Genomic DNA, 55,653 nt, shown 5'->3' with positions numbered 1-55,653 from the left:
CGCCGGTCTCCTTCCGATTCCGGCGGTCCCGCCTCGTCGTTCCTGCGCCGCCCCGCCGTCCGGCCCTGGCCGTCGCCACGGGCGTGACCCGGGTGATGGCCGTACCGGGGCATACAGACCCTGCTCCCGGCCTGGCCGCGCACGGCTGGACGCTCTGGAGCGCTCTCGTCGCCGCCGGCCGGCGTCGGTGCCCTCGCCGCCGTGGCGACGGTGATCGTCACGGCCCGGTGGCCGACCGCGCGTTCAAAGGCCGGAGGGCGGCCACCCCCATCGGGGTGACCGCCCTCCGGTCATGCTGCTCGCTTACTGGTTGTACGGACCGTAGTCGTAGTCCTCCAGCGGAACGGCCTGGCCGGAGCCGGTGCCGAACGGCGAGTAGTCGATGTCGTCGTAGCCGACGGCCGAGTACATCGCGGCCTTGGCCTCCTCGGTCGGCTCGACCCGGATGTTGCGGTAGCGGGACAGGCCCGTACCGGCCGGGATGAGCTTACCGATGATGACGTTCTCCTTGAGGCCGATGAGGCTGTCGGACTTGGCGTTGATCGCCGCGTCCGTCAGGACTCGGGTCGTCTCCTGGAAGGAGGCGGCCGACAGCCAGGACTCCGTCGCCAGCGAGGCCTTGGTGATACCCATCAGCTGCGGACGACCGGAGGCCGGGTGACCGCCCTCCTGGACCACACGACGGTTCTCGGTCTCGAACTTCGAGCGCTCGACCAGCTCGCCGGGCAGCAGCTCGGCGTCACCGGACTCGATGATCGTCACGCGGCGGAGCATCTGCCGGATGATGATCTCGATGTGCTTGTCGTGGATCGACACACCCTGCGAGTTGTAGACCTTCTGGACCTCGCCGACCAGGTGGACCTGGACGGCGCGCTGACCCAGAATGCGCAGCACGTCGTGCGGGTTGGTGGCACCCACGGTGAGCTTCTGGCCCACCTCGACGTGGTCGCCCTCGCCGACCAGCAGACGGGCACGCTTCGAGATCGGGTAGGCCGTCTCGTCGCTGCCGTCGTCCGGCGTGATGACGATCTTCTTGGTCTTCTCGGTCTCCTCGATGCGGGCGCGACCGGCCGCCTCGGAGATCGGGGCGACACCCTTCGGGGTACGGGCCTCGAAGAGCTCGACGACACGCGGCAGACCCTGGGTGATGTCGTCACCGGCCACACCACCGGTGTGGAAGGTACGCATCGTCAGCTGGGTGCCGGGCTCACCGATGGACTGGGCGGCGATGATGCCGACCGCCTCACCGATGTCGACCAGCTTGCCGGTGGCGAGCGAACGGCCGTAGCACATCGCGCAGGTACCGACGGCGGACTCGCAGGTCAGGACCGAGCGGGTCTTGACCTCCTCCACGCCCCGGGCCACAAGCTCCTCGATGAGGACGTCGCCCAGGTCGGTGCCGGCCGGGGCCAGCACCTGGCCGTCGACCACGATGTCCTCGGCGAGGCAGCGCGCGTACACGGACGTCTCGACGTTGTCCGCCTTGCGCAGCACGCCGTCCGCCCCGCGCTCCGCGATGTTGAGCTTGAGGCCGCGGTCGGTGCCGCAGTCCTCCTCGCGGATGATGACGTCCTGCGAGACGTCCACCAGACGACGGGTGAGGTAACCCGAGTCGGCGGTACGCAGCGCGGTGTCCGCCAGACCCTTACGGGCACCGTGCGTGGAGATGAAGTACTCCAGCACGGACAGACCCTCGCGGAAGGACGCCTTGATCGGACGCGGGATGGTCTCGTTCTTCGCGTTCGACACCAGACCACGCATACCGGCAATCTGACGCATCTGCATCATGTTGCCTCGTGCACCCGAGTTCACCATCATGAAGATCGGGTTGGTCTTCGGGAAGTTGTCGTTCATCGCCTCGGCGACCTCGTTGGTCGCCTTGGTCCAGATCGCGATGAGTTCCTGCGTGCGCTCGTCCTTGGTGATCAGACCGCGCTCGTACTGCTTCTGGACCTTCTCGTCCTGCGCCTCGTAGCCGCGGACGATCTCCTTCTTCGCCTCGGGGACGACGACGTCGGAGATGGCGACGGTGACACCGGAGCGGGTGGCCCAGTAGAAGCCGGCCGCCTTCAGGTTGTCGAGCGTCGCCGCCACGATGACCTTCGGGTAGCGCTCGGCGAGGTCGTTGACGATCTCGGAGAGCTGCTTCTTGCCGACCTCGTAGTCGACGAACGGGTAGTCCTCGGGCAGCAGCTCGTTGAAGAGGGCACGGCCCAGCGTGGTCCTCAGCCGGAAGCTGTCGCCGGCCTGGTACTCCGGCTCGCCCTCCTCGGCCACCGGCGGAATCCAGCCGCGCGGCGGGATGGTGCCCACCGGGAAGCGGATGTCCACCTTGGACTGCAGGGACAGCTCGCCGGCGTCGAACGCCATGATCGCCTCGGCGACCGACGCGAACGAGCGGCCCTCGCCCTTGACGTCCCGCATCTCGCCGTCGGTGGTGAGGAAGAACAGACCGAGAACCATGTCCTGGGTCGGCATCGTCACCGGACGGCCGTCGGCGGGCTTGAGGATGTTGTTCGAGGACAGCATCAGGATGCGGGCCTCGGCCTGCGCCTCCGCGGACAGCGGCAGGTGCACGGCCATCTGGTCACCGTCGAAGTCCGCGTTGAACGCGGTGCACACGAGCGGGTGGATCTGGATGGCCTTGCCCTCGACCAGCTGCGGCTCGAAGGCCTGGATGCCGAGGCGGTGCAGCGTGGGCGCACGGTTCAGCAGAACCGGGTGCTCCGCGATGACCTCTTCCAGCACGTCGTACACGACCGTGCGGCCGCGCTCGACCATGCGCTTGGCGCTCTTGATGTTCTGCGCGTGGTTCAGGTCGACCAGACGCTTCATCACGAACGGCTTGAACAGCTCCAGCGCCATCGCCTTCGGCAGACCGCACTGGTGCAGCTTCAGCTGCGGGCCGACGACGATCACGGAACGCGCCGAGTAGTCGACTCGCTTGCCGAGCAGGTTCTGACGGAAGCGGCCCTGCTTGCCCTTGAGCATGTCGGACAGCGACTTCAGCGGACGGTTGCCGGGGCCCGTGACCGGGCGGCCGCGGCGGCCGTTGTCGAAGAGCGCGTCGACGGCCTCCTGGAGCATGCGCTTCTCGTTGTTCACGATGATCTCGGGCGCGCCGAGGTCGAGAAGCCGCTTCAGGCGGTTGTTGCGGTTGATGACACGGCGGTACAGGTCGTTGAGGTCGGAGGTCGCGAAGCGGCCACCGTCCAGCTGCACCATCGGACGCAGGTCCGGCGGGATGACCGGGACGCAGTCCAGGACCATGCCCTTGGGGCTGTTGGAGGTCTGCAGGAACGCGGAGACGACCTTCAGCCGCTTCAGGGCGCGGGTCTTCTTCTGGCCCTTGCCGGTGCGGATGATCTCGCGGAGCTTCTCCGCCTCCTCCTCCAGGTCGAAGGACTCCAGGCGCTTCTGCAGCGCCGCGGCACCCATCGAACCGTCGAAGTACGTGCCGAAGCGGTCACGCAGCTCGCGGTAGAGCAGCTCGTCGCCCTCGAGGTCCTGGACCTTGAGGTTCTTGAACCGGGTCCACACCTCGTCGAGGCGGTCGATCTCGCGCTGCGCGCGGTCGCGCAGCTGCTTCATCTCGCGCTCGGCACCCTCGCGCACCTTGCGGCGCACGTCGGCCTTGGCACCCTCGGCCTCCAGCTCGGCCAGGTCGGTCTCGAGCTTCTTGGCCCGGGCCTCCAGGTCGGCGTCGCGGCGCTGCTCGATCTGCTGGCGCTCGACGGAGACGTGGGCCTCCAGCGAGGGCAGGTCGCGGGTGCGGCGCTCCTCGTCGACGTACGTGATCATGTACGCCGCGAAGTAGATGACCTTCTCCAGGTCCTTCGGGGCCAGGTCGAGCAGGTAGCCCAGGCGCGACGGGACGCCCTTGAAGTACCAGATGTGCGTGACGGGCGCGGCCAGCTCGATGTGGCCCATCCGCTCACGGCGCACCTTGGCGCGGGTGACCTCGACACCGCAGCGCTCACAGATGATGCCCTTGAAGCGGACGCGCTTGTACTTGCCGCAGTAGCACTCCCAGTCCCGGGTGGGGCCGAAGATCTTCTCGCAGAAGAGGCCGTCCTTCTCGGGCTTGAGGGTGCGGTAGTTGATGGTCTCGGGCTTCTTGACCTCGCCGTGGCTCCACTGACGGATGTCGTCAGCGGTGGCCAGGCCGATCCGGAGCTCGTCGAAGAAGTTGACGTCGAGCACTATGCGTCAATCCCTCTCAGGGTCGTTAAGTCTGTGGTCTGAAACGGGGGCCTGGGGGTCGGCGGGGCCCTGGTGGGTCAGGGCCCCGGCCGGACTCCCGTCAGACCTCTTCGACGCTGCTCGGCTCGCGCCGGGACAGGTCGATGCCGAGCTCCTCCGCGGCGCGGAAGACATCCTCGTCGGTGTCGCGCATCTCGATGGACATACCGTCGCTGGACAGCACCTCCACGTTCAGGCAGAGAGACTGCATCTCCTTGATGAGCACCTTGAAGGACTCGGGGATGCCGGGCTCGGGGATGTTCTCGCCCTTGACGATCGCCTCGTAGACCTTCACACGGCCGGTGACGTCGTCGGACTTGATGGTCAGCAGCTCCTGGAGGGCGTAGGCGGCACCGTATGCCTCGAGTGCCCACACCTCCATCTCACCGAACCGCTGGCCACCGAACTGGGCCTTACCACCCAGCGGCTGCTGGGTGATCATCGAGTACGGACCGGTCGAGCGGGCGTGCAGCTTGTCGTCGACCAGGTGGTGCAGCTTCAGGATGTACATGTAGCCGACCGAGATCGGGTCCGGGAACGGCTCACCGCTACGGCCGTCGAACAGCCGCGCCTTGCCGGTCGGGAGCACCATGCGCTCGCCGTCCCGGTTCGGGATGGTGTGCTGCAGCAGACCCGCGAGCTCGTCCTCGCGCGCACCGTCGAAGACGGGGGTCGCGACGTTCGTGCCCGGGTCGACCTGGTCGGCGCCGATCGCCTGGAGGCGCTGCGCCCACTCCTCCGCGAGGCCGGAGACGTCCCAGCCGCGGCTGGCGAGCCAGCCGAGGTGGATCTCCAGGACCTGTCCCGGGTTCATTCGGGACGGGACACCCAGCGGGTTGAGGATGATGTCGACCGGGGTGCCGTCCTCCAGGAACGGCATGTCCTCGATCGGCAGGATCTTGGAGATGACACCCTTGTTGCCGTGGCGGCCGGCGAGCTTGTCACCGTCGGTGATCTTGCGCTTCTGCGCGACGTAGACGCGGACCAGCTGGTTCACGCCCGGCGGCAGCTCGTCGCCCTCCTCGCGGTCGAAGACGCGCACGCCGATGACCTTGCCGGTCTCGCCGTGCGGCACCTTCAGCGAGGTGTCACGGACCTCACGGGCCTTCTCACCGAAGATCGCGCGCAGCAGGCGCTCCTCCGGCGTCAGCTCGGTCTCACCCTTCGGGGTGACCTTGCCGACCAGGATGTCGCCGGCGATGACCTCGGCGCCGATGCGGATGATGCCGCGCTCGTCGAGGTCGGCGAGGACCTCCTCGGAGACGTTCGGGATGTCCCGGGTGATCTCCTCGGGGCCGAGCTTGGTGTCACGGGCGTCGACCTCGTGCTCCTCGATGTGGATCGAGGAGAGGACGTCGTCCTGCACGAGGCGCTGCGACAGGATGATCGCGTCCTCGTAGTTGTGACCCTCCCACGGCATGAACGCGACCAGCAGGTTCTTGCCGAGCGCCATCTCGCCGTTCTGGGTGGCCGGGCCGTCGGCGAGCACCTGGCCCGTGATGACGCGGTCGCCCTCGGAGACGATGACCTTCTGGTTGACCGAGGTGCCCTGGTTGGAGCGGGAGAACTTGGCCAGGCGGTACGTGATGTACGTGCCGTCGTCGTTGGCCGTGGTGATGTAGTCCGCGGAGACCTCCTGGACCACACCGGGCTTCTCGGCCTTGACGACGTCGCCGGCGTCGACGGCGGAGCGGTACTCCATGCCGGTGCCGACGAGCGGGGCCTCGCTCTTGATGAGCGGGACGGCCTGGCGCATCATGTTCGCGCCCATCAGGGCACGGTTGGCGTCGTCGTGCTCCAGGAACGGGATCATGGCGGTCGCGACCGACACCATCTGGCGCGGCGAGACGTCCATGTAGTCGACGTCCTCGGGGCTGACGTAGTCGACCTCACCGCCACGGCGGCGGACCAGGACACGCGCCTCGGCGAACCGGAGTTCGTCGTTGAGCGTGGCGTTGGCCTGCGCGATGACGAAGCGGTCCTCCTCGTCGGCGGTCAGGTAGTCGACCTCGTCGGTGACCTGGCCGCCCGCGACCTTGCGGTACGGGGTCTCGACGAAACCGAACGCGTTGACCCGGCCGTAGGAGGCGAGCGAGCCGATCAGACCGATGTTCGGGCCTTCGGGCGTCTCGATCGGGCACATGCGGCCGTAGTGCGACGGGTGCACGTCACGGACCTCGAAGCCGGCCCGCTCACGGGAGAGACCACCCGGGCCCAGCGCGGACAGACGCCGCTTGTGCGTCAGCCCGGAGAGCGGGTTGTTCTGGTCCATGAACTGGGACAGCTGGCTGGTGCCGAAGAACTCCTTGATGGAGGCGACGACCGGCCGGATGTTGATCAGGGTCTGCGGCGTGATCGCCTCGACGTCCTGGGTCGTCATGCGCTCGCGGACGACGCGCTCCATGCGGGCCAGGCCGGTGCGGACCTGGTTCTGGATGAGCTCGCCCACGCTGCGCAGACGGCGGTTGCCGAAGTGGTCGATGTCGTCGGTCTCGACGACGATCGTCCCGCCGGCGTCACCGACGGTCTCGGTCTCGCCGGCGTGCAGCTTCACCAGGTACTTGATCGTCGAGATGACGTCCTCGACGGTCAGGATGCCCGCGTCCAGCGGGGCGTCCGCACCCAGCTTCTTGTTGACCTTGTAGCGGCCGACCTTGGCGAGGTCGTAGCGCTTGGGGTTGAAGTAGAGGTTCTCCAGCAGCGTCTGCGCGGCCTCACGCGTGGGGGGCTCGCCCGGGCGCAGCTTGCGGTAGATGTCGAGCAGCGCGTCGTCCTGGCCCTGGGTGTGGTCCTTCTCCAGGGTGGCGCGCATCGACTCGTACTCGCCGAACTCCTCGAGGATCTGCTCGTTGGTCCAGCCGAGCGCCTTGAGCAGGACGGTGACCGACTGCTTGCGCTTGCGGTCGATGCGGACACCGACCATGTCGCGCTTGTCGATCTCCATCTCCAGCCAGGCGCCCCGGGACGGGATGATCTTGGCGGAGAAGATGTCCTTGTCGGAGGTCTTGTCGATGGAGGAGTCGAAGTAGACACCGGGGGAACGGACCAGCTGCGACACCACGACACGCTCGGTGCCGTTGATGACGAAGGTGCCCTTGTTCGTCATGAGCGGAAAGTCGCCCATGAAGACGGTCTGGGACTTGATCTCGCCGGTCTCGTTGTTGGTGAACTCGGCCGTGACGAAGAGCGGGGCAGCGTACGTGAAGTCGCGCTCCTTGCACTCGTCGATCGAGTTCTTGGGGGGCTCGAAGCGGTGGTCGCGGAACGTCAGCGACATCGACCCGGAGAAGTCCTCGATCGGGGAGATCTCCTCGAAGATCTCCTCCAGACCGGACTTGGTGGGGACGTCCTGACCGGACTCCAGAGCCGCCTCGACGCGAGCCTTCCACGCGTCGTTGCCGAGCAGCCAGTCGAAGCTCTCGGTTTGCAGCGCGAGAAGGTTCGGAACCTCGAGGGGCTCCTTGATCTTTGCAAAGGAGATGCGCAGCGGGGCGGTGCTGGCGCCGTTGTTCATATTCGCGGTCGAGGCGTTGCGCGAGGCGGCCAAGAGGGGGTCCTTCCGAGGGCTCGGACTCACTACGCGCGTACCGGCCCCTCTCCCAGACATCGGGACAGACGGTGCCCCATGTGGCCAACAGGCCAGGTCGGGCGTGGTCCGGTCGTCGATGCTCGGGTGAGGGCATGCCCCTGGTGACGGGCAGGGGACAGCTAACAGGCAGCGCAAAGGGTCAGTGTAGCCACTTGGCCCACTGATGTCCAGTGCCGGTTCTTCGAGACCCTCGTTGTCGTCACCGCCTGCGGCCTGCTGCCCTCAACGCACGTTGATACTGCCCTCTTCGCCGTCGATCCATGCCTCGGATTCGGATCCTTGTGACGACGCGTCCTGAGAATTGCGCGCTGCGTGCGGTTCGTCAAGGCCCCCCATGCCCCGACCGGATGCTGCCATCGTCACTTGCAGCCTGCCTCCGGGGGCCTCTCGAGGCACGACGAAGATCACCATACCCCTCCCGATCGCGCGTGCAAGGCCGCCACAGCCGCCCCCGGGAACGCCGAAGAGCGACCACCCGGTTGGATGATCGCTCTTCGGGGCGTTCGCGTTACAGCCCCGTCGGGCCGTGTTCAGCGCGCGGGGAGTCGCTGCGACTCCGAGAGGTCTTACTTGACCTCGACGGAGGCGCCGGCGCCCTCGAGGGCCTCCTTGGCCTTGTCCGCGGCCTCCTTGTTGACCTTCTCCAGGACCGGCTTCGGCGCACCGTCGACCAGGTCCTTGGCCTCCTTCAGACCGAGGGAGGTCAGCTCGCGCACGACCTTGATGACCTGGATCTTCTTGTCGCCGGCACCCGCGAGGATGACGTCGAACTCGTCCTTCTCCTCGGGGGCCTCGGCGGCGGCGCCACCGGCGGCACCACCGGCGACGACGACCGGGGCGGCCGCGGCGGCGGTGACGTCGAACTTCTCCTCGAACGCCTTCACGAACTCGGAGAGCTCGATGAGGGTCATCTCCTCGAACTGCGCGAGCAGGTCTTCCTGGCTGAGCTTCGCCATGATGGGCGATCCTTCCACTAATTCGGCTGGTGCCGGATGTACATGAATGGCGGGCGTACGTCGGCCCGCTGTGACCCCTGCCGCCTCAGGCGGCCTGGGTCAGAAAGCGAGCCGAGTTACTCGGCACCGCCCTGCTCGGCCTGCTTGGCGCGCAGCGCGTCCACGGTGCGGACGAGCTTCGACGGCAGCGCCTGGAAGAGGGAGGCAGCCTGCGACTGCTTGCCCTTCATGGCACCGGCCAGCTTGCTGAGCAGAACCTCGCGGGACTCGAGGTCCGCAAGCTTCTTGATCTCGTCGGCGGACAGCGCCTTGCCGTCAAGGACACCGCCCTTGATGACGAGATTCGGGTTGTCCTTGGCGAAGTCACGGAGACCCTTCGCCGACTCCACCGGGTCACCGGTGACGAAGGCGACGGCCGTCGGACCAGCGAAGAGCTGGTCGTCCAGCGTGATCCCGGCCTCGTTGGCCGCAATCTTGGTCAGCGTGTTCTTCACCACGGCGTACTGGGCGTTCTCACCGAGCGACCGGCGCAGCGTCTTGAGCTGCGCCACGGTGAGACCGCGGTACTCGGTCAGCACGGCGGCGTTGGAGCTGCGGAACTTGTCCGTCAGCTCCGCAACCGTGGCAGCCTTGTCGGGCCTCGCCATAGAGCCTCGGCCTCCTTCCGGGTGATTCGGACCGCGCGGACCCGAAGGAGGACTGGGGAAAACGAAACGCCCCGGCGCAGGCGCACGGGGCGGACTCGACCGGCGAACACGCGATGGGCGGGCACTCCGGGAGTTCTTCCACTGTCACCTGCGCGGGTCGCCCGCATTTTCAGCGGATCCTTCGGCCACCGCGGCTCTGGCGAGCACGCGGCAACGACCAGCGGTCTTTGGCTTCGGGAAGGAGATTACGGGAACGGGGCGGGCGAGAGCAAATCCGCCCGTACGGCCCGCGCCGGGCCGTACGGGCGTGACCGGGCAGGGGCGGGGTCAGGAACCCGTGCCCGCGGCGCCCTGCGCCTTCATCACGTCCTTGAAGTCCACCGTGTCCCCGGCCGGGGGCGCCTCGGCGGCGACCCTCACCCCGTAGTCCGAGTAGTACGCGGTGCTGGCCACGGCGCCGTTGGCCGACTCGCCCCGCTCGGTCTTCTTCACCAGCAGGTTCCGGTCGTCGATCCAGAGGTCGACGGTCTCGGTGGTGACGCCCGCCTGGTCGAGCTGCTTCTTCAGATCGGCGAGCTGGCTCTCGGAGAGGCTCTTGCTGCTCTTGCCGGCGAAGTCGGCGACGTTCACGGTGCCGTGGTAGTGCGTGGTGTGCGTGCCGCGGACCTGCTCCTCACCGACCTTGTTCACGTCTCCGGAGGCCAGCAGCAGCTTGACGGACTGGTTCGGCGTGCTGTTCTGCAGCTGGTCCTTGATGTACGCCCCGGAGCCGCCGCCGAGCTGGGCCATGTCCTCGTAGCCGTACCTCACCCAGTGCTTGCCGCCGCCCGCCTGCTCGGCGAACTTCTCACTCATCCTGGCGTAGTAGGCGTCGGACAGGTACCGGGCCTGCATCGACGTACTCCCGGCCTCCCGCATCACGTCCGCCATCCGGCCGCCGGTGTAGGTGAGCGTCAGCGTGCCGGTCAGGCCGTCGCTCCAGGCGAGGCTGCCGGCACCCTTGATGGACATCAGGTCGCCGACGCTGGTCGTGCTCTCGACCTTGGCGGAGTCGGCCTCGGCGGTGGAGTCCGCGGCCGTGCGCAGGGCCGCGATGGGGCTGACGTGCGTCACGCCCCCGCCGTCCGCCTTGCCGTCCCCGCCGGAGGAACCGGAGCCGCAGGCGGCCACCCCCGTGAGCGCGGCCACCACCGCGACGGAGAGCGTCGTCCGGCGCACGGTCCTGTTGCCCATTCGTCCCACCCCTAAGTGATCTCTGCCCCGCGCGCCTGCGCAGGGTGCCGACAGCCGTGCGGGGAACCGCACAGGAGTCTCACAGGACAGAAGTCCCACAGACAGAGGACGAGCCCCGCACCGGAACGGTTGCGGGGCTCGTCGCCGACTTCGGGCGAGCTGGGGGGCTCAGACCGCGGCCGGGTCCTCCTCGACGAGAAGGTTGCGGGTGCGGTTCGGGTCGATCTGGATGCCGGGGCCCATCGTGGTGCTGATGGCAGCCTTCTTGATGTAGCGGCCCTTGGCGGCGGACGGCTTCAGACGGAGGATCTCCTCCAGCGCGGCGCCGTAGTTCTCCACCAGCTTGGAGTCGTCGAACGACGTCTTGCCGATGATGAAGTGCAGGTTCGAGTGCTTGTCGACGCGGAACTCGATCTTGCCGCCCTTGATGTCGTTGACAGCCTTGACGACGTCCGGGGTCACGGTGCCGGTCTTGGGGTTCGGCATCAGACCACGGGGACCGAGCACACGGCCGAGGCGGCCGACCTTGCCCATGAGGTCGGGGGTGGCGACGACGGCGTCGAAGTCCAGACGGCCCTTCGACACCTCGTCGATCAGCTCGTCGGCACCGACGATGTCGGCGCCCGCGGCACGCGCGGCCTCGGCACGGTCACCGGTCGCGAAGACCAGGACCCGGGCGGTCTTACCGGTGCCGTGCGGAAGGTTCACGGTGCCACGGACCATCTGGTCGGCCTTGCGCGGGTCGACACCCAGACGGAAGGCGACCTCGACGGTGCCGTCGAACTTGGTCGTGGAGGTCTCCTTGGCGAGACGGACGGCCTCGAGCGGGGCGTACAGCTTCTCCCGGTCGACCTTGGCGTCCGCAGCGCGGAGAGCCTTGCTGCGCTTGCTCACAACTGCTCCTGGGGTTCTTGATGAGGAGTCGTGGTACGGGCCGAGCAGGCCCTGCCACGTGCGGCACCTCGATCGGCGATCAGGGCCGCATACGTACTACGGGGAGGATCAGCCCTCGACGGTGACGCCCATGGAACGGGCGGTGCCGGCGATGATCTTCGCGGCGGCGTCCAGGTCGTTGGCGTTGAGGTCGGGCAGCTTGGTCTGGGCGATCTCGCGGACCTGCGCCTCGGTGATCTTGGCGACCTTGGTCTTGTGCGGCTCGCCGGAGCCCTTCTCCACGCCCGCGGCCTTGAGGATCATCTTGGCGGCCGGCGGAGTCTTGGTGATGAAGGTGAAGGAGCGGTCCTCGTAGACCGTGATCTCCACCGGGATGACCCAACCGCGCTGCGACTCGGTCGCGGCGTTGTAGGCCTTGCAGAACTCCATGATGTTGACGCCGTGCTGACCCAGCGCCGGACCGACCGGCGGGGCCGGGTTGGCGGCGCCGGCCTGGATCTGGAGCTTGATGAGCCCCGTGACCTTCTTCTTCTTGGGAGGCATTGCTCTCCGGGTCCTTTCATTCGGGTCCATGCCCGCGCGAGTCGCGACCCTGACGCAGGCATACCGCACAACGATAACGGGTATAGCTGTGCGGCTTGAAACCGAGCAGGTCAGACGGGCTGAGGCAGCCCGCCTGACCTGTTCGGAAGCGGTTCGTCCAGAACGAACCAGTACGAGACTAGTTCTTCTGGATCTGGTCGAAGGAGAGCTCGACCGGGGTCTCGCGGCCGAAGATCTCGACCAGGCCCTTGACCTTCTTCGAGTCGGCGTTGATCTCGTTGATGGTCGCCTGGAGGGTGGCGAACGGGCCGTCGGTGACGGTGACCGAGTCGCCGACCTCGAAGTCCAGCACCTGGACCTCGACCTTGCGCTGCGGAGCCGGCTTGCCCTCGGCCTCGGCGGCCTCGCGGGCGGCCTTCTCCTCCGCCTCCGGGGCGAGCATCTTCACGATCTCGTCCAGGGACAGCGGGTAGGGGTCGTAGGCGTTGCCGACGAAGCCGGTGACGCCCGGCGTGTTGCGGACGACGCCCCAGGACTCGTTCGTCAGGTCCATGCGGACGAGCACGTAACCGGGCAGCTTGTTCTGCCGGACGGTCTTGCGCTCGCCGTTCTTGATCTGGACGATCTCTTCCTCGGGCACCTCGGCCTGGTAGATGAAGTCCTCGACGTTCAGCGAGACGGCGCGCTGCTCCAGGTTGGCCTTCACGCGCTTCTCGTAGCCGGCGTAGGTGTGGATCACGTACCACTCGCCGGGCAGCGTGCGCAGTTCCTCGCGGAGCTTGGTGACCGGGTCGAGCTCGGGCTCCTCGGCGCCGGCCTCCTCCTCGGCCTCACCCTCGGCGGCCTCCTGCTCGGCGGCCTGCTCCTCGACGTGGTCGGCGGCCTCCTCGGCCGGCTCCCCCGCGGCGGCCTCGGCAGCCTCGGCCTCGTCCGCACCCTCGACGGTGTCGAGCTCGTCATCCACGGACTCGGTCGGCTCGATGGCGTCGTTCAGGTTCGGGTCAGACACGGTGGCTGCTTCTTCCTGGATACATAGGGGTGGAACATGCGAAAACGGGCGCCGGTAACCACGGCGCCCTTCGCTCTTGGCTCAGCCGAAGACGTACTTGGCCGCGTGGTTGAGCCCATAGTCAATCACGGTCACCAGGGCGATCATGATGGCCACGAAGAAGATCACCACGGTGGTGTAGGACGTCAGCTGGTTACGCGAGGGCCAGACGACCTTGCGGAGCTCCGCGATGACCTGTCGGTAGAAGAGCGCGAGGCGCTTCAGCGGGCCCTTCTTGGCGCGCTTGCCACCCTTACGGGGCTTCTTCTTGGACTCCGTGACGTCCTGGGCATCAGGCGTGTCGATGGAGCCTACGGCGTCCGTCATTCGTCCTCACCTGATTCCGGGTCGTGGCCGTGCCGCGCCCGGTCGAGCCGCACGGCGGTGCAGATTGCTGTACGTACATGCGCACACATCCTGGCGATGGTGTGTGTAGCAGGGCCGGAGGGACTTGAACCCCCAACCGCTGGTTTTGGAGACCAGTGCTCTACCAATTGAGCTACGACCCTTTGCGTGTCCCCCAACGTACCGCATCCGAGCGTGTGCCCGGTGTCCTTGCGGGCACCGGGTGCGGCGGCGGCTGCTGAAGGCCAACGAGGTGAGAGTGTACGTGGTCCGGAGCCGGTCGTCGAACAGAAAGTGTTCTTCGCTGCTCGCCGAAAGGAAGTTCGGGGTGGGCCCCGGGGCTGCCGGGGGGCGGAACCGGACGGCTGTTCAGGGGTTAGACCGCTGCTGTTCAGTCCGTGAAACCCGCGTGCCCGGGGCGTTCGGGGTCTGGAACGATGGCGGTATGAGCGCTGCAACCCCTCCCACCGAGCGCCGGGTCTCCGCCCGAATCGGCGCGATCTCCGAGTCCGCCACCCTCGCCGTGGACGCCAAGGCGAAGGCCCTCAAGGCCGCCGGGCGTCCGGTGATCGGCTTCGGCGCCGGTGAGCCCGACTTCCCCACCCCCGACTACATCGTCGAAGCCGCCGTCGAGGCCTGCAAGAACCCGAAGTACCACCGGTACACCCCGGCCGGCGGCCTGCCCGAGCTGAAGGCCGCGATCGCCGCCAAGACGCTGCGCGACTCCGGCTGGGAGCCGGACGTCTCCCAGATCCTGGTCACCAACGGCGGCAAGCAGGCGATCTACGAGGCCTTCGCCGCGATCCTCGACCCGGGCGACGAGGTCATCGTGCCCGCGCCGTACTGGACGACGTACCCGGAGTCGATCCGCCTGGCCGGCGGTGTCCCGGTCGACATCGTCGCCGACGAGACCACCGGCTACCGGGTCACGGTCGAGCAGCTGGAGGCCGCCCGCACGGAGCGGACCAAGGTCGTCCTCTTCGTCTCCCCGTCCAACCCGACCGGCGCGGTCTACTCCGAGGCCGAGACCGACGCGATCGGCCGCTGGGCCGTGGAACACGGCCTGTGGGTGCTCACCGACGAGATCTACGAGCACCTGGTCTACGGCGACGCCGTCTCCGTGTCCCTGCCCGCGCTGCTCCCCGAGCTGCGCGACAAGTGCATCGTGGTCAACGGCGTGGCGAAGACGTACGCCATGACCGGCTGGCGGGTGGGCTGGATCATCGGCCCGAAGGACGTCGTGAAGGCCGCGACCAACCTGCAGTCGCACGCCACCTCGAACGTGTCGAACGTCGCACAGGTGGCCGCCCTCGCCGCCGTCTCCGGCGACCTGGAGGCCGTCGCGACGATGCGTGAGGCCTTCGACCGGCGCCGCCGGACCATCGTGCGCATGCTGAACGAGATCGACGGCGTGGTGTGCCCGGAGCCGGAGGGCGCCTTCTACGCCTACCCGTCGGTCAAGGCGCTGATCGGCAAGGAGATCCGCGGCAAGCGCCCGCAGAACACGGTCGAGCTGGCCGCGCTGATCCTGGAGGAGGCCGAGGTCGCGGTCGTCCCGGGCGAGGCCTTCGGCACGCCCGGCTACCTGCGCCTGTCCTACGCCCTCGGTGACGAGGACCTGGTGGAGGGCGTGAGCCGGATCCAGAAGCTGCTGGCCGAGGCGCGGGACTGAACCTCCCACGCGCGTGTGCGGGCCGTTTCCCTCCGGGAGGCGGCCCGCACGTCTGTGCGCGCAAGACCACGTACGGGGAAACGGCTACCGGGCCGTGGGGGATGTGGGGCAGGATCCTGGAATGGAGCGTGTACGTGATCTCTCTGAGCTGCCGAAGGCACATCTGCACCTGCACTTCACCGGGTCGATGCGGCCCACCACCCTGCTGGAACTGGCCGACAAGTACGGCGTACGGCTGCCCGAGGCCCTGACGGAGGCCCTGACCGGCGGGGAGCCGCCGAGGCTGCGGGCGACCGACGAGCGGGGCTGGTTCCGTTTCCAGCGGCTGTACGACGCGGCGCGTTCCTGTCTGCGGGAGCCGGCGGACATCCGGCGGCTGGTGCGGGAGGCCGCCGAGGAGGACACCCGGGACGGTTCGGGCTGGCTGGAGATCCAGGTCGACCCGACCTCGTACGCCCCGCGGCTGGGCGGGCTGATCCCGGCGCTGGAGATCATCCTGGACGCGGTCGAGACGGCGTCGCGGGACACGGGGCTCGGGATGCGCGTCCTGGTCGCCGCGAACCGTATGAAGCACCCGCTGGACGCGCGCACCCTGGCCCGGCTCGCGGTGCGCTACGCCGACCGGGGTGTCGTCGGCTTCGGCCTGTCCAACGACGAACGCCGCGGCATGGCCCGGGACTTCGACCGCGCCTTCCACATCGCGCGTGAGGGCGGCCTGCTGTCGGCGCCGCACGGCGGGGAGCTGACCGGGCCCGCCTCGGTCCGCGACTGCCTGGACGACCTGGACGCGCACCGGATCGGCCACGGAGTGCGCGCGGCGGAGGACCCGCGGCTGCTGAAGCGCCTCGCCGACCGGGGCGTGACCTGCGAGGTGTGCCCGGCGTCGAACGTCGCCCTCGGTGTCTACGAGAAGCCCGAGGACGTCCCGCTGCGGACCCTGTTCGAGGCGGGTGTGCCGATGGCCCTGGGCGCCGACGACCCGCTGCTCTTCGGCTCGCGGCTCGCCGCCCAGTACGAGATCGCGCGTCACCACCACGGTTTCAGCGACGCGGAGCTGGCGGAGCTGGCCCGTCAGTCCGTACGCGCCTCGGCCGCGCCCGAGGAGACGAAGAAGACGCTGCTGGCGGACGTGGACGACTGGCTGGTTCGCCCGGCCGCCTGAAGTGGGCGTACGGCGGACAGGGCGTGAAGCAGACGAGGACCTCGAAGGGGTGCCCGTCGCCGGGCGGCTGGGCCAGCGGCAGCCCCGTCATGAACGCCGGGCGCCCTTCGGCGACGCGCTTCCGCCCGGGCCCGAAGCCCGCCGCGTGGGCGAGGCCGGCGGCGGTCTCGGCGAACACCTCCCGGCCCCCGGACAGGAACAGCGTGCGCGCGTGCGGGTGGGTGGGTGGGTGAGTATTTACTCACCCTGGAGGGCGACACACCGCACACACCGACCTCGGGCAAGCAGGAGAGCCACCATGAACCTCACCGTCTTCGGCGCCACGGGCGGCATCGGCCTGGAGATCGTCCGGCAGGCGCTGGCCGCCGGACACCGGGTGACCGCCGTCGTCCGCGACCCGGCCCGGCTGACCGTGACCGGCGAGGGGCTGGAGGTGTTCCGCGCCGACCTCGCCTCCGCTCAGGCCGCGCGTCCGGCCGTGGCGGGCCGGGACGCGGTGCTGTCCGGGCTCGGCGCCCGCAGCCGCAAGGACGCCGGGGTGGCGACCCGGCTCACCCGTACGGTGCTGGGCGCGATGGAGGCGGAAGGGGTTCGGCGGCTGCTCGTGGTCAGCGCGGGCCCGGTGGGCCCCGAGCCGGCCGGCGGCGGCGCCCTGGACCGGGCGGCGCGCAAGATGATCTCGGCGCTGCTGAAGGACGTCTACGCCGATCTGCGCGAGATGGAGGCCGAGCTGGCCCGCAGCGCCACGGACTGGACGGTCGTCCGCCCGCCGCGCCTCCAGAACAAGCCCCTGAGCGGCACCTACCGCACGGTCGTCGGCGGCTTCCCGCCGCACGGCCGCTTCATCGCCCGTGCGGACGTGGCCCACGCGATGCTGGCCATGCTCGACGACCCGGCGACGGTGAAGCAGGGCGTCGGGGTGGCCTACTGAGGCCGGCCGGCGGCGTTTTCCCGCCGGAGACCGTCAAAGGCTCACGCCCACCGTCACCGGCTCGTTCACCAGGGTGATGCCGAACGCCTCGTGGACGCCGGCCACGACCTCGCGGGCCAGGGCCAGCAGGTCCTCGGTGGTCGCCCCGCCGCGGTTGGTGAGCGCGAGGGTGTGCTTGGTGGAGATCCGGGCCGGGCCGGTGCCGTAGCCCTTGGTGAAGCCCGCCTTGTCGATCAGCCAGGCCGCCGAGGTCTTGGTGTGCCCCGCAACGGCCGGGTACGCGGGCGGCTCGACGCCCTCGCCCAGCCGCTCCCGCACCCGCGCGCGGAACGCGGCGAAGCCGGCGTCCGTGAGGATCGGGTTGGTGAAGAAGGACCCGGCCGACCACGTGTCGTGGTCCTCGGGGTCCAGCACCATGCCCTTCCCGGCGCGCAGCTTCAGCACCGTGTCACGGGCGGTGGCCAGCGGCACCCGGTCGCCCGCCGCCACGCCCAGCGCGCGCGCCGTCTCGGCGTACTTGACGGGCGCCGACAGTCCGCCGGCGTCCTCCAGTCGAAAGCGGACGCGCAGGACGACGTACCGCTCGGGCTCGGCCTTGAAGCGGCTGTGGCGGTAGGAGAACGCGCATTCCTCGTTGGCCAGGGTCACCGTCTCGCCGGCCGTGCGGTCGTAGGCGACGACCTCGGTGATGGTCGCGGAGACCTCCTGGCCGTACGCCCCGACGTTCTGGATCGGGGTGGCGCCCGCGGAGCCCGGGATGCCGGACAGGCACTCGATGCCGGCGAGTCCCGCCTCGACGGCACGGGCGGCCGCGTCGGTCCACACCTCGCCGGCGGCCAGTTCCAGCGTCGTGCCGCGGAGTTCGAAGCCGCGGGTGGCGATGCGCAGGGCGGTACCGTCGAAGCCCTTGTCGCCGATCACCAGGTTCGAGCCGCCGCCGATCACCAGCAGCGGCGTGCCGGCGGCGTCGGCCTCGCGGACGGCGGCGATCACCTCGGCGTCGGTGGTCGCGGTGATCAGCCGGGTCGCGGGGCCGCCCAGCCGGAAGGTGGTCAGCGGGGCCAGGGGCGCGTCGTGGAGTTCCTGCACGCGCCCAAGACTACGAGACCCCGCTGACGGTCCCGTACGCCGACGACCCGCCCGCGGGGCGGCGCGTCAGGCCAGCCGTACGACCGCGCGGGACATCCCGAGGACCTTCTGGCCCTCGCTGGTCGCGGTCAGGTCGACCCGCACGGTGTTGTCGTCGAGCTTGGCCGCGACCTTGCCGACGACCTCGATCAGGGCGCCCTTGTCGTCGTTGGGGACGACGACGGGCTTGGTGAAGCGCACGCCGTACTCCACGACGGCACCCGGGTCGCCCGCCCAGTCGGTGACGACGCGGATGGCCTCGGCCATGGTGAACATGCCGTGCGCGATCACGTCCGGCAGCCCGACCTCCTTGGCGAACTTCTCGTTCCAGTGGATGGGGTTGAAGTCCCCGGACGCGCCCGCGTACTGCACGAGGGTGGCGCGGGTCACGGGGAAGGTCCGGGCCGGCAGCTCGGTGCCGACCTCGACGTCGTCGTAGGCGATCTTCGCCGTCATCGGTTCCTCACGCCTCCTCGGCCGCGCGGGCCACCAGCTTGGTCCATGCGGTCACGACGTGCTCGCCCGCCTCGTCGTGCACCTCACCGCGGATGTCCACGATGTCGTTGCCGGCCAGGGACTTGATCGCCTCGATGGTGGAGGTGACGGTCAGCCGGTCGCCGGACCGCACCGGCCGGGTGTAGGCGAACTTCTGGTCGCCGTGCACCACACGGCTGTAGTCGAGACCGAGCTGCGGGTCCTGGACGACCTGCCCGGCGGCCTTGAAGGTGATCGCGAAGACGAAGGTCGGCGGGGCGATCACATCCGAGTGGCCGAGCGCCTTGGCCGCCTCCGGGTCCGTGTACGCCGGGTTGGCGTCCCCCACGGCCTCCGCGAACTCGCGGATCTTCTCCCGGCCCACCTCGTAGGGGGCGGTGGGCGGGTAGGACCGCCCCACGAAGGACTGGTCGAGCGCCATGGCTCGGCACCTCCTGGTGTCAGCTGTGGTCGTGCGGATGGATCGGACCGGACCGGCCTGCTCGAAGAGCCCGGTGAAACCGAGCCGATGAGGCGATGAAACAACATGAGGCCGCCCCCCTGTTGCGGGGGCGGCCTCATGTCCGAGCCTGATTTATCGCGTCTCGCGGTGCGCGGTGTGCGCGTTGCAACGCGGGCAGTGCTTCTTCATCTCAAGACGGTCCGGGTTGTTACGCCGGTTCTTCTTGGTGATGTAGTTCCGCTCCTTGCACTCCACGCAGGCCAGCGTGATCTTCGGGCGGACGTCGGTGGCAGCCACGTGAGTGCTCCTTGACGAACGGGTAGGTATTCAACGCAAGAAAGAGTAGCCGATCGAAGGACCGACCCCGCAATCGGCTACTGTGAGTAGCGGTGACCGGACTTGAACCGGTGACACAGCGATTATGAGCCGCTTGCTCTACCGACTGAGCTACACCGCTGCGATGCGATCGGGCCCCGCCTCGCGGCGGGAACCTCTCACATCAGAGCCCCAAAACGGAATCGAACCGTTGACCTTCTCCTTACCATGGAGACGCTCTGCCGACTGAGCTATTGGGGCGAGCGATGAAGACATTACACGGTCCGCGGCCGTTCGCCCAAATCCGTTCCACGCTCCCCCGCGTCGGACCCGAGGCCCCCGGTGACCCGGCCACACCGGTACGACTATTGCGTCCCTCCCCCCTCCCGCCGGGCGCCGGCCATAGGCTCGACGCACCCTGTGTGATCTTGCGTCCCGAGTCCGCTCGGACCCCTGTCCCTCGTCTCCCGCCAGCCCTCGCCTGTCGTACCTGGAGTGCGATGCCCCCCGGTCAGCCACAGCCGCCCCACTCGTCCTCCCCGCACGGCCCCTCCGGCGGCCCGCCGGAACCGGACGGCCTGCTGCTGTGCGGGGCCCGGCTGACCGACGGGCGCACCGTGGACGTACGACTGGCCGGCGGACGCATCGAGGCGGTCGGCACGGCGGGCAGCCTCGGCCGCAGCCCCGGCGGTGGCCCGGTCCGAACCGGCGCCTTCGACACGTCCGCCCGGTCCGGCACAGGGGGTGAGCCGAGGGAACCGGGGGACCAGGGAGAACCGGAGCATCCGGGGGAAGCGGGGGAGCCGGACGGGCCGAGCCGGCCGGGCAGGGGTGCTCCGCGGGACGGCGGCGCCCGTCTGGACCTCAGCGGCTATCTGCTCCTGCCGGCCCCGGCGGAGCCGCACGCCCACGCCGACACCGCGCTGACCGCCGACAGCGACGGCCCCGTGTCGTACGACCCGGAGGACGTCCAGCGGCGGGCGACGGAGGCCGCCCTGCTCCAGCTTGGCCACGGGGCGACCGCCCTGCGCGCGCACGTGCGTGTGGGCGACGTACAGGGACTGGGCGCCCTGCGGGCGGTCCTGCGGGCGCGCCGGGCGCTGCGCGGACTCACCGAGCTGACGACCGTGGCGGTGCCGCGCGTACTGACCGGCGCGGCCGGCGCGGACGGGCTGGCGATGCTGCGGGACGCGGTCAAGATGGGCGCGTGCGTGGTGGGCGGCTGCCCTGACGTGGATCCCGACCCCGTCGGCTATGTGGAGGCGGTCCTGGAGGTCGCCTCCGAACACGGCCGCCCGGTCGACCTGCACACCGACGGCACGGACCCGGCCCGCCTGGCCCGCATCGCGGCGATGGCGGGAGGGCTGCGCCCGGGAGTGACGCTCGGCCCGTGCGGCGGCCTGTCCCGGCTGCCCGCCGAGGCGGCCGCACGCGCCGCCGAGCAACTGGCCGCGGCCGGGGTGGCGGTGGTGTGCCTGCCGCAGGGCGGCTGCGCGGGCGCGGAGGGTCCGGGAACGGCCCCGGTACGGCTGCTGCGGGCGGCCGGCGTACGGGTGGCCGCGGGCAGCGGCGCGCTGCGGGACGTGTCGAACCCGGTGGGGCGCGGCGACCCGCTGGAGGCGGCCTACCTGCTGGCCGCGCACGACGGCCTGCGCCCCGAGGACGCGTACGAAGTGGTGAGCGCGTCGGCCCGCGCGGTGCTGGGCCTGCCCGCGGTGCGCGTGGAGGCGGGTTTCCCCGCCGAACTGCTCGCCGTGCGCGGCGAACGGCTCGCGGGGGCGCTGTCGCTCGGGTACAGCCGGATCGTGGTGCACCAGGGGCGCGTGGTCGCACGGACCAGCGCGGTGCGCGAGTTCTGCGACTCGGCGGCCTCGGTGGAGCTGGGGCTGCCGCGGCAGGGGCGGGGCGAGCTGTCGTAGCGGGCCGCCGGGGGCAGCGATGCGGGGATGCCGCCTCCGGTCGTGCGGCGGACGGGGCCGTCCGGGCGTACGGTCGGAGACATGCGCATCGTCATCGCTGGTGGTCATGGTCAGATCGCGCTGCGGCTGGAGCGGCTGCTCGCCGCGCGCGGAGACGAGGTGGCGGGGCTCATCCGCCGCGCCGAACAGGGCGACGACCTGCGGGCGGCCGGCACCGAACCGATCGTGCTGGACCTGGAGTCGGCCTCGGTGGAGGAGGTCGCCGAACGGCTGCGCGGCGCGGACGCGGCCGTCTTCGCGGCGGGCGCGGGCCCGGGCAGCGGCGCGGCCCGCAAGGACACGGTGGACAAGGGCGCGGCGGTGCTGTTCGCGGACGCGGCGGTCCTGGCGGGCGTCCGGCGCCACCTGGTGGTGTCGTCCATGGGCGCGGACGCCCGGCACCAGGGCGACGAGGTCTTCGACGTGTACCTGCGCGCCAAGGGCGCCGCGGACGACCACGTGCGCGCCCAGGACGCCCTGGACTGGACGATCCTGCGCCCCGGTTCACTGACGGACGAGCCGGGCACGGGCCAGGTCCGTCTGGAGGCGCACACCGGCCGCGGTTCGGTCCCCCGCGACGACGTGGCCACCGTCCTGGCCGAACTGGTGGACACCCCGGCGACGGCCGGCCTGACCCTGGAACTCGTCAGCGGCTCGACTCCGGTGTCGGTGGCGGTGAAGTCGGTGGCGGGGAACTGAGCGGAAGCGAAACTCCGAGGAGACTTCCCCGATTCGCGGCGGGGCCGGCGGAGTAGGTCTCCTGGGGGCGAAGGACATGTGCGGTTCGCAACCGCGACTCGATCCAGCCTTCAGGCCCTCAGGTCCCTTGAAGCTCGCACGACTCGGCCGAACGGAGTGCTGTCCTCCAGGAGTTGTCCGACCGATCGACGAGTCGGCCCACGCCGGTCCGAGGTCACGTCGGCTGTCTGCGGGCCTGCTTCACCTCGCGGTCGATGGCCCAGGCGTCGGCGACCGGTCCGAGGTGGCCGAGCTTGTCGGGATTGATCACTGAGCGAATGGTCCGGATCCGCCCGTCGAGCACCTCGAGGGCCAGGATGTGCAGTACCTTGCCGTCCCGGTCGCGGAAGATCGCGCCGGGCTGCCCATTGATCTCGTGCGGCTCGAACGTCACGTCGACCCGGGCCAACAGGGGGAAGACGGAGGCGAGCAGCCGGGCCACGTTCTCGGTGCCGCTGACGGCCTTGGCGAGCTGCGGGGCCTTGCCGCCGCCGTCCCCGACCAGCTGGACGTCGGCGGCCAGCAGATCCCGCAACCCGCCCACGTCACCGTTCTTCAGCGCGTCGAAGAACCGTGTCGCCAACTCCTGCCGCTCCTGACGGTCCGCTTCGAACCGTGGCCGTCGGGCCTGCATGTGCCGCCGTGCCCGTACCAGCAACTGCCGGCATGCCGCCTCCGACCGCCCCACCGCCGTGGCGACCTCGCCGAACCCGAAGCCGAACACCTCACGCAGGACGAACACCGACCGCTCCAACGGGCTGAGCCGCTCCAGGAGCAGCAGCGCCGCCATCGACACCGAGTCGGCCAGCTCCGCCGAACGCGCCGGATCCTGATACGGATCGCTGAGCAGCGGCTCGGGGAACCACGGGCCCACGTACTCCTCCCGCCTCACCCGCGCGGAGCGCAGCACGTCGACCGAGATCCGCGTCACCGTGGCCGACAGGAACGCCTTGGCCGACGCGACCTGGGTCGCCGAGCCGTCGAAGCGCAGCCACGTCTCCTGCACCGCGTCCTCGGCCTCGGCCACGCTGCCCAGGATCCGGTAGGCGATCGAGAACAGCAGCGGCCGCAACTCCTCGAACTCCCCGACCTTGTTCACGACGCGTCTCCTCCCGTGCACCCTGCCACTGGCCGCGCTCGCCGGCCCGGACATCGTCTGTGATCGCCCGGGCCACCGGTGGTCACGACACCGGCACCGAGTCCGGGCCCGGAGCCCACAGCCGGACCCCGAGCCGGTCGCTGATGCCGTTCAGTGGAACTGTCCGGGCTCGTAGTTGCCGGCCGGCTGCTGGGTGATGATGTTCAGCCGGTTCACCGCGTTCATGAAGGAGACCAGGACCACCAGAGCGGTGAGCTGTTCCTCGTCGTAGTGCTTGGCGGCGTACGCCCACACCTCGTCACTGACGCCCCTGGCCGCGTCCGCGACCCGGGTTCCCTCCTCCGCCAGTTCCAGCGCGGCACGCTCGGCCTCGGTGAAGACCGTGGCCTCCCGCCACGCCGCGACCAGGTTCAGCCGCACCGGGGTCTCGCCGGCCGCCGCGGCCTCCTTGGTGTGCATGTCGATGCAGGCGGCGCAGCCGTTGATCTGGCTCACGCGCAGCGCCACCAGCTCCTGCGTCGCATCCGGCAGTGGCGAGTCCTTGAGCGCCTTGCCCGCCGACATGAAGTGCTTCAGAGCCTTGCCCGCGGTCGGGCTGGTGAAGTAGTTCAGTCGCGCGTCCATGGTGTGCTCCTCTGTGGTCGTCGGTGGCTACACCCCTGAGACGAGATGACCCGGCCTTCCTGTGACACGGTTGAATGTGACCCGCGTCTCCCCACGGTCGGCGCCCGTCAGGTGGCGAAGGACTCGCCGTCCACGGGGCTCCAGGACTCGACGACTTGGGAGTGCCCCCGCCCGGACGGCTCCCGAACGGTCGCCGTGCGCAGTCAGGTCCGACCGCCTCAGAACCAGCCGTCGTCGCACTCCTGGTCGGTGTGCTTCCGGAACTCCTCGACGGTCATGGCCCGGTCGCCGGCCCAGACCTGGCCCGGTTCCAGTCGCGCCAGGTCGGCTGGGGTGAAGTGGACGACGCCGCGGTAGCCGACGCGACCACCGGAGGCCACGACGAAGTCGACCGAGTAGCTGTGGGTCGCCTTGAGCCGCTGGTCACCCAGCGGCGCCGGGTCGCCCATCCAGCCGTCGGGCGTGTGGAAGAGCCGGATCCCCTCCGGGCCTCGGGCGGACCGGGGTGATCTCACCTCCCACGACGTGAGGTCCTCCACGGGGTCCTCGGGGTCGTCGCTGATGACCGAACCCAGCACGTCGACGGAGGCCACGCGGTCTTCCCCGCAAGGCCGCAGCAAGGCGATGGCGCCACCGTCCGCCGTCGGGCGGACGCCGACGAGTTCCCGCTGCGGCGGGGAGCAGGAGGCCAGCGTGAACGCGGCCAGTGTGGCGGTCGCGGCCGTCGCCAGTGTGCGGAGCCGGCGTCTGTGCAGGCGCACTCCCATGGTTCGCCACCATAGGAGCTGTCAGTCACGGACCGGTCACGTTCCGGATGCGCCGAGGACCCGGCGACCGCGACCACGCGGCACTTCCCCGCCGTCAGGCTCCATCGGGACCCGAGACCTGCGCATCACGCGTTGTCCGGTCTACGGCCGGGAGCGTTCACCCACGTCCGCGCGCTGAGCTCCGTGCGCCGGAGGGCACTTCGGCGGATCGGTGATCACATGACGGTGCGTGAGCTCCACGATTCACGGAAGACCACCCTCTGAACCTCGAAAGTGCGCCCGCGCGCACGAGCGGATCGAGGCGGACAAAGAAGAGACCCCCTCCGCTTCTGCGTTTCCGCAGTCCGGAGGGGGTCTTCCCCAGTGTGGCGGCGCCAGGATTCGAACCTGGGAAGGCTGAGCCGGCAGATTTACAGTCTGCTCCCTTTGGCCGCTCGGGCACACCGCCGGGTTTGCTGCCGTTCGAACCGCCTTTCGACGGCGCTCCCTGGCAACGACGTAAACAATACCCGATACGCAGGGGTGCTTCGCCACCCGATTGATCCGCGCCACGGAAGCAGGGGGTGGCTAGGCTGGTGCGGATGCGGCCGGGGATCCGAAGATCCGCCTCGGCGGCTTCCCCACGCCCGCCGGCAGGCGACGCGTACGCGAGTCGTACGCACTTCGCACGCACCCGACACACTCCGACAGACCCCGATACAAGGAGCCACAGGACATGGCCGACTCCAGTTTCGACATCGTCTCGAAGGTCGAGCGGCAGGAGGTCGACAACGCCCTCAACCAGGCCGCCAAGGAGATCTCGCAGCGCTACGACTTCAAGGGCGTGGGTGCCTCGATCTCGTGGTCCGGAGACAAGATCCTCATGGAGGCGAACTCCGAGGACCGGGTGAAGGCCGTCCTCGACGTCTTCCAGTCCAAGCTGATCAAGCGGGGCATCTCGCTGAAGGCCCTGGACGCCGGCGAGCCTCAGCTCTCCGGCAAGGAATACAAGATCTTCGCCTCCATCGAGGAGGGCATCTCCCAGGAGAACGCCAAGAAGGTGGCGAAGATCATTCGCGATGAAGGCCCCAAGGGCGTGAAGGCCCAGGTCCAGGGCGACGAGCTGCGGGTCAGCTCCAAGAGCCGCGACGACCTTCAGGCCGTGATCGCCCTGCTGAAGGGCAAGGACTTCGACTTCGCGCTGCAGTTCGTGAACTACCGGTAGTCCGTACAGACATACGAGGTCGCGCGACCGTACGAGAGACATGAAAGAGGGCGGGCACCGTGGGCCGGTGTCCGCCCTCTCGTGTCCGCGGGGCGCGCTTCGGGCTCAGTCCCGTGAGTTGCCGAACAGGATGCGGTAGGCGATCAGCAGCACCAGCGAGCCGCCGATCGCCGCCACCCAGGTGGCGCCGTCGTAGAAGTGCTTGCTGATCGGGTGGTGCAGCCAGCGCGCCGAGATCCAGCCGCCGATGAACGCGCCCGCGACACCGATGAGGGTCGTGCCGATGAAGCCGCCCGGATCGCGGCCCGGCAGCAGGAACTTCGCGATGGCCCCGGCCAACAGCCCCAGGATGATCCAGCTGATCACGCTCATGCCCTGCATCCGCCTTCCTCGACGACCGGTGTGCGTCGTCATGTGTGCCACACGCGTGTTCGTGCCGTGTCGAGGGAGAAGACGACACGGCCACATCCCACGGTTGCATCGGCCAGTAAGGTCCCGAGCCATGACACGCTCCCCCGGCCACTCCCCCGGCCCGGCCTCCCCGTCCTCGCCCGCGCCGGCCGCCACGCTGCGGCGCAGCCTCGGCGTCGGGGACGCCGTGGTCATCGGGCTCGGTTCGATGGTGGGGGCGGGGATCTTCGCCGCGCTCGGGCCGGCCGCCCGGGCGGCCGGCTCAGGGCTGCTGGTGGGGCTCGCCATCGCCGCCGTCGTGGCCTACTGCAACGCCGACTCCTCGGCACGGCTGGCGGCCAACTATCCCGCCTCGGGCGGCACCTATGTGTACGGGCGCGAGCGGCTCGGTGCGTTCTGGGGTTACCTCGCGGGCTGGGCGTTCGTGGTGGGCAAGACGGCCTCCTGCGCGGCGATGGCGCTCACCGTCGGCGCGTACGTCCTGCCGGGCCAGGCGCACGCGGTGGCCGTCGCGGCCGTGGTGGCGCTCACCGCGGTGAACTACGGCGGCATCCGGAAGTCGGCCTGGCTGACGCGGGCGATCGTGGCGGTGGTGCTGGCGGTGCTGGCCGCCGTGGCCGTCGTGTGCCTGGGCTCCGGTCAGGCCGACGCCGGACGGCTCGCCATCGGCGACCCCCGCGGCGCCGGCGGCGTTCTGCAGGCGGCCGGGCTGCTGTTCTTCGCGTTCGCCGGGTACGCGCGGATCGCGACCCTGGGCGAGGAGGTACGCGATCCGGCGCGCACCGTCGCGCGCGCGATCCCGCTCGCGCTGGGCATCGCCCTGGCCGTGTACGCGGGGGTGGCGGTGGCCGTGCTGGCGGTGCTCGGGCCGGACGGTCTCGCGCGGGCGGGCGCTCCCCTGGCGGACGCGGTGCGGGCGGCCGGGGTGCCGGGGCTGGTTCCGGTGGTGCGGGTCGCCGCCGCCGTGGCCGCGCTCGGCTCGCTGCTCGCGCTGATCCTGGGCGTCTCGCGCACCACCCTGGCCATGGCCCGGGACCGGCATCTCCCAGGTGCGCTGGCCGCGGTGCATCCGCGTTTCCGTGTGCCGCACCGGGCCGAGCTCGCCGTGGGCGCGGTGGTCGCGGTCCTGGCCGCCACGGTGGACGTCCGGGGCGCGATCGGCTTCTCCTCCTTCGGGGTCCTCGCGTACTACGCCGTCGCCAACGCCTCCGCCTGGACCCTGGACTCCGCACCGGTCCGGCGGGTGGTACCGGCGGTGGGTCTCATCGGCTGCCTGGCCCTGGCCTTCGCCCTGCCCTGGCTCTCGGTGGCCGTGGGCGCGGGCGTGCTGGCGGTGGGGGTGGCCGCGTACGGGGTACGACGGCGGCTGTCGGCCCGCTGACCGGCGCCTCCGCGTCAGCGGGGCGCGAACGGCACGTCGGTCCGGACGATCTCGCGGCCCAGCGGGAGCAGCGAGACGGGGATGAGTTTGAAGTTGGCTATGCCGAACGGGATGCCGATGATCGTGAGGCAGAGCATGAGGCCCGTGACGACGTGGGCGATCGCCAGCCACCAGCCGGCCAGGATCAGCCACAGCACGTTGCCGATGCAGGAGGGCGCGCCGGCGTCGCGGCGCTCGACCGTGGTGTACCCGAAGGGCCACAGGGCGTAGACGCCGATGCGGAACGCCGCGATGCCGAACGGGATGCCGATGATCGTGACGCACAGGAGGATGCCCGCGGCGATGTAGCAGAGGAACAGCCAGAAGCCGCTCAGGACGAGCCAGATGACGTTGAGGATGGTCTTCATCGGTGACGACCTGCCATCTGTTCGAGCCGGGTGATGCGTTCCGCCATCGGCGGGTGGGTGGAGAACAGCTTCGACATCCCCTGCCCCGGGCGGAACGGGTTCGCGATCATCATGTGGCTGGCGGTCTCGATGCGCGGCTCGGGCGGCAGCGGGAGCTGCCGGGTGCCGCTCTCCAGCTTGCGCAGGGCGCTGGCGAGAGCGAGGGGGTCGCCGGTGAGGCGGGCGCCGGACGCGTCGGCCTCGTACTCCCGGGAGCGGCTGATGGCCAGCTGGATGAGCGTGGCGGCGAGCGGGCCGAGGATCATGATCAGAAGCAGTCCGAGCAGGCCCGGGCCCTCGTCGTCGTCCGAGCGGCCGACCGGGATGAGCCAGGCGAAGTTGACCAGGAACATGATCACGGAGGCGAGGGCGCCGGCCACGGAGGAGATCAGGATGTCGCGGTTGTAGACATGGCTCAGTTCGTGGCCGATGACGCCGCGCAGCTCCCGCTCGTCCAGGATGCGCAGGATGCCTTCGGTGCAGCACACCGCCGCGTTGCGCGGGTTGCGGCCGGTCGCGAAGGCGTTGGGCGCCTCCGTCGGGGAGATGTACAGGCGGGGCATCGGCTGGCGGGCCTGGGTGGAGAGGTCGCGGACCATGCGGTACAGCGCCGGGGCCTCGAACTCGCTGACCGGGCGGGCGCGCATCGCGCGCAGGGCCAGCTTGTCGCTGTTCCAGTACGCGTAGGCGTTGGTGCCGATGGCGACGAGGACGGCGACGATCAGGCCGGTGCGGCCGAAGAGACTGCCGATGACGATGATGAGTGCGGACAGTCCCCCGAGGAGTACTGCGGTCCTGAGCCCGTTGTGCCGGCGGTGCACGGTACGCCCTCCAAGTGGTGCGGCAGGGGAACCCTTCGCTTGTTGCTGTGCGGTGTCACTGGTGTCGTGGTGTCACGTCCAGTTGACCCTTCCTGTCCGGTCAACGCCAGGCGAGCGCCGCGGGTTCCCCGGTGGGGGCGGGTGCGCCGGCTCAGAACAGACCGGTGCCCGCGAAGCGCAGAACCAGTTGGGGCGCGCCGGACAGGGCGATGCCGATGACGGCCGTCAGGGTGATCGCGGCGGTGAGGGGGGCCGGGAGGCGGAGCCGGAGGGGTTCGCCCTCGGGGGCGCGGAACAGCAGGGCCGTCCACTGGAGGTAGTAGAACAGCGCGATGACGACGTTGACGGCCATGACGACGGCGAGCCAGCCGAGTCCGGCGTCGACGGCCGCGGAGAAGACGGTGACCTTCGCGAAGAGTCCGATGACACCCGGCGGCAGGCCGGCCAGGCACAGCAGGAAGAAGGCCAGGAGGAGGGCGGTCACCGGGTTGGTGGCGTACAGGCCGCGGTAGTCGGTGAGGCGGTTGTGCCGCCTCGTACGACCCACGAGCGCGGCCACCGCGAAGGCGCCGAGGTTCACGGCGGCGTACATCAAGGCGTAGGCGACCGTGGACCCGATCGACTTCTGGGCGTCCCCGGAGTAGCCCGCGGCTGCGATCGGCACCAGGAGGTAGCCGGCCTGGCCGACGGAGGACCAGGCGAGCAGCCGGATCGCGCTGTACGCGCGCGTGCCCTGCTGGCGCAGGGCGCCGACGTTGCCGACGGTCATGGTCAGGGCGGCGAGCGCGGCGAGCGCGGGGCCCCAGGCGGCGGCGTACGACGGGAACGCGACGACGGTCACGAGGATCAGGCCGGTGAAGCCGACGGCCTTGCCGACCACGGACAGGTACGCGGCGATGGGCAGGGGGGCGCCGACGTAGGTGTCGGGCACCCAGAAGTGGAAGGGGACGGCGGCGGTCTTGAAGGCGAAGCCGACGAGAGTGAGGACGACGCCGGTCTGAGCGAGGGTGTCGAGCTGTCCGTCGACGTGCTGGATGCGGTCGGCGATCTGGGTGAGGTAGAGGGTGCCGGTGGAGGCGTAGACGAAGCTGATGCCCATCAGGCTGACGGCGGTGGCGGTGACCGACGACAGGAAGAACTTCAGGGCCGCGTCGGAGGACTTCTTCTCGCCGTGCCGCAGGCCGACGAGGGCGAATGCGGGCAGGGAGGCGACTTCCAGGGCGACGACGAGGGTCGCGAGGTCGCGCGAGGCGGGCAGGAGGGCGGCTCCGGCGGCGGAGGACAGCAACAGGAACCAGTACTCGCCTTCGGGGAGTCCTCCGCGCGCGTCCTTCAGCACGGTGACGGACAGCAGGGCGGCCAGAAGGGCGCCGCCGAGGACCAGGAACTGGATGACGAGGGTGAAGTGGTCGGCGGTGTAGCTGCACACGCCGGTCTGCTTCGTCAGGCAGAAGGTGCTGCGGTCGCCGTCCAGGAGGGGCAGCAGCAGCAGCGCGGAGGAGGCGAGGCCTGCGACGGAGAGCCGGCCGAGGAGGGGCTTGCGCGTCTTCGGCACGAACAGGTCGGCGACCAGGACCACCAGGGCGATCACGGCGGTGAGGGTGGGCGGCGCGATGGCGAGCCAGTCGACGGACTGAACCACCGCGACGGCCTGCGGCTGGGCCAGGACGCTCATCGGGTGCCTCCTGCGAGGAGCTGCTGCACGGCCGGGTCGGTGAGCCCGAGCAGGGCCTTCGGCCAGAGCCCGGCGAGGACGGTGAGGGCGACGAGCGGGGTCCAGGCCGCGAACTCGAAGCGGTGGACGTCGGCGAGTTTCGGGGCCTGCCGCGGTACGGCGCCCATGCAGACGCGGCGGACCACGACGAGCATGTACGCGGCCGTGAGCAGGGTGCCGAACGCGCCGATCGCCATGAAGGTGAGGAAGGCGGGCCGGCTGAGGCCGGCGGCGGGCCTGAACGCTCCGAACAGGGCGAGCATCTCGCCCCAGAATCCGGCGAGGCCGGGCAGGCCGAGCGAGGCGACCGCGCCGAAGGCGAGCAGGCCGCCGAGGCGGGGGGCCCTGCCGTACAGGGCGGCGCCGGTCTCGAATCGATTCGGCGCGGCGGAGCCGCTCGTCGAGGGGCGGTGGTCGGGCGACGGGAGGGCGAGGGTGTCGAGGTCGGTGGTGCCGGTGCGGTCCTTGAGGCCGCCGACCAGGAAGAACAGCAGGCCGGTGATGAGGCCGTGCGCGATGTTGGCGAACAGGGCGCCGTTGACGCCGGTCGGGGTCATGGTGGCGATGCCGAGGAGCACGAAGCCCATGTGGCCGACGGAGGAGTAGGCGATGAGCCGTTTCAGGTCGCCCTTGGCGCCGCGCCTGGCGAGGGCGAGACAGGCCAGGGATCCGTAGATGATCCCGACGACGGCGAAGGCGGCCAGGCAGGGCGCGAAGGTGTGGAAGCCGTGCGGTGCGATCGGCAGCAGGATCCGGACGAACCCGTAGGTACCCATCTTCAGCAGGACGCCGGCCAGCAGGACCGAGCCGACGGTCGGGGCGGCGGTGTGGGCGTCCGGGAGCCAGCTGTGCAGCGGCCACATCGGGGTCTTGACCGCGAGCCCGATCCCGATCGCCAGAACGGCGATGACCTGCACGGATGCGGTGAGTGACCGGCCGTTGTCAGTGGCGAGTGCCACCATGTCGAAGGTGCCGGCCCTGATCCCGATCAGGAGCAGGCCGAGCAGCATGACGACCGAGCCGAGGAGGGTGTAGAGGATGAACCGCCAGGCGGCGGCCCGGCGGCCCTCGCCGCCCCAGCGGGCGATGAGGAAGTACATGGGGATGAGCACCGTCTCGAAGGCGAGGAAGAACAGCAGCAGGTCGAGGACGGCGAAGGTGGCGAGGGTGCCGCACTCGAGCAGCAGCAGCAGCGCGACGAAGGCCTTCGGGGTGGGCCCTGTGGGCGGCTTGAAGTAGGAGTACAGCGCGCACAGGAAGGTCAGCAGCGCGGTCAGGACGACGAGGGGGAGCGAGATGCCGTCGATGCCGAAGTGGATGCGCACGTGGAGTGCGGGGATCCAGCTGATGTCGGTCGTGGCCTGCATCGTCGACGGGTGGTCGTGGTCGAAGCCGGCCGCGAGGACGAGGGCGGCGACCAGGATCGCGCCGGTGACGGTCACGCCGTGCCGGAGCACGGCCTGCTCGGGCGACTTCCCCTTCAGTCCGGGCGGGGCCGGCAGGAGAGCGGTGAGCGCCCCGAGGAGCGGGCCGGCGATGACGAACGCCAGAAGGAACTGCATCACGGACTCGTTGATATCGATCACGCCTGCTCACGCTCCCGTGGCGAGAAGGACGGCGGCGACCGTCAGGACGACGGTGCCGGCGAGCAGCGCGCTCACATAGGTCTGCACATTGCCGGTCTGGGCCCGCCGTACGGCGGCTCCGAGCAGCCGGGGCACGGCTCCGGCGCCACGCACGTACGTCTCGACGACCTCGCGGTCGAGGAACCTGACGAGGCTCGCACCGGCCAGGACCGGGCGGACGAAGAGCGTCGCGTACACCGCGTCGAGGTGGAAGCCGGTGGCCGCGTGGCGGTGGAGCGGGCCGAGCAGCAGCCGTCCGGGGTCGGCGGGGTCGGACGCGTAAGCGATGTCGCCGTAGGCGGGCCGGTGGGTGGCGATGGCCTCGGCCTCGACCAGTCCGGCGTCGGCCTCCGGGTGGGCGGCGACCGCACCGAGCGGGACGCGGGCCGCGAGTGCGCTGGTGTGCCGCCAGGCGCCGTAGGTGACGATGCCGCCGACCAGGGCCAGGCCCGTGCCCAGCACGGAGGTGGTCAGGGTCGGGGTGAGGTCGCGGCCGTCGAACCAGTCGGGCAGCACCCGGAAGGTGAATCCGCCGAAGGCGAGGGACGGCACGGCGAGCACCCACAGCACGGCGTTCATGACCAGGGGCTGCCTGCCGTGGTCGGGGGCCTCGGCGCCCCGGCCGCGGAAGGCCAGCAGCCACAGCCGCATCGCGTACGCGGCGGTGAGCAGCGCGGTGAGGAGTCCGGCGACGAGGACGATCCAGCCGGCCGGGCCGGGGGCGTGGCCGGTGTGGCCGGTGGCCACGTGCTCGGCGGCGCCGAGCACGGACTCCTTGGAGAAGAAGCCGCTGAAGGGCGGGATCGCGGCGAGCGCGAGGAGTGCCACGGTCATCGTCCAGTAGGCGTCCGGGACGCGGTCGCGCAGACCGGTCATGCGCGACATGGCGGCCAGTGAGTTGGTGCCGGCGGCGTGGATGACCACGCCGGCGGCGAGGAACAGCAGCGCCTTGAAGGCGCCGTGGGACAGGAGGTGGAAGACGGCGGCGTCGCGGTCACCGACGGCGAGCGCGCCGGTCATGTAGCCGAGCTGCCCGATCGTCGAGTAGGCGAGGACGCGCTTGATGTCGTCCTGGGCGAGCGCGGTGAGCGCCGAACCGGCCATCGTCACGGCGGCCATGACCGCGAGGACCACCATCGCGGCCGAGGATGCCTGGAAGACGGGGAGGAGCCGGGCGACGAAGTAGACACCGGCGGCGACCATCGTCGCGGCGTGGATCAGCGCGGAGACGGGCGTCGGGCCCGCCATCGCGTCGGGCAGCCAGGTGTGCAGCGGGAACTGCGCCGACTTGCCGGCCACGCCCGCCAGGAGCAGCAGGGCGATCAGCGTCGGGTGGTGCAGGCCGCCGCCGGCGACGGCGCCGAGGACGTTGGTGATCCGGAAGGACCCGGTGTCGGCGGCGAGCGCGAACAGGCCGATGAGGAAGGGCACGTCGCCGAGCTTGGTGACCAGGAAGGCCTTGATGGAGGCGGCGCGGGCCTCCGGGGTCTCCCAGTAGTGGCCGACCAGGAAGTAGGAGCAGATGCCCATGACCTCCCAGCCGACCAGCAGCACGATCAGGTCGCCCGAGTAGACGACGAGCAGCATCGCGGAGGTGAACAGGGAGACGAGGGCGGCGTACGACGGGTAGCGCGGGTCGTCGCGGAGATAGCCCGTCGAGTAGATCTGCACGCATGTGGCGACGACGCCGACCAGGACGGCCACGAGCGCGGCGAACCCGTCGATGTGCAGGGCGAGCTCGACGGGGACCGAGCCGGTGGGCGTGAGTTCGGTGGCGGCGTCCACGGCGCCGCCGCCTCCCTGGCCGGCGGCGACCAGCACGGTCAGGACGAGGGAGGCGAGGGTCGGCAGGACCGCGAGCGGGCGGGTGAAGCCGGGGGCCGTGCGGCCGAGCAGCAGGCCGGCCGCGGCGCCCAGGAACGGAAGGAGGGGTACGAGGACGGCGAGGGTGGTCGTGGTCACGCGGTGGCCTCAGCCTTCTCGCCGGCCCGCGCGGTCGCGGCGGCGTCGCTGTCGTGGCCGGAGTCGGAGTCGTCGTCGGGTCCCTCGGCGGCGTCGCGGAGCCGGTCGATGTCCGAGGTGCCGCGGTTGCGGTGGACGGCGAGGACGATCGCGAGGCCGATGCCGATCTCGGCGGCGGCGATGGCGATGACGAACAGGGTCAGGGCCTGGCCGGAGTGCAGGGTCTCGCGGGCGGCCTTGCTGAGCCAGACGTCGAAGGCGACCAGGTTGAGGTTGACGGCGTTGAGCATGAGCTCGACCGACATCAGGACCAGGATCGCGTTGCGCCGGGCGAGGACGCCGTACAGGCCGGTGCAGAACAGGAGGGCGGAGAGTACGGCGGGATAGACCAGATGCATCAGCGGGCGCCTTCCTCGGCCGGCTGCCCGCTCCGGGACTCGCGAGCCCGGGCGGCGGTGGCAGCGTCCGCCTTGGCCTTGCGGGACAGGACGATCGCGCCGACCAGGGCGGCGAGCAGCAGGACGGAGAGGGCTTCGAAGGGCAGCACCCAGTTCTGGAAGAGGCTTTCGCCGGTGACCTTCGTGGTGCCGGCGGCCGCGCCGTCCAGGTCGATCCAGGTGGTGCGGAAGGCGTCGACGACGACCCAGACCAGGGCGGCCGCGGAGGCCATGGCCACGGCGAGGGCGGCCCAGCGGTTGCCGGAGTCGGCGTCCGGGGAGCGGCCGATGGGTGCCCTGGTGAGCATCAGACCGAACAGGAGGAGGACGACGACGGAGCCGACGTAGATGAGGACCTGCACCCAGGCGATGAACTCGGCGGTGAGCAGGAGGTACTCGACGGCGAGGCCGCCGAGGGTCACCACCAGCCACAGGGCGGCGTGCACCAGTTGCCGGGTGGTGACCGTGACGAGCGCGGCACCGAAGGTGGCCAGGCCGACGAGGAGGAAGGTGATCTCGACGCCCGTCGGGGAGAGGAAGCCGTGCTGTGCGGCGGCGAGGGTCACGGCTGGCCTTCTCCTTCCTTCGGTTCGGTGGATCCGGCCTGGCCCTTGGGGCCGGTGGACTCGGCCTGGGCCGCGGCCAGCTTCTCGGCGGTCTTGCGGGCGGCGGCGATCTCCTTGGGCTCCTCCGCGCCGGGGTCGAGGGCGGGCGGGGCCGGGACGGTCCACATCCACTCGCGCAGCTTGTCGCGCTCGTGGGTGAGGTCGCGGATGTCGGTCTCGGCGTACTCGAACTCCGGGGACCAGAACAGGGCGTCGAAAGGACACACCTCGATGCAGATACCGCAGTACATGCACAGGGAGAAGTCGATGGCGAAGCGGTCCAGCACGTTGCGGCTGCGCTCGCGGCCGCCGGGGGTCGCCGCTGGGACCGTCTCCTTGTGGGAGTCGATGTAGATGCACCAGTCCGGGCACTCGCGGGCGCACAGCATGCAGACCGTGCAGTTCTCCTCGAACAGGCCGATCACGCCGCGGGTGCGGGGCGGCAGCTCGGGCAGGGCGTCCGGGTACTGCTCGGTGACGGTCTTCCGCGTCATCGTGCGCAGGGTGACGGCCAGGCCCTTGGCGAGGCCGGAGCCGGGTACCGATGGACGGGGCCGCCCGGAGGGCGTCGTTGAGGGGCGGTGGTCTTGCGACGGGCGGGACACTAGGAGATCACCACCTTGACGATGCCGGTGAGGGCGATCTGGGCGAGGGACAGGGGAACGAGGAGGGTCCAGGACAGCCTCTGGAGCTGGTCCTCGCGCAGCCGCGGGTAGGTGACGCGGAGCCAGATGACGACGAAGGCGAGGACGGCCGCCTTCAGCAGGGTCCACACCCAGCCGAGGCCGTCGGCGCCCCACGGCCCGTGCCAGCCGCCCAGGAAGAGGACGGTGGTCAGACCGCACAGGACGATGATCCCGGCGTACTCGGCGAGGAGGAACAGGGCGAAGCGCAGCCCCGTGTACTCGGTGTAGGCGCCGAAGATGATCTCCGAGTCGGCGACCGGCATGTCGAACGGAGGGCGCTGGAGTTCAGCGAGCCCGGCGACGAAGAAGACGATCGCGCCCACGATCTGCCAGGGCAGCCACCACCAGTGGAAGGCGTCCAGGATGCCGGTGAGGGAGACCGTGCCGGCCGCCATGGCCACGGAGGCCGCGGCGAGCAGCATCGGGAGTTCGTAGGCGAGGAGCTGGGCGGCGGTGCGCAGGCCGCCGAGGAGGGAGAACTTGTTGGCGGAGGCCCATCCGGCCATGAGGGAGCCGAGGACGCCCACGCCCATCACGGCGAGCACGAAGAAGACGCCCGCGTCCAGGTCCTGCCCGACCGCGCCCGGCCCGATGGGAATGGCCAGCAGGACCAGCAGGTACGGGAGGAGGGCGACGGCGGGCGCGAGCTGGAAGATACGGCGGTCCGCGCCAGCGGGGACGACGTCCTCCTTCTGCGCGAACTTCACACCGTCCGCGACCAGTTGCGCCCACCCGTGGAAGCCGCCCGCGTACATCGGGCCGAGGCGGCCCTGCATGTGGGCCATCACCTTGTGCTCGGTCTGACCGACGATCAGCGGGAAGGTGAGGAACACCACGAAGACGATCAGGAGTCGCAGGGCGACGTCGACAGCGTCGTTCACTGCGGGCCTCCTTCGGGACGGTCGGGGTGGGCGGGGTGGGCGGGCTCGTCGGTCTGGTGGGGCTCGTCGGTCTGGCCGGGTTCGTCGGTCTGGCCGGTCTGGCCGGGGTCTTCGCGTGTGGGCTCGGGCTCCGGCGCGGCTTCGGGCGCGGCCTGAGGTTCCGGCGCGGCTTCGGGCTCGGGCACGGCTTGAGGTGCCGGCGCGGCTCCAGGCTCCGGCGCAGGCATCGGTCCCGGCTTCTGTCCAGGCTTCTGTCCGGGCTTCTGTCCGGGCTTCGGTTCCGGTTCGTCGAAGGCCGGGCGTGCGTGATGCCAGGGCGCGTCGGAGCTGCGGGGGGCCTTGGCCGGTGTGGGCGGCCCGGGCTCGTCCTCGGTCGCCGCGCGCGCCCGCCGCGAGGCCGAACCCTCGCTCGCGCTGCGCGCCCGGCGCGGCCGGGACGGTGCCGGGGGAGCAGCCGGCGTCTCGGCCGGGGCGGCGGGCTCGTGGGCCACCGAGGCCTCCGCGGCCGGTCCTTCCGCTGCCGGAGCCTGCCCGGTGGTGCCTTCCGCCGCGGCCTGCTTCCGCGCCGCCGCGCTCTCCGGAGCCACATCACCTTCCGGAGCCACTGCGCTCTCCGGACCCGCGGGGCTTTCCGGTGCCGCCCCTGACGCGGCGGCCCGCTGCTGGCTCGCCGAGCCCTGGCTCGCGCTCCGCATCCGGCGCGGCCTGGCGGCGGCACCCGCCGGCGCCGCACCCGGCGCCGCACCGGCTGCCGGTGCCTCTCCGGCACCCGGTACCGCGGCCGTCTGACTCGCCGAGCCCTCGGCCGCCGTGCGGGTGCGCCGTGCCGGGCGGTCGCCGGCCGCACGGGCCGGGCGTTCGCCCGCCGCCCGGCCGGCGCCCCGCGCCGCACGGGCCGGGGCGGCCGGGAGGCGTCCCTTCATGGGCCCCCACTCGTTGGGGTCGGGGACGCCCGGCGGCAGCATCTGACGGCGCTTGGGACCGCCGTGCTCCGACTCGCCCGGTTCCTTCGCCCCGGGCCAGGCCTTGGCGACCCGGGCGGCCAGGACGAAGTCCTTGCGCAGGGGGTGGCCCTCGAAGGTCTCGGGGAGCAGGAGGTGGTCCAGGGCCGGGTGGCCCTCGAAGCCGACCCCGAACATCTCGTGGGTCTCGCGTTCGTGCCAGGCCGCACCGGCGTACACGTCCACCGCGCTGGGCAGGACCGGCGCCTCGTGCGCGACCGTGGTGCGCAGCAGCAGCCGCCGTACCGGGGAGAGCGCCACCACGTGGGCGGAGATCCGGAAGCCGGTGCCCGGTTCGTCGACCGCGCTCAGCCAGTCGAAGTAGGTGCAGCCCAGCTCGTCGCGGGCGGTCCGCAGCGCGGACACCCACGCGGCCGGCGGTACGTCGACCGTCAGGACCTCGTAGGACTCCTCCGCCGTGGCCTCGGCGCCGAACAGCTCCTCGGCGGGCGCGGGCAGCCAGCCGGTGCCGCTCATCGGGCGTCCCCTTCGCCGGCGGTCCCCGCAGGCCCCGGAGCGGGCGGCTGGACCAGGCCGCTCCGGAGGGCGGCGGCCGAGGGCCGTGCCGGGGCGTTGCCGTAGCGCTCCCCCAGCGACTCGCGCGCGATCTTCTCCTGGAGCTTCAGGATGCCCTGGAGCAGCGCCTCCGGGCGCGGCGGGCAGCCGGGGACGTAGACGTCCACCGGGACGATCTGGTCGACGCCCTTGGTGACGGAGTAGGAGTCCCAGTAGGGGCCGCCGCAGTTGGAGCAGGCGCCGAAGGAGATGACGTACTTGGGCTCGGGCATCTGTTCGTACAGACGCTTGACCGCCGGGGCCATCTTGTCCGTGACCGTGCCGGACACCACCATCAGGTCGGCCTGACGCGGCCCTGGTGCGAACGGGATCACACCGAGGCGGATGAAGTCGTGGCGGGCCATGGACGCGGCGATGAACTCGATGGCGCAGCAGGCCAGCCCGAAGTTGAAGACCCACAGCGAGTAGCGGCGGCCCCAGTTCAGGATGACCTTCATCGGCTCGGGGGCCAGACGCGCGAGCGCGCCCAGCCGCTTCGGCTCCGGCAGGTACACCGGCTCGGCGGCCGAGGGGTCCGCGCCCCGGGCCGGGGCGTTCACATCCGTGGTCGAGGGGTTCACGTCCATGCCAGGACGCCCTTCTTGTATGCGTACAGCAGGCCCACGGCGAGAAAGCCGAGGAAGACGAACATCTCCACCAGCGTCGCTGCGCCGTAGCCGGGGGCGGCGAAGACGGTCGCCCAGGGGAACAGGAAGATCGAGTCGACGGCGAAGATCACGTACAGGAAGGCGTAGACGTAGTAGCGGACCTGGGTGTGGGCCCATCCCTCGCCGACCGGGTCGACGCCGCACTCGTACGTCAGGAGCTTCTCGGGCGTGGGGACCACCGGGCGCAGCAGGCGGCCGGCGCCGAAGGCGACGGCGACGAACAGCACACCCACGACGGCGAGCAGGCCCACGACCGAGTAGGACTGGAAGTAGTCCGCCGCGGCGACGGTCGACCCCCGCACCGTCTGCGGCAACGTCTCAGGCACCGGCCCGTCCCTCGCTCCCTGACCTCGTGGTGTCCGTGACTCCGTGCGCACGGGATTCTGTACGCACGGGAGTCTAGGCCCTGATAAAGAGAGGGTAAGCAGCCCGTCGCACCATGAGACAGGCCCGCCGCAGCGTGAGACGGACCCACCGCGTCCCCTGGGGGAGGGCACCTCGCGCCGCGGGGCGGGGTGGGGTTTTCCCCCGGCGGTCAGGGCGGTCGGCCTCATGGCGTTCAGGGCCCGTCGCACGGCACGCTGACTCGTATGACCGCACGCATCCCTTCCGCCGACCCGGCGGCGTCCGGCGCCGACGACCAGGACCGGGACCGGCTGCCCCCGCCACGCCTCGGCTTCGACCCGATCACGTGGAAGGAGATCGCGCATCTCCTGGTGAACCTGCCCGTGGCGCTGTTCGGCTTCGTCTACGTGGTGACCGCGCTGACCATCGGCACCGGCCTGACCGTCACCGTCGTCGGCTTCCCGCTGCTCGCGGCCGGGCTGATGGGCGCCCGGCAGCTGGGCAGGCTGGAACGGGCCCGGGCCCGGGCACTGCTCGCGGTGCGGATCGACGAGCCGAGTCCGCTGCCGCTGGGCCGCACCAAGGGGCTGTTCAACCGGCTGTGGCTGGCGCTGAAGGACCCGGTGGGCTGGCGTACGGCGCTGTACGACTTCATCCGGCTGCCCTGGGGCATCCTCACCTTCACCGTCACCCTGACGTCGCTGTTCGTGTTGTGGCCGGTGCTGCCGTTCCTCGCGCGGGGCCTGACGAACGTGGACCGGGCGATGGTGCGGGCGCTGCTGTCGCCCTCCGACGAGCTGGAGCGGCGGATCGCGGAGCTGGAGTCGGACCGGGGGGTCGTGGTGGACACGGCCGCCGCCGACCTGCGGCGCATCGAGCGGGACCTGCACGACGGGGCGCAGGCCCGGCTGGTCAATCTGGCGATGGGGCTGGGTCTCGCCAAGGAGAAGCTGCTGGAGGGCCAGGCCGACGACAAGGTCGCGGCAATGGTCGAGGAGGCGCACGGCGAGGTGAAGCTCGCGTTGCAGGAGCTGCGCGACCTGGCCCGCGGCATCCACCCCGCCGTGCTGACCGACCGCGGCCTGGACGCGGCCCTGTCGTCGGTCGCCACGCGCTGCACGGTGCCGGTGAAGGTGACGGTCGACCTGGACGCGCGTCCGGCCGAGGCCATCGAGGGCATCGCCTATTTCACGGTCTCGGAGCTGCTCCAGAACATCAGCAAGCACAGCGGGGCGAGGTCGGCCTCGGTGGACGTGTGGCGGACCGACGACCGGCTGCTCGTCCAGGTGTGGGACGACGGCCGCGGCGGCGCCAGCCTGGATCGCGGCACCGGCATGCGCGGTCTGGCGGAGCGGCTGGGCGCCGTCGACGGGCTGTTCGTCGTCGACTCGCCGGAGGGCGGTCCGACGACGATCACGGCGGAACTGCCCTGGCGTGACCGGTCGGGCGTCCCGGGCACGCACGCCCGCGAGGGGTAGGGAAAACCCCCCGCCCAGGAGGCCGACACGCTCCATGGCCCCGTCACCTGCGGTCCAGCAAGCTGGAGGAGTGCCGGCGGAAGCGCGCGCACCACGACGAGCAGGACGAGGGGAACGGGACGACGCCGATGGCCACTCAGTACGGATCGCACCAGTACGGATCGCAGTACGGACAGCGGTACGGGTCCTACGACGGGACCGGCTTCGCACCCGGGGACGCCGGCCGGCGGCACCGGCTGCCCGCCGGGCTGCGAGCGCCGTTCGAGGCCCGCAGCGGGCGGGAGTTCCTGTACGTGCTGCTCGGCCTGCCGATCGCCGTCGTGCTCTTCACCTACGCCGTCACGATGGTGTCGCTGGGCGGCGGTCTGCTGGTGACGTTCCTGGGGATCCCGGTGCTGGCGGCGGCGCTCGCCGGCTGCCGCGGGTTCGGCATGCTGGAGCGGGCGCGGGCGCGCGGGCTGCTCGGCCTGGAGGTGGCCGAACCGGAGCCGCTGCGTCCGCGGTCCGGCAACGGGCTGCTGGCCTGGACGGGAGCGGTGCTGAAGAGCGGCACCTCCTGGAGGTCCCTGCTCTACGCCCTGGTGCAGTTCCCGTGGGCGGTGTTCTCCTTCGTGGTCGCCGTGACCGTCTGGTCGGTGGGCTGGACGCTGCTGACCTACCCGCTGTGGTTCTGGGTCTTCCCGGTGTGGGTCGGCCAGGGCGGCATCCAGCTCTACGGCGACGAGCACCACCGGATCTACGTCGACAACCCGTTCGAGATCACGGTGACCGCGCTGGTGGGTCTGCTGTTCACGCTGGCCACGCCGTGGATCGTCCGGGCGCTGACGACGGTGGACCGGGTGATGGTGCACGGGCTGCTCGGGCCGTCGCGGCTGTCGGCGCGGGTGGTGGAGCTGGAGTCGGACCGGGGGGTCGTGGTGGACACGGCCGCCGCCGACCTGCGGCGCATCGAGCGGGACCTGCACGACGGGGCGCAGGCCCGGCTGGTGGCGCTGGCGATGGATCTGGGGCTGGCGAAGGAGAAGCTGGCCGAGGACCCGAACGCGGCGGCGCGCATGGTGGACGAGGCGCACGGCGAGGTGAAGACCGCGTTGCAGGAGCTGCGGGACCTGGCGCGCGGGATCCACCCGGCGGTCCTGACGGACCGGGGTCTGGACGCGGCGCTGTCGGCGGTCGCCTCGCGCTGCGCGGTGCCGGTGCGCGTGGAGGTGGACCTGGCGGAGCGGCCCGCGCCGGCGATCGAGGGGATCGCGTACTTCACGGTGTCCGAGCTGTTGCAGAACATCAGCAAGCACAGCCGGGCGCGTGCTGCCTCGGTGGACGTGTGGCGCTCGGAGAACCGGCTGATGCTCCAGGTCATGGACGACGGGGTGGGCGGCGCCGACGTGTCCGCCGGGTCGGGGCTCGCGGGGCTGACGGAGCGGCTGGACGCGGTGGACGGGATCCTGGTCGTCGACTCCCCGGCCGGGGGGCCCACCCGGGTGACGGCGGAGCTGCCCTGGCGGCGCTGAGCGCGCGGAAACAGCACCCGGAAACAGCCGGCGGGGCCCGGTGGGCCGCGGCCGTACGGTCGCGGCCCACCGGGCCGCATCATGCGCACGCGCCCTCTCGGCAGCCCCGCGGTCCCGGTGAGCCTCCGCTTCACCGCGCCGGGCGCGTCACGGTCCGAATGCTGGAATGCTGGACCGTGACGTGGCCGTTCCCTTGTGGACGGCCGGAAGACCGAGCCAGCGGGTTGTGGGGGGCCGAGGAACGTGGAGGACAGAGTGCGGGTGGTCATCGCCGAGGATTCAGTGCTGCTCAGGGAGGGCCTGACCCGGCTGCTGACCGACCGCGGACACGAGGTCGTGGCCGGTGTGGGCGACGCCGAGGCGCTGGTGAAGACCATCACGGAGCTGCACGACCAAGGGGAGCTGCCCGACGTCGTGGTGGCGGACGTGCGGATGCCGCCGACGCACACCGATGAGGGCGTACGGGCCGCGGTGCGGCTGCGCAAGGCGCATCCCGATCTCGGGGTGCTGGTGCTCTCGCAGTACGTGGAGGAGCGGTACGCGACCGAACTGCTGGCCGGATCCAGCCGCGGGGTCGGCTATCTGCTCAAGGACCGCGTGGCCGAGGTGCGCGAGTTCGTGGACGCGGTGGTCCGGGTGGCGCAGGGCGGCACCGCCCTGGACCCGGAGGTGGTCGCCCAGCTGCTCGGGCGCAGCCGCAAGCAGGACGTGCTGGCCGGTCTCACCCCGCGGGAGCGCGAGGTGCTGGGCCTGATGGCCGAGGGCCGGACGAACTCGGCGATCGCCCGGCAGCTGGTGGTGAGCGACGGGGCGGTGGAGAAGCACGTCAGCAACATCTTCCTGAAGCTCGGTCTGTCGCAGAGTGATGGGGATCACCGGCGTGTTCTGGCCGTCCTCACCTATCTCAACTCCTGACCGGTTGAAACTGTGTCAGTCAGGGTCGATCGGAATGTCGAGCCGACCACGAGCGCGACGAGAGAGCGGGCGCGGAACGTGCTGAGCGGTGAGCGCGCACCGGGCGTGCCGAAGGAGGTCCGAGCAGCCGGCAGGGCGTGACAGAGCGCGGCCGGCACGCATTGGAAGATCAGGGCATGGGACCGTCTCACGGGTGCGTCCAGCATGCGAACGGCGCAGGGAGGGCGAACCTGACGGTCGTAGGGTTGAAGCCGGGAAGGTCTTGGGCAAGGCCGCTCCCACACAGCCGCCTCGAAGGAGGTCCAGTTCAGTGACCAGCCAGGTCAGCAGTCCAGCGGAGCAGGCCGACGGAGCCGTCGTAGGGGAGCAGCGCAGGGCGGCCGGGACGAAGGGCGTCCGGCGTCTGGACCGCGTGATCATCCGCTTCGCGGGTGACTCGGGTGACGGTATGCAGCTCACCGGCGACCGGTTCACCTCGGAGACCGCGTCCTTCGGCAACGACCTGTCGACGCTGCCGAACTTCCCGGCCGAGATCCGCGCCCCCGCAGGCACCCTGCCGGGCGTGTCCTCCTTCCAGCTCCACTTCGCCGACCACGACATCCTGACCCCGGGCGACGCGCCGAACGTGCTGGTGGCCATGAACCCGGCCGCACTGAAGGCGAACATCGGCGACCTGCCGCGCGGCGCGGAGATCATCGTCAACACCGACGAGTTCACCAAGCGGGCCATGCAGAAGGTCGGCTACGACGCCTCTCCGCTGGAGGACGGCTCGCTGGACAGCTACCAGCTGCACCCGGTGCCGCTGACCACGCTGACGGTGGAGGCGCTGAAGGAGTTCGACCTGTCCCGCAAGGAGGCCGAGCGCAGCAAGAACATGTTCGCGCTGGGCCTGCTGAGCTGGATGTACCACCGGCCGACCGAGGGCACCGAGAAGTTCCTGCGGTCGAAGTTCGCGAAGAAGCCGGACATCGCGGCGGCGAACATCGCGGCCTTCCGGGCCGGCTGGAACTTCGGCGAGACGACGGAGGACTTCGCGGTCTCCTACGAGGTCGCCCCGGCGGCGAAGGCGTTCCCCGTCGGCACCTACCGCAACATCTCCGGCAACCTGGCCCTGGCGTACGGACTGGTCGCCGCCTCCCGCCAGGCGGATCTGCCGCTGTTCCTCGGGTCGTACCCGATCACGCCGGCCTCGGACATCCTGCACGAGCTGTCCAAGCACAAGAACTTCGGTGTACGGACCTTCCAGGCCGAAGACGAGATCGCGGGCATCGGGGCCGCGCTCGGCGCGGCCTTCGGCGGTTCCCTGGCGGTGACCACGACGAGCGGCCCGGGTGTGGCGCTCAAGAGCGAGACCATCGGGCTCGCGGTCTCCCTGGAGCTGCCGCTGGTCGTCGTCGACATCCAGCGCGGCGGCCCCTCCACGGGCCTGCCGACCAAGACCGAGCAGGCGGATCTGCTCCAGGCGATGTACGGCCGCAACGGCGAGGCCCCGGTCCCGGTCGTCGCCCCCCGCACCCCGGCGGACTGCTTCGACGCGGCCCTGGAGGCGGCGCGCATCGCGCTGACGTACCGCACTCCGGTGTTCCTGCTCTCCGACGGCTACCTGGCCAACGGCTCCGAACCCTGGCGGATCCCCGAGTTGGAGGAGCTGCCGGACCTCAGGGTGCAGTTCGCGCAGGGCCCCAACCACACGCTCGCCGACGGCACCGAGGTGTTCTGGCCGTACAAGCGGGACGCCAGGACGCTGGCCCGCCCGTGGGCCATCCCGGGCACGCCGGGCCTGGAGCACCGCATCGGCGGCATCGAGAAGCAGGACGGCACGGGCAACATCTCCTACGACCCGGCCAACCACGACTTCATGGTCCGCACCCGCCAGGCCAAGGTCGACGGCATCGAGGTGCCGGACATCGAGGTCGACGACCCGGACCAGGCGCGCACCCTCGTCCTCGGCTGGGGATCGACGTACGGGCCGATCACCGCGGCCGTGCGCCGGCTGCGCGCGGACGGCACGGCGATCGCGCAGGCCCACCTGCGTCACGTCAACCCCTTCCCGAAGAACCTCGGCGCGGTGCTGGCGCGCTACGACAAGGTGGTCGTCCCCGAGATGAACCTCGGGCAGCTCGCGACGCTCATCCGGGCGAAATACCTGGTGGACGCCCACTCGTACAACCAGGTCAACGGCATGCCGTTCAAGGCCGAGCAGCTCGCCGCCGCTCTGAAGGAGACCATCGATGGCTGAGACGACCGCACGCGGAGCGAGCGCCGGCACCGAGACGGACGCGAGCACCGGGGCCGGGACCGGCAGGGGGACGATGGAGGCGCTCTCCCTCGTACCGAAGGCCGAGGGCCGGCAGTCGATGAAGGACTTCAAGTCCGACCAGGAGGTGCGCTGGTGCCCCGGCTGCGGGGACTACGCCATCCTCGCCGCCGTCCAGGGCTTCATGCCGGAGCTGGGCCTGGCGAAGGAGAACATCGTCTTCGTCTCCGGTATCGGCTGCTCCTCCCGCTTCCCGTACTACATGAACACCTACGGGATGCACTCGATCCACGGCCGCGCCCCCGCCATCGCGACGGGGCTGGCCGCCTCGCGCCGCGACCTGAGCGTGTGGGTCGTCACCGGTGACGGCGATGCCCTGTCCATCGGCGGCAACCACCTGATCCACGCCCTGCGCCGCAACGTCAACCTCAAGATCCTGCTGTTCAACAACCGGATCTACGGCCTGACCAAGGGGCAGTACTCCCCGACCTCCGAGCTGGGCAAGATCACCAAGTCGACGCCGATGGGGTCGCTGGACGCGCCCTTCAACCCGGTGTCGCTGGCGATCGGCGCGGAGGCCTCCTTCGTGGCCCGCACGATCGACTCCGACCGCAAGCACCTGACCGAGGTGCTGCGCCAGGCGGCGGCCCACCCGGGCACCGCGCTGATCGAGATCTACCAGAACTGCAACATCTTCAACGACGGCGCCTTCGACGCCCTGAAAGACAGGCAGCAGGCCGAGGAGGCCCTGATCCGCCTGGAGCACGGGCAGCCGATCCGCTTCGGGGGTGGGGGCACCTCCGGCTCGAGCGCAGGCGAGAGTGGGGGAGGCTCCCGGGGCGTGGTGCGGGACGCGGCGACCGGGGATCTGAAGGTGGTCACGGTGACGCCGGAGAACGAGCGCGACATCCTGGTCCACGACGCGCACTCCGCGTCCCCGACGACGGCGTTCGCCCTGTCGCGGCTGGCCGATCCCGACACACTGCACCACACGCCGATCGGGGTGTTCCGGTCCGTGGACCGGCCGGTCTACGACACCCTGATGGCCGACCAGCTGGACACGGCGATCGAGCAGCGCGGCAAGGGCGACCTGGCCGCACTGCTGGCCGGCGGGGACACCTGGACGGTCGTCGGCTGAGGACACCCGGCCGGTCGCCGGCCGACTCCTCGGTCGTCCACCGTCCGACGTGTCCGCCCGTCTTTTCCTCAGGCCCGGGACCGCGCGTCCCGGGCCTCGTCGTATGCCCGGCGCGCCTGCTCCACCTCACCCATGCGGTCCTGGGTCCACCGGGCGAGGTCACGCACCTGCTCCGCCGCCTCGCGGCCCAGCCCGGTCAGGGAGTAGTCGACGCGCGGCGGGATGACGGGCCGGGCGTCCCGGTGGACGAGGCCGTCGCGCTCCAGGGTCTGGAGGGTCTGCGCGAGCATCTTCTCGCTGACGCCCCGCCCGCCGACGCCGGCGATCGCCCGCCGCAGTTCGCTGAAGCGGTACGGCCGGTCCAGGAGCTGGATCAGCACCAGCACTCCCCAGCGGCTGGTGACGTGCTCCAGGACCAGGCGGTGGGGGCACAGGGCTTCGGCGTCCGCGAGCCCCTTGTCACTAACTGCCATGCCAGTACCTTACTTCAAAGTGGGTACTTTCTCAGAGTTAGCGCTCCCCATAAGGTCGGTGTCGTACACACCCCATGCCTTACGGAGACCCCCCATGAGCATCGTCGTCACCGGAGCCACCGGACACCTCGGCCGCCTCGTCGTGGAGCAGCTGCTGGAGAAGGTTCCGGCCGAGCGGATCACCGCCGTCGCCCGCACCCCGGAAAAGGCCGCCGACCTGGCCGGGCGGGGCGTGCGGATCGCCGTCGCCGACTACAACGCGCCCGAGACCTTCGAGGGTCTGTTCGCGTCCGGCGACAAGGTGCTGCTCGTCTCCGGCAACGAGTTCGACAAGGGGCGGGTGCGGCAGCACCGGGTCGTCATCGACGCGGCCAAGGCGGCCGGTGTCGCGCTGCTCGCCTACACCAGCGCCCCCGGCACCCTGACGGCCGCCCTGGCCGACGACCACCGCGGCACCGAGGAGGCGCTGCTCGCCTCCGGACTGCCCTACACGCTGCTGCGCAACGGCTGGTACCACGAGAACTACACCGAGCAGCTCGCCCCCGTCCTGGAGCACGGCGCCGTCGTGCAGGCCGCCGGCGAGGGCCGGATCTCCTCCGCCTCGCGCGCCGACTACGCGGCCGCCGCCGTCGCGGTGCTCACTGGCGAGGGCCACGAGAACCGGACGTACGAGCTGGGCGGCGACCAGGCGTGGGGCTTCGCCGAGTTCGCCGCCGAAGTGGGCCGGCAGACCGGCAAGGAGATCGGCTACCGACCGGTATCGGTCGAGGAGTACCAGGGCATCCTGACGGGCGCCGGGCTCCCTGGGCCGCTCGCCACGATCATCGCAGGTGTGGACGCCTCCATCGAGAAGGGCGAACTGGTGGTCGACTCCGGGGACCTCTCCCGGCTGGCCGGCCGCCCGACCACGCCCCTTGCCGACGCGATCGCCGCCGCACTCGAGGACTGAGGCCCCGTACGCCTCCCCACCCCCGCCTGTCATGACCGTATGCCGATACGGGCATGACAGGCGGGGGTGCTCGGCGCTACCTTCTTGCTTGCTGCACTGGGACCCGGCCAGGCCGAACAAGAGGGAGGGCACGTGAGCGAGAAGTCGCACGGCGAGCGGCGCACAGGATTGCTGAACGGCTTCGCGGCCTACGGGCTGTGGGGGCTCGTCCCCCTCTTCTGGCCCCTGCTCAAGCCCGCCGGGGCGACGGAGATCCTCGCCCACCGGATGGTGTGGTCCCTCGCCTTCGTCCTGGTGGCACTGCTCCTCGTACGACGCTGGGCCTGGGCCGTGGAACTGCTCCGGCAGCCGCGCAGACTCGCTCTGATCGTGGTCGCCGCAGCGGTGATCACCGTCAACTGGGGCGTCTACATATGGGCCGTGAACAGCGGGCACGTCGTGGAGGCCTCCCTCGGCTACTTCATCAATCCGCTGGTCACCATCGCCATGGGCGTGCTGCTCCTCAAGGAGCGGCTGCGTCCCGTGCAGTGGGCGGCGGTCGGCACCGGCGCCGCCTCCGTGCTGGTGCTCACCATCGGCTACGGCCGCCCGCCGTGGATCTCCCTCTGCCTGGCCTTCTCCTTCGCCACCTACGGACTGGTGAAGAAGAAGGTCGACCTCGGCGGCATCGAGTCGCTGGCCGCCGAGACCGCGATCCAGTTCCTGCCCGCGCTCGGCTATCTGCTGTGGCTCGGCGCGCGGGGCGACTCGACCTTCTCGAGCGAGGGCACCGGGCACGCGGCCCTGCTCGCCTCCACCGGCGTCGTCACCGCCCTGCCTCTGGTCTGCTTCGGCGCCGCCGCGATCCGCGTGCCACTGTCCACCCTGGGCCTGCTGCAGTACCTCGCACCGGTCTTCCAGTTCCTGCTCGGCGTCGTCTACTTCCACGAGTCCATGCCCGCCGAACGCTGGGCCGGGTTCGCCCTGGTGTGGCTGGCGCTGTCCCTGCTGACCTGGGACGGGCTGCGCTCGGCCCGCCGGACCGCCCAGGCCCGCGCCCGACTGGCCGCCGCCACCGTGGTGACGGAGGCCCAGTCCCACTCGGCGGCACGGACGCAGGTCCCGTCGCAGGCCCAGGTCCCCGCACAGGCCCCGGGGCCGGGGACCGCCGCGGGAGAGACGCCGCGGCTGAACTCCGGCGCGGTGGAGGCCTGACGCCGTATAAGTACCGTATGACTCGGACCGAGACCGGGGCGTCCGCAGACCGCGCGCCCGCCCCCGTGCACTGGAAGCTCGTCATCGACTGTGCCGACCCGCACGCGCAGGCCGACTTCTGGGCCGGCGCGCTGCACTACGAGGTCGAGGACAACAGCGCGCTCATCGAACGGCTGCTGGAGCTCGGCGCGCTGCCGGGCGCGGCCACCGTCGAGTTCCACGGCCGCCCGGCCTTCCGGGACCTGGTCGCCGTCCGGCACCCCGACGACCCGTACGACCACGAGCGCGGCACCGGGCTGGGGCGGCGGCTGCTGTTCCAGCGGGTGCCGGAGCCGAAGTCCGGCAAGAACAGGCTCCACCTCGACCTCCACCCGGGTGAGGGCCGGCGCGAGGAGGAGGTGGAGCGGCTCAAGGCCCTCGGGGCGAGCGAGCTGCGCCATGTGAAGGAACCCGCCGGCGAGTGGGTGGTCATGGCGGACCCGGAGGGCAACGAGTTCTGCGTGGCCTAAGGGCTGTGGCCGGCGGGTCAGTTCGACGGCGGCGGTGTCTGCCTGCGGGCCCGTTCGGCGAGCCGGCCCATGCGGGCGCGGGCGGACTCCAGTTGGTCGAGGTCCTCGGCCGCCGGGCCCTCCTCGGCGGCCAGCGACGTCCACAGGTCGATCAGGTCCCGGCCGAGACCGAGGCCCTGCTCGGGGTCGCGGACGGCGCGCCAGGCGGTGGCCGCGCTCCGCACGTTGTCGTAGGCGCCCTCGGCGTCCCCGGCGCCGCGGTGGATGTGGGCCAGGTCGATCGAGAGACGGTGGGCGCGCAGCGGGTCACCGGACAAGTAGGCGATGTAGGCGCACAGTTCGCGCAGGCGCAGCACTTCGGGGTGGTGCGCGCCGAGGGTGCGGGACGCCTCCGCGACGGTGCGCTCCGCCACGGTCGCCGCTTCCTCGATGCGTCCCGCCCGCACGGCCTCGCCGACCCGCGCCATGGGTTCGGCGAGCAGGCCGGTGCCGCCGTCGCCGGTCTCGGTCCTGGCGGCCCTGGGGTCGTCCCCGAGCACGGCCTCGGCCACGGCGTCGAACCCACGCGCGGGGGTGGGCTTCGGATCGGGGTCGTCCCTGACCGGCGGCTCCGCGTCCCTCACCGGCGTTGCCGGGTCCGTCACCGGCGTCGCCGCGTCCATCACCGGCGGCGGGCCGAACACTCCCAACGGCGCCACCGCCGTACCCGGAGGGGCCGCGGGGGGTGTGACCTGCGGCGTGGCAGGCGCCGTGCCGGCGGGCGGCTCCGGTACGGCACGCCGCGCGAACGTCGGGGTGAGCGGCACCCGCCGCAGCACATGGGTCGCGTTGTCCTGCACCGGCTCGTTCCGCGCGAGCTCGTTCCGCGCGAGCTCGTCCCGCACGTGCTCGTTCCGCGCGTGTTCGTCCCGCGCGTGTTCGTCCCCCGTGGGTTCGTTGTGAGCGTGTTCGTTGTGAGGGTGCTCGTTCCGCACCGGCTCGTGCCGCGTCCGCTCTCCCCGCACGGGCTCTTCTCGCACGGGCTCTTCCCGCACCGGTTGTTCGCGCACCGGTTCTTCGCGTACCCGCTCTTGGCGTACCGGCTCTTCTGGTGCGGAGGTGCGCGCCGGCTCCGCCGCGAAGGTGCTGGAGCCGTCGCCGTGGACCTGGAGCGGGACGACGTAGCCGATGCGTTCGTCGGTGACCGTGGCGAGGACGGAGCGGCCGGTGGCGAGCGCGATGCCCTGGAGGTGGTCGAGCACGGCCTGCTGGATCTCCTCGCCGGGCGCCGACCGGACCCGCACCCCACCGACCCAGGCCCAGGAGCCGGCGTCGGAGGCTTCCACGGCCTGCCGGCTCTCAGAGGCGCCGGCCGGTGCCACGGGTACATGGACGGGAATCGGTGTCGTCGTCATGGGTGCCGCCGAGCGCGCGGCGCGCTTCTGTTCCCGCTTCTTCTCGCGGCTCAGTCGAGACATCGGCTCCCTCACTCGGATGCGTGCCATCCGGTCCTACGCGTACTGTCGAGTCTCTCTGCTCGCCTGCGTTCCCGTGTCACCGCGACGTCACAGACTCGCACCAGGAACTGCGCCGATGTGAGCGGGGTAACGCTCCGAACGCCACGACCGTCCGAATGACGAGAGAGGGAACGGCCATGCGAACTGGCGTGCAGCACGGACCGGAGATCTGGCTCCGCGGGCCGGTGGCCCGCGCCCACGACCTGCCGCCCGTCACACCCCGGCGGTTCTCCTGGGTGGCCACCCACGGCGGCGCGGGCACGACCACGCTCGCGGCCGTCTACGGCGGCCGGGACTGCGGGCAGAACTGGCCGGGTCCCGACGCTCCCCCCTCGGTGCTGCTCGTCGCCCGGACACACGCGGCCGGACTGGACGCCGTGACACGGACGATCGGCACGTTCCGCAGGGGCGAGGCCCCGGCCGGGCTCGATCTGGACGCCGTGGTGCTCGTCGCGGACGCGCCGGGCCGGCTGCCGCGGCAGCTCGCCGACCGGGTGGCGCCGATCGAGTCCGCCATCGACGTCTACCGCGTCCCGTGGGTGCCCGACTGGCGCCTGGGCGACCTGAGCGGACCTCCGCCGCGGGAGACCGAGCCGCTGGCCCGCCTCACCGGCGCGGCCGAACGGTTCCACCGATCTCGGGCCTGACCTCGAACCGGGCTACGCGGTGATGTCCTTCGCCCCGAACCGCGCCCAGGCCGCCGAGCCGAACACCGCCGCGTACAGCGCCTGCAGTTCCAGGTTCTTCACCAGGCCGTCCCAGTAGACCGGCTCGCGCATCAGGTCCGCGAAGGACATCCAGTAGTGCGAGAAGAGGTACGGCTGGATCGTGTGCAGCTGGGGTATCTGGTCGAGGATCTGCACCGTGATCAGCAGGCCCACGGTCGTCGCCATGGCCGCGATGCCGCTGTTGGTGAGGGTGGAGACGAACAGACCGAGGGCGGCGACTCCGATCAGTGACGCGGCGACGACGAGGGCTATCAGCAGCGCCCGGACCAGCCCCTCGGCGAAGCTGATCCGTGTGCCGGAGATGGTCGTCAGGTCGCCCAGCGGGAAGAGCAGCGCGCCCACGGCGAGCGCGAAGACGGCGACCACCAGGGTGGCGACCAGGCAGAAGGCCATGGCCGTGACGTACTTGGTGAGCAGCAGACGGGTGCGGCCCGCCGGGGCGACCAGCAGATAGCGCAGGGTGCCCGCGTTCGCCTCGCCGGCTATCGCGTCGCCCGCGACCACGCCCACGGCCATCGGGAGGAAGAACGGCAGTGTGGCCGCCAGCGCGGTGAACACCAGGAAGAGCCCGTTGTTGGTGATCTGGGAGATGAACGCGGGACCTCCACCGCCCCCGCCCGCCGCGGACGAACCGTCCCCGGTCTCGATCCGGACGGCCACTCCGACGAGGACCGGCACGGCAGCCAGCACACCGAGCAGCGCGAGGGTGCGCCAGCGCCGGAAGGTGGTCAGCAGCTCACTGCGCAGCAGCCCGAGGGTCCACAACCGCGTCGGGGAACCCACGGCCATCCGCGCCGGCGCCGTCTCAGCCCGCGACATCGAACCCCTCCCCCGTGAGTGCCACGAACGCGTCCTCCAGCGAGGCGCGTCGCACCCCGAAGCCCCGCACGCGCACGCCTGCCGTGACCAGAGCGGCGTTCACCTCGGCGAGATCACGCTCCGGCGGCTCGCCGGTCACCCGGTCGTCGGTGACGACGACATCGGCGACCGCCTGCTCCTTCAGCACCCGGGCCGCCTCCGCCGTGTCCGGTGTGGTCACCACGAGCCGGCCACGGGCCCCGGCGGCCAGCTCGGCGACCGGGCCCTGGGTGATCAGCCTCCCCCGGGCCATGACCGCGGCGTGCGTGCACACCTGCTCGATCTCGTCCAGCAGATGGGACGAGAGGAAGACGGTCGTGCCGTCGGAGGCCAGCTCGCGCACCAGGGAGCGGATCTCCCGCATGCCCTGCGGGTCGAGGCCGTTGGTCGGTTCGTCCAGGACGAGCAGTCTGCGCGGCCGGAGCAGCGCGGCGGCGAGTCCGAGGCGCTGCTTCATGCCCAGCGAGTACGCCCTGGCCTTCTTGCCCGCGGCGGTGGTCAGGCCCACCCGGTCCAGTGCGGCCGCGACCCGGGACCCGCGGGTGCGCGGTTCGGCTGTGGGGTCGGCGGCGTCGTAGCGCAGCAGGTTGTCCCGGCCGGTCAGGAAGCCGTACAGGGCTGGGCCCTCGATCAGCGCGCCGACGTGCGGCAGCACGGCGCGCGACGAACGGGGCATGGGGTGCCCCAGAACTCGCGCGGTGCCGGAGGTGGGCTCGATCAGCCCCATCAGCATGCGGATGGTGGTGGTCTTGCCCGAGCCGTTCGGCCCGAGGAAACCGAAGACGCTGCCCTCCGGGACGGTCAGGTCCAAGCCGTCGACGGCGAGCTGCCCGCCGCGATAGCGCTTGGTGAGCGCGCGGGTGTGGATGACGCCGTCCTCGGCGTCCCGCGCGGCCCGCTCCGGCCGCGTGGCGGACACCTCGTCCATCGGCTCCCCCGGCTCCCTCGGTCCGTCGTGCTCTCTCGCGTGCCTACTGCCCGGCGTTCGCCGCCTTGACCAGGGCGTCCTTGGTGACCGTGCCGACGTAGACCTTGCCGTCGTCGGTGATCAGGGCGTTGACCAGGCGGGTGGAGAAGACCGTGCCCTTGCCGAACTTCCCGCTGGCCTGGTCGCCGAGCGAACCGAGGAAGCCGCCCAGGTCTCCCTTGCCGGAGGACGACGGGATGCCGCCCTCGGCGCCGGAGTCGAGGACCGCGATGGAGTTCCAGCCCTTCCCGAGGACCTTCGCACCCTCCTCGGCGAGCCCCTTCTGCGGGGCGAGGCCGTGGTGCGGGTTCGGCCGGACGGGGCGCGCGCCCGTCTCGGCGTCCTTCTTCTCGGTGACCTTCGCGCCCTTGGGCGGGGTGAAGTCGAACGTGGAGGCGGCCGGCGCGGCGAAGCTGACCTGGGTGAAGCCGGCGTCCACCACGGCGGCGCCCCCGCTCGCCGGGGTGAGTGTGAACTTGAGCGGCATCCCGGTCCTGGAGTCCACCGCGATGCTGATCACACCGACCGTGGTGCCGGAGGCGTGCTTGGGCTTGATGACCAGCCGGTAGGCGTCCCGGCCCGCCACCTGGGCGGTGCCGTCCACCGTCACCGAGGTGGTGTCGTCGACCGACTTCAGGGCCTGGTCGGCGAAGTCCTTGGGCGTGGCCGGCACCTCGTCCCGGTGCTGGGTGCCGTCCTGGTCCGCGGTGCTGTGGTAGACCTCGTTGGACTTGCTGTCGTAGCCCCAGACGTCCGCGCCGTTGTGGATGAGGCTGTACTCGGCGGCGCTCTCGATCAGCGAGACCTTCTGCCGGTCCGGGCCGTCGGCCGCGACGCGCAGGGTGTGCGTGCCGGAGGCCAGCTCGGTCAGCTTGGTGCTCGGATCGGCCGACGATCCGTCACCGCCCTTGGCAGCACCGGAGAGCAGGCCGCTCTCCAGACCGCCGAGGTCCGGAAGACCGAGGTCGGTGGTGATCTTGGCGGTGCCGGACAGCTGCTGGACGTCCGACTTGGCGATTTTCTCGATGAGTTGCTGCGCGGTGATCTTCGGAAGGTCCGGGTCGCCGGAGTCGGCGAGTGCGGGGACGAGCCCGATCGTCGCCGCCGCCACCCCCACCACCGCGACCGGAACGACGTAGCGGGCGGCCTTGCGCCGCGCCGAGTGCGGGTCGTCGACCGCCGCGCCCCTGGCGTCGTCGGATTCGTACGGTGTCATGTGTGCCTTACCTCCGTCGTCGGCGGCGGCTGCCCGTCTGTACTGCTCCCACCCCCGAGCCGCCATTCTCACCCGAATCGGTGAGGAGTGGTGTGGTCCGTGGTTTCCATCTGACCAAATCGACAGCGCGGAAGCGTCAGACCGCGGAGCCAACTCCGCGTACGCCTGCGGTATGACACGAAGCGGCGGCGTCTCCACCCGTCCCGTAGGGGTCGGGTGGAGACGCCGCCCGTGTCCGTGAGGAGAAGCGACCCCGACAGGACGCTCCGGGAAGAACCGGCCTCAGCCGGCGCGGTGCACCACCGCGTCGCACAGCTCGAGCAGCGCGGCCTTCGCGTCGCACTCGCGCAGCGGCGCCAGCGCGGCGCGCGCCTCCTCCGCGTACCGCACGGTG

51 protein-coding genes and 4 tRNA genes (1 of these 55 running past the window's edge) are annotated in these 55,653 nt (G+C 70.9%); 16 read left to right on the top strand and 39 right to left on the bottom strand.

The annotated features are described in order from the left end of the window. Nucleotides 1-303: 303 nt before the first annotated feature. The 10 genes from ACWDUZ_RS13610 to ACWDUZ_RS13565 form a co-directional block, all read right to left on the bottom strand. Nucleotides 304-4,203: a DNA-directed RNA polymerase subunit beta' gene (locus ACWDUZ_RS13610; protein ID WP_451631984.1), complete on the bottom strand. Its 3,900-nt coding sequence runs from the start codon at nucleotides 4,201-4,203 to the stop codon at nucleotides 304-306. 100 nt (nucleotides 4,204-4,303) lie between these two features. Further along, nucleotides 4,304-7,789: a DNA-directed RNA polymerase subunit beta gene (rpoB, locus tag ACWDUZ_RS13605; protein WP_451631983.1), complete on the bottom strand. Its 3,486-nt coding sequence runs from the start codon at nucleotides 7,787-7,789 to the stop codon at nucleotides 4,304-4,306. A gap of 608 nt (nucleotides 7,790-8,397) precedes the next feature. Then, nucleotides 8,398-8,787: a 50S ribosomal protein L7/L12 gene (gene rplL, locus ACWDUZ_RS13600; RefSeq protein WP_451631982.1), complete on the bottom strand. Its 390-nt coding sequence runs from the start codon at nucleotides 8,785-8,787 to the stop codon at nucleotides 8,398-8,400. 116 nt (nucleotides 8,788-8,903) lie between these two features. After that, nucleotides 8,904-9,434: a 50S ribosomal protein L10 gene (rplJ, locus tag ACWDUZ_RS13595; RefSeq protein ID WP_451631981.1), complete on the bottom strand. Its 531-nt coding sequence runs from the start codon at nucleotides 9,432-9,434 to the stop codon at nucleotides 8,904-8,906. 327 nt (nucleotides 9,435-9,761) lie between these two features. Then, nucleotides 9,762-10,667 carry a hypothetical protein gene (locus tag ACWDUZ_RS13590; protein WP_451631980.1) on the bottom strand — a complete coding sequence of 302 codons (906 nt, stop codon included), beginning with the start codon at nucleotides 10,665-10,667 and terminating at the stop codon, nucleotides 9,762-9,764. A 168-nt stretch (nucleotides 10,668-10,835) separates the two neighbouring features. After that, complete coding sequence (rplA, locus tag ACWDUZ_RS13585) at nucleotides 10,836-11,561, bottom strand: 50S ribosomal protein L1 (protein ID WP_389828239.1); 726 nt, start codon at nucleotides 11,559-11,561, stop codon at nucleotides 10,836-10,838. 108 nt (nucleotides 11,562-11,669) lie between these two features. Beyond that, nucleotides 11,670-12,104 carry a 50S ribosomal protein L11 gene (gene rplK / locus ACWDUZ_RS13580; RefSeq protein WP_019756559.1) on the bottom strand — a complete coding sequence of 145 codons (435 nt, stop codon included), beginning with the start codon at nucleotides 12,102-12,104 and terminating at the stop codon, nucleotides 11,670-11,672. Between the two features lie 178 nt (nucleotides 12,105-12,282). Continuing rightward, nucleotides 12,283-13,113 (bottom strand): transcription termination/antitermination protein NusG, encoded by an 831-nt coding sequence (nusG, locus tag ACWDUZ_RS13575; RefSeq protein WP_451631979.1) that lies wholly within the window; start codon nucleotides 13,111-13,113, stop codon nucleotides 12,283-12,285. 81 nt (nucleotides 13,114-13,194) lie between these two features. Further along, nucleotides 13,195-13,479, bottom strand: a complete 285-nt coding sequence (secE, locus tag ACWDUZ_RS13570; protein WP_451631978.1) for a preprotein translocase subunit SecE — start codon at nucleotides 13,477-13,479, stop codon at nucleotides 13,195-13,197. Nucleotides 13,480-13,588: 109 nt separating this feature from the next. Next, a tRNA-Trp gene (locus ACWDUZ_RS13565) sits at nucleotides 13,589-13,661 on the bottom strand. A gap of 281 nt (nucleotides 13,662-13,942) precedes the next feature. Here ACWDUZ_RS13565 and ACWDUZ_RS13560 point away from each other — a divergent pair. The 3 genes from ACWDUZ_RS13560 (at nucleotide 13,943) to ACWDUZ_RS13550 (ending at nucleotide 17,262) form a co-directional block, all read left to right on the top strand. Further along, nucleotides 13,943-15,169, top strand: a complete 1,227-nt coding sequence (locus tag ACWDUZ_RS13560) for a pyridoxal phosphate-dependent aminotransferase (protein ID WP_451631977.1) — start codon at nucleotides 13,943-13,945, stop codon at nucleotides 15,167-15,169. A 121-nt stretch (nucleotides 15,170-15,290) separates the two neighbouring features. Next, complete coding sequence (locus ACWDUZ_RS13555; protein WP_451631976.1) at nucleotides 15,291-16,331, top strand: adenosine deaminase; 1,041 nt, start codon at nucleotides 15,291-15,293, stop codon at nucleotides 16,329-16,331. Between the two features lie 298 nt (nucleotides 16,332-16,629). Then, on the top strand, nucleotides 16,630-17,262 hold the full coding sequence (locus tag ACWDUZ_RS13550) for an NAD(P)-dependent oxidoreductase (protein WP_451631975.1): 633 nt from the start codon (nucleotides 16,630-16,632) through the stop codon (nucleotides 17,260-17,262). Nucleotides 17,263-17,295: 33 nt separating this feature from the next. Here ACWDUZ_RS13550 and ACWDUZ_RS13545 read toward each other — a convergent pair whose 3' ends face one another. The 6 genes from ACWDUZ_RS13545 to ACWDUZ_RS13520 form a co-directional block, all read right to left on the bottom strand. Next, complete coding sequence (locus ACWDUZ_RS13545; RefSeq protein ID WP_451631974.1) at nucleotides 17,296-18,351, bottom strand: UDP-N-acetylmuramate dehydrogenase; 1,056 nt, start codon at nucleotides 18,349-18,351, stop codon at nucleotides 17,296-17,298. A 66-nt stretch (nucleotides 18,352-18,417) separates the two neighbouring features. After that, nucleotides 18,418-18,846, bottom strand: coding sequence for a MaoC family dehydratase (locus tag ACWDUZ_RS13540; protein ID WP_451631973.1), 429 nt, complete (start codon nucleotides 18,844-18,846; stop codon nucleotides 18,418-18,420). A gap of 7 nt (nucleotides 18,847-18,853) precedes the next feature. Next, nucleotides 18,854-19,306: an FAS1-like dehydratase domain-containing protein gene (locus tag ACWDUZ_RS13535; RefSeq protein ID WP_451631972.1), complete on the bottom strand. Its 453-nt coding sequence runs from the start codon at nucleotides 19,304-19,306 to the stop codon at nucleotides 18,854-18,856. 153 nt (nucleotides 19,307-19,459) lie between these two features. Beyond that, the gene (rpmG, locus tag ACWDUZ_RS13530) at nucleotides 19,460-19,624 is read right to left on the bottom strand and encodes a 50S ribosomal protein L33 (RefSeq protein WP_003948671.1); all 165 of its coding nucleotides are present in this window, start codon (nucleotides 19,622-19,624) and stop codon (nucleotides 19,460-19,462) included. Between the two features lie 87 nt (nucleotides 19,625-19,711). Beyond that, nucleotides 19,712-19,784 (bottom strand) — tRNA-Met (locus tag ACWDUZ_RS13525). A gap of 46 nt (nucleotides 19,785-19,830) precedes the next feature. After that, nucleotides 19,831-19,903 (bottom strand) — tRNA-Thr (locus tag ACWDUZ_RS13520). A gap of 239 nt (nucleotides 19,904-20,142) precedes the next feature. On the opposite strand from ACWDUZ_RS13520, the gene ACWDUZ_RS13515 reads away from it, so the two are divergent. After that, entirely contained in the window at nucleotides 20,143-21,561 is a 1,419-nt protein-coding gene (locus tag ACWDUZ_RS13515; RefSeq protein WP_451631971.1) for a hydrolase, read from the top strand. 81 nt (nucleotides 21,562-21,642) lie between these two features. Continuing rightward, the gene (locus ACWDUZ_RS13510) at nucleotides 21,643-22,299 is read left to right on the top strand and encodes an SDR family oxidoreductase (RefSeq protein WP_451631970.1); all 657 of its coding nucleotides are present in this window, start codon (nucleotides 21,643-21,645) and stop codon (nucleotides 22,297-22,299) included. A gap of 214 nt (nucleotides 22,300-22,513) precedes the next feature. Here ACWDUZ_RS13510 and ACWDUZ_RS13505 read toward each other — a convergent pair whose 3' ends face one another. The 4 genes from ACWDUZ_RS13505 to ACWDUZ_RS13490 all read right to left on the bottom strand — a co-directional run bounded on the left by ACWDUZ_RS13505 (nucleotide 22,514) and on the right by ACWDUZ_RS13490 (nucleotide 25,276). Further along, on the bottom strand, nucleotides 22,514-23,437 hold the full coding sequence (locus ACWDUZ_RS13505) for an RNA polymerase sigma-70 factor (RefSeq protein WP_451631969.1): 924 nt from the start codon (nucleotides 23,435-23,437) through the stop codon (nucleotides 22,514-22,516). Between the two features lie 150 nt (nucleotides 23,438-23,587). Beyond that, the gene (locus tag ACWDUZ_RS13500) at nucleotides 23,588-24,061 is read right to left on the bottom strand and encodes a carboxymuconolactone decarboxylase family protein (RefSeq protein WP_451631968.1); all 474 of its coding nucleotides are present in this window, start codon (nucleotides 24,059-24,061) and stop codon (nucleotides 23,588-23,590) included. Nucleotides 24,062-24,279: 218 nt separating this feature from the next. Further along, nucleotides 24,280-24,828: a hypothetical protein gene (locus ACWDUZ_RS13495; protein ID WP_451631967.1), complete on the bottom strand. Its 549-nt coding sequence runs from the start codon at nucleotides 24,826-24,828 to the stop codon at nucleotides 24,280-24,282. 366 nt (nucleotides 24,829-25,194) lie between these two features. Then, nucleotides 25,195-25,276: transfer RNA gene (locus ACWDUZ_RS13490), tRNA-Tyr, on the bottom strand. A gap of 267 nt (nucleotides 25,277-25,543) precedes the next feature. Here ACWDUZ_RS13490 and ACWDUZ_RS13485 point away from each other — a divergent pair. Then, nucleotides 25,544-26,032 (top strand): YajQ family cyclic di-GMP-binding protein, encoded by a 489-nt coding sequence (locus tag ACWDUZ_RS13485; protein WP_019756392.1) that lies wholly within the window; start codon nucleotides 25,544-25,546, stop codon nucleotides 26,030-26,032. A 105-nt stretch (nucleotides 26,033-26,137) separates the two neighbouring features. Here the strand turns inward: ACWDUZ_RS13485 and ACWDUZ_RS13480 are convergent, their stop codons facing one another. Further along, nucleotides 26,138-26,404, bottom strand: coding sequence for a GlsB/YeaQ/YmgE family stress response membrane protein (locus tag ACWDUZ_RS13480; protein ID WP_451631966.1), 267 nt, complete (start codon nucleotides 26,402-26,404; stop codon nucleotides 26,138-26,140). 130 nt (nucleotides 26,405-26,534) lie between these two features. On the opposite strand from ACWDUZ_RS13480, the gene ACWDUZ_RS13475 reads away from it, so the two are divergent. Next, nucleotides 26,535-27,824, top strand: a complete 1,290-nt coding sequence (locus ACWDUZ_RS13475) for an APC family permease (RefSeq protein WP_451631965.1) — start codon at nucleotides 26,535-26,537, stop codon at nucleotides 27,822-27,824. Nucleotides 27,825-27,838: 14 nt separating this feature from the next. Here the strand turns inward: ACWDUZ_RS13475 and ACWDUZ_RS13470 are convergent, their stop codons facing one another. From ACWDUZ_RS13470 to ACWDUZ_RS13415, 12 genes are all read right to left on the bottom strand, one after another. After that, nucleotides 27,839-28,231, bottom strand: a complete 393-nt coding sequence (locus ACWDUZ_RS13470; RefSeq protein WP_451631964.1) for a YccF domain-containing protein — start codon at nucleotides 28,229-28,231, stop codon at nucleotides 27,839-27,841. Further along, nucleotides 28,228-29,091, bottom strand: a complete 864-nt coding sequence (gene htpX, locus ACWDUZ_RS13465; RefSeq protein WP_451631963.1) for a zinc metalloprotease HtpX — start codon at nucleotides 29,089-29,091, stop codon at nucleotides 28,228-28,230. Before htpX ends, ACWDUZ_RS13470 begins: the two co-directional genes overlap by 4 nt. A 151-nt stretch (nucleotides 29,092-29,242) precedes the next feature. Then, nucleotides 29,243-30,766 (bottom strand): NADH-quinone oxidoreductase subunit N, encoded by a 1,524-nt coding sequence (locus tag ACWDUZ_RS13460; RefSeq protein ID WP_451631962.1) that lies wholly within the window; start codon nucleotides 30,764-30,766, stop codon nucleotides 29,243-29,245. Next, a complete protein-coding gene (locus ACWDUZ_RS13455; RefSeq protein ID WP_451631961.1) occupies nucleotides 30,763-32,391 on the bottom strand; it encodes a complex I subunit 4 family protein in 1,629 nt (542 codons plus the stop codon). The genes ACWDUZ_RS13460 and ACWDUZ_RS13455 overlap by 4 nt, the downstream gene beginning before the upstream one ends. A 6-nt stretch (nucleotides 32,392-32,397) precedes the next feature. After that, nucleotides 32,398-34,392, bottom strand: coding sequence for an NADH-quinone oxidoreductase subunit 5 family protein (locus ACWDUZ_RS13450; RefSeq protein ID WP_451631960.1), 1,995 nt, complete (start codon nucleotides 34,390-34,392; stop codon nucleotides 32,398-32,400). Next, entirely contained in the window at nucleotides 34,389-34,790 is a 402-nt protein-coding gene (gene nuoK, locus ACWDUZ_RS13445) for an NADH-quinone oxidoreductase subunit NuoK (protein WP_451631959.1), read from the bottom strand. The genes ACWDUZ_RS13450 and nuoK overlap by 4 nt, the downstream gene beginning before the upstream one ends. Further along, nucleotides 34,790-35,395, bottom strand: a complete 606-nt coding sequence (locus ACWDUZ_RS13440; protein WP_451631958.1) for an NADH-quinone oxidoreductase subunit J family protein — start codon at nucleotides 35,393-35,395, stop codon at nucleotides 34,790-34,792. The genes nuoK and ACWDUZ_RS13440 overlap by 1 nt, the downstream gene beginning before the upstream one ends. Beyond that, entirely contained in the window at nucleotides 35,392-35,928 is a 537-nt protein-coding gene (locus ACWDUZ_RS13435) for a 4Fe-4S binding protein (protein ID WP_451631957.1), read from the bottom strand. The genes ACWDUZ_RS13440 and ACWDUZ_RS13435 overlap by 4 nt, the downstream gene beginning before the upstream one ends. A 110-nt stretch (nucleotides 35,929-36,038) precedes the next feature. Then, nucleotides 36,039-37,001 carry a complex I subunit 1/NuoH family protein gene (locus ACWDUZ_RS13430; protein WP_451631956.1) on the bottom strand — a complete coding sequence of 321 codons (963 nt, stop codon included), beginning with the start codon at nucleotides 36,999-37,001 and terminating at the stop codon, nucleotides 36,039-36,041. After that, a complete protein-coding gene (locus ACWDUZ_RS13425; RefSeq protein ID WP_451631955.1) occupies nucleotides 36,998-38,479 on the bottom strand; it encodes an NADH-quinone oxidoreductase subunit C in 1,482 nt (493 codons plus the stop codon). Before ACWDUZ_RS13425 ends, ACWDUZ_RS13430 begins: the two co-directional genes overlap by 4 nt. After that, nucleotides 38,476-39,144 (bottom strand): NADH-quinone oxidoreductase subunit B, encoded by a 669-nt coding sequence (locus ACWDUZ_RS13420; protein WP_451631954.1) that lies wholly within the window; start codon nucleotides 39,142-39,144, stop codon nucleotides 38,476-38,478. The genes ACWDUZ_RS13425 and ACWDUZ_RS13420 overlap by 4 nt, the downstream gene beginning before the upstream one ends. Further along, entirely contained in the window at nucleotides 39,135-39,527 is a 393-nt protein-coding gene (locus tag ACWDUZ_RS13415) for an NADH-quinone oxidoreductase subunit A (protein WP_451632011.1), read from the bottom strand. Before ACWDUZ_RS13415 ends, ACWDUZ_RS13420 begins: the two co-directional genes overlap by 10 nt. Before the next feature lie 288 nt (nucleotides 39,528-39,815). Between ACWDUZ_RS13415 and ACWDUZ_RS13410 the strand changes: the two genes are divergently transcribed. The 5 genes from ACWDUZ_RS13410 to ACWDUZ_RS13390 all read left to right on the top strand — a co-directional run bounded on the left by ACWDUZ_RS13410 (nucleotide 39,816) and on the right by ACWDUZ_RS13390 (nucleotide 46,869). Beyond that, entirely contained in the window at nucleotides 39,816-41,048 is a 1,233-nt protein-coding gene (locus tag ACWDUZ_RS13410) for a sensor histidine kinase (protein WP_451631953.1), read from the top strand. A 128-nt stretch (nucleotides 41,049-41,176) separates the two neighbouring features. Then, nucleotides 41,177-42,559 (top strand): sensor histidine kinase, encoded by a 1,383-nt coding sequence (locus tag ACWDUZ_RS13405; RefSeq protein ID WP_451631952.1) that lies wholly within the window; start codon nucleotides 41,177-41,179, stop codon nucleotides 42,557-42,559. A 255-nt stretch (nucleotides 42,560-42,814) separates the two neighbouring features. After that, nucleotides 42,815-43,474 (top strand): LuxR C-terminal-related transcriptional regulator, encoded by a 660-nt coding sequence (locus ACWDUZ_RS13400; protein WP_451632010.1) that lies wholly within the window; start codon nucleotides 42,815-42,817, stop codon nucleotides 43,472-43,474. Between the two features lie 310 nt (nucleotides 43,475-43,784). Further along, complete coding sequence (locus tag ACWDUZ_RS13395; protein ID WP_451631951.1) at nucleotides 43,785-45,713, top strand: 2-oxoacid:acceptor oxidoreductase subunit alpha; 1,929 nt, start codon at nucleotides 43,785-43,787, stop codon at nucleotides 45,711-45,713. 73 nt (nucleotides 45,714-45,786) lie between these two features. After that, entirely contained in the window at nucleotides 45,787-46,869 is a 1,083-nt protein-coding gene (locus ACWDUZ_RS13390; RefSeq protein ID WP_451632009.1) for a 2-oxoacid:ferredoxin oxidoreductase subunit beta, read from the top strand. 68 nt (nucleotides 46,870-46,937) lie between these two features. On the opposite strand, the gene ACWDUZ_RS13385 is transcribed toward ACWDUZ_RS13390, so the two are convergent. After that, entirely contained in the window at nucleotides 46,938-47,342 is a 405-nt protein-coding gene (locus ACWDUZ_RS13385; RefSeq protein ID WP_451631950.1) for a winged helix-turn-helix transcriptional regulator, read from the bottom strand. A gap of 94 nt (nucleotides 47,343-47,436) precedes the next feature. Here ACWDUZ_RS13385 and ACWDUZ_RS13380 point away from each other — a divergent pair, with 94 nt between their 5' ends. The 3 genes from ACWDUZ_RS13380 (at nucleotide 47,437) to ACWDUZ_RS13370 (ending at nucleotide 49,994) form a co-directional block, all read left to right on the top strand. Continuing rightward, a complete protein-coding gene (locus tag ACWDUZ_RS13380; RefSeq protein WP_451631949.1) occupies nucleotides 47,437-48,291 on the top strand; it encodes an SDR family oxidoreductase in 855 nt (284 codons plus the stop codon). 132 nt (nucleotides 48,292-48,423) lie between these two features. Continuing rightward, entirely contained in the window at nucleotides 48,424-49,485 is a 1,062-nt protein-coding gene (gene rarD / locus ACWDUZ_RS13375; protein ID WP_451631948.1) for an EamA family transporter RarD, read from the top strand. 17 nt (nucleotides 49,486-49,502) lie between these two features. Further along, nucleotides 49,503-49,994 (top strand): VOC family protein, encoded by a 492-nt coding sequence (locus tag ACWDUZ_RS13370; RefSeq protein ID WP_451631947.1) that lies wholly within the window; start codon nucleotides 49,503-49,505, stop codon nucleotides 49,992-49,994. Nucleotides 49,995-50,011: 17 nt separating this feature from the next. Here the strand turns inward: ACWDUZ_RS13370 and ACWDUZ_RS13365 are convergent, their stop codons facing one another. Further along, nucleotides 50,012-51,451, bottom strand: coding sequence for a tetratricopeptide repeat protein (locus ACWDUZ_RS13365; RefSeq protein WP_451631946.1), 1,440 nt, complete (start codon nucleotides 51,449-51,451; stop codon nucleotides 50,012-50,014). A 176-nt stretch (nucleotides 51,452-51,627) separates the two neighbouring features. Here ACWDUZ_RS13365 and ACWDUZ_RS13360 point away from each other — a divergent pair, with 176 nt between their 5' ends. Next, nucleotides 51,628-52,137: a DUF6668 family protein gene (locus ACWDUZ_RS13360; protein ID WP_451631945.1), complete on the top strand. Its 510-nt coding sequence runs from the start codon at nucleotides 51,628-51,630 to the stop codon at nucleotides 52,135-52,137. 12 nt (nucleotides 52,138-52,149) lie between these two features. Here the strand turns inward: ACWDUZ_RS13360 and ACWDUZ_RS13355 are convergent, their stop codons facing one another. The 4 genes from ACWDUZ_RS13355 to ACWDUZ_RS13340 form a co-directional block, all read right to left on the bottom strand. Then, nucleotides 52,150-53,037, bottom strand: a complete 888-nt coding sequence (locus ACWDUZ_RS13355) for an ABC transporter permease (protein WP_451631944.1) — start codon at nucleotides 53,035-53,037, stop codon at nucleotides 52,150-52,152. Beyond that, nucleotides 53,024-54,004: an ABC transporter ATP-binding protein gene (locus ACWDUZ_RS13350; RefSeq protein WP_451631943.1), complete on the bottom strand. Its 981-nt coding sequence runs from the start codon at nucleotides 54,002-54,004 to the stop codon at nucleotides 53,024-53,026. The genes ACWDUZ_RS13355 and ACWDUZ_RS13350 overlap by 14 nt, the downstream gene beginning before the upstream one ends. A gap of 43 nt (nucleotides 54,005-54,047) precedes the next feature. Then, entirely contained in the window at nucleotides 54,048-55,259 is a 1,212-nt protein-coding gene (locus tag ACWDUZ_RS13345; protein ID WP_451631942.1) for a LolA family protein, read from the bottom strand. 282 nt (nucleotides 55,260-55,541) lie between these two features. Then, nucleotides 55,542-55,653, bottom strand: partial view of a polyprenyl synthetase family protein gene (locus tag ACWDUZ_RS13340; protein WP_451631941.1) — the 3' portion only. It continues 899 nt past the right edge of the window; only the last 112 of its 1,011 coding nucleotides appear in the window; the start codon falls outside the window, past its right edge; its stop codon occupies nucleotides 55,542-55,544.

The organism is Streptomyces sp. NPDC003393, assembly GCF_053589015.1.
The sequence above is the reverse complement of the archived record's forward strand: the minus strand, read 5'-3'. Positions and strand labels throughout refer to the sequence as shown.

Excerpts from the sequence above, each read along its gene's own strand:
- nuoK (WP_451631959.1), bottom strand. The coding sequence starts at position 34,790 with ATGCATCTGGTCTATCCCGCCGTACTCTCCGCCCTCCTGTTCTGCACC.
- ACWDUZ_RS13535 (WP_451631972.1), bottom strand. The coding sequence starts at position 19,306 with ATGGCGCTCGACCAGTCCTTCGTGGGGCGGTCCTACCCGCCCACCGCC.
- ACWDUZ_RS13370 (WP_451631947.1), top strand. The coding sequence starts at position 49,503 with ATGACTCGGACCGAGACCGGGGCGTCCGCAGACCGCGCGCCCGCCCCC.
- ACWDUZ_RS13500 (WP_451631968.1), bottom strand. The coding sequence starts at position 24,061 with ATGGACGCGCGACTGAACTACTTCACCAGCCCGACCGCGGGCAAGGCT.
- ACWDUZ_RS13510 (WP_451631970.1), top strand. The coding sequence starts at position 21,643 with ATGCGCATCGTCATCGCTGGTGGTCATGGTCAGATCGCGCTGCGGCTG.
- ACWDUZ_RS13390 (WP_451632009.1), top strand. The coding sequence starts at position 45,787 with ATGGAGGCGCTCTCCCTCGTACCGAAGGCCGAGGGCCGGCAGTCGATG.
- ACWDUZ_RS13495 (WP_451631967.1), bottom strand. The coding sequence starts at position 24,828 with ATGGGAGTGCGCCTGCACAGACGCCGGCTCCGCACACTGGCGACGGCC.
- ACWDUZ_RS13515 (WP_451631971.1), top strand. The coding sequence starts at position 20,143 with ATGCCCCCCGGTCAGCCACAGCCGCCCCACTCGTCCTCCCCGCACGGC.
- ACWDUZ_RS13350 (WP_451631943.1), bottom strand. The coding sequence starts at position 54,004 with ATGGACGAGGTGTCCGCCACGCGGCCGGAGCGGGCCGCGCGGGACGCC.
- ACWDUZ_RS13560 (WP_451631977.1), top strand. The coding sequence starts at position 13,943 with ATGAGCGCTGCAACCCCTCCCACCGAGCGCCGGGTCTCCGCCCGAATC.
- ACWDUZ_RS13385 (WP_451631950.1), bottom strand. The coding sequence starts at position 47,342 with ATGGCAGTTAGTGACAAGGGGCTCGCGGACGCCGAAGCCCTGTGCCCC.
- ACWDUZ_RS13380 (WP_451631949.1), top strand. The coding sequence starts at position 47,437 with ATGAGCATCGTCGTCACCGGAGCCACCGGACACCTCGGCCGCCTCGTC.
- rplJ (WP_451631981.1), bottom strand. The coding sequence starts at position 9,434 with ATGGCGAGGCCCGACAAGGCTGCCACGGTTGCGGAGCTGACGGACAAG.
- ACWDUZ_RS13460 (WP_451631962.1), bottom strand. The coding sequence starts at position 30,766 with ATGAGCGTCCTGGCCCAGCCGCAGGCCGTCGCGGTGGTTCAGTCCGTC.
- rplK (WP_019756559.1), bottom strand. The coding sequence starts at position 12,104 with ATGCCTCCCAAGAAGAAGAAGGTCACGGGGCTCATCAAGCTCCAGATC.
- ACWDUZ_RS13590 (WP_451631980.1), bottom strand. The coding sequence starts at position 10,667 with ATGGGCAACAGGACCGTGCGCCGGACGACGCTCTCCGTCGCGGTGGTG.
- ACWDUZ_RS13365 (WP_451631946.1), bottom strand. The coding sequence starts at position 51,451 with ATGTCTCGACTGAGCCGCGAGAAGAAGCGGGAACAGAAGCGCGCCGCG.
- ACWDUZ_RS13435 (WP_451631957.1), bottom strand. The coding sequence starts at position 35,928 with ATGACGCGGAAGACCGTCACCGAGCAGTACCCGGACGCCCTGCCCGAG.
- secE (WP_451631978.1), bottom strand. The coding sequence starts at position 13,479 with ATGACGGACGCCGTAGGCTCCATCGACACGCCTGATGCCCAGGACGTC.
- ACWDUZ_RS13550 (WP_451631975.1), top strand. The coding sequence starts at position 16,630 with ATGAACCTCACCGTCTTCGGCGCCACGGGCGGCATCGGCCTGGAGATC.
- ACWDUZ_RS13420 (WP_451631954.1), bottom strand. The coding sequence starts at position 39,144 with ATGGACGTGAACCCCTCGACCACGGATGTGAACGCCCCGGCCCGGGGC.
- ACWDUZ_RS13555 (WP_451631976.1), top strand. The coding sequence starts at position 15,291 with ATGGAGCGTGTACGTGATCTCTCTGAGCTGCCGAAGGCACATCTGCAC.
- ACWDUZ_RS13470 (WP_451631964.1), bottom strand. The coding sequence starts at position 28,231 with ATGAAGACCATCCTCAACGTCATCTGGCTCGTCCTGAGCGGCTTCTGG.
- rplL (WP_451631982.1), bottom strand. The coding sequence starts at position 8,787 with ATGGCGAAGCTCAGCCAGGAAGACCTGCTCGCGCAGTTCGAGGAGATG.
- ACWDUZ_RS13540 (WP_451631973.1), bottom strand. The coding sequence starts at position 18,846 with ATGACGGCGAAGATCGCCTACGACGACGTCGAGGTCGGCACCGAGCTG.
- ACWDUZ_RS13475 (WP_451631965.1), top strand. The coding sequence starts at position 26,535 with ATGACACGCTCCCCCGGCCACTCCCCCGGCCCGGCCTCCCCGTCCTCG.
- ACWDUZ_RS13425 (WP_451631955.1), bottom strand. The coding sequence starts at position 38,479 with ATGAGCGGCACCGGCTGGCTGCCCGCGCCCGCCGAGGAGCTGTTCGGC.
- ACWDUZ_RS13410 (WP_451631953.1), top strand. The coding sequence starts at position 39,816 with ATGACCGCACGCATCCCTTCCGCCGACCCGGCGGCGTCCGGCGCCGAC.
- ACWDUZ_RS13480 (WP_451631966.1), bottom strand. The coding sequence starts at position 26,404 with ATGAGCGTGATCAGCTGGATCATCCTGGGGCTGTTGGCCGGGGCCATC.
- ACWDUZ_RS13485 (WP_019756392.1), top strand. The coding sequence starts at position 25,544 with ATGGCCGACTCCAGTTTCGACATCGTCTCGAAGGTCGAGCGGCAGGAG.
- ACWDUZ_RS13405 (WP_451631952.1), top strand. The coding sequence starts at position 41,177 with ATGGCCACTCAGTACGGATCGCACCAGTACGGATCGCAGTACGGACAG.
- ACWDUZ_RS13355 (WP_451631944.1), bottom strand. The coding sequence starts at position 53,037 with ATGTCGCGGGCTGAGACGGCGCCGGCGCGGATGGCCGTGGGTTCCCCG.
- ACWDUZ_RS13360 (WP_451631945.1), top strand. The coding sequence starts at position 51,628 with ATGCGAACTGGCGTGCAGCACGGACCGGAGATCTGGCTCCGCGGGCCG.
- ACWDUZ_RS13345 (WP_451631942.1), bottom strand. The coding sequence starts at position 55,259 with ATGACACCGTACGAATCCGACGACGCCAGGGGCGCGGCGGTCGACGAC.